This is a genomic window from Arcobacter sp. F2176 (genome assembly GCF_004116465.1).
Lineage (GTDB): Bacteria > Campylobacterota > Campylobacteria > Campylobacterales > Arcobacteraceae > Arcobacter > Arcobacter siniprincipis.
This window is the reverse complement of the sequence record NZ_PDJV01000010.1, coordinates 57,672-115,086: the sequence shown is the minus strand read 5'-3', so window position 1 is coordinate 115,086 and position 57,415 is coordinate 57,672. Positions and strand designations below refer to the sequence as shown.

Sequence of the window (57,415 nt, the reverse complement as noted above, 5' to 3'; positions counted from 1 at the left end):
TACTATTGCATAAGCTAAGGCATGATAGATATTTAACTTTTTATTTCTTAGTCCAAAAAATGTTAATAAAGCCCCTATTATAATAGTGGCAATCATTTGATAAAACCAAAATTGGTTTAATTCAATATCTCCTACTAATTTAAACTTTAAATTTCTTTGAGCATCAAATATTCCCCAATATTGTCCTATATTACCTTCTGCATAACCTTTCCATGGTTGGTCAAACGCTTCAATTATATTATAAGACCAACTATTATCTTTAGCAAGATTTATAAATCCTCTAATGGCTGTTGCTTCATTTTTTAAATTAGGTATAGCCTTAACATTATTATAACCATTACTTGGCCAACCTATCTCTCCAATATATATCTTTTTATTTGGAAATAGATTTTCAATTGCCTTATATTTGTCTATAACAAAACTGTTAAATTGTTTGATAGGTACTTCTTCCCAATATGGCAAGATATGGATTGTTATAAAATCAACATGATTAGTTAACTCTTTAGTCTTTTCCCAAATATCCCAAGTTTCAGCACTTGAGATGGGTTTATCAGTGAACTCTTTCATATAATCAATATATGCAAAGAGTTCCTTTTTAGTTAAATCTTTTCTCAGTAAAACTTCATTTCCTACAATAATATTTTCAATTCTATTTGGGTATTTTTTAAGTAATTTTAAAGCTTTTTGAATTTCTATATCATTTTTTTTATAATCACCACTTAACCAAATACCTAAATCAATAGGCATGATTTTTTCATCTGTAGCTTCTAATATAATTTGTGCATCTATTGAAGAGTAAGTTCTAATTTTTTTTGCAATAGGTGACAAAATCTTCAAATCATTTTTTATTTGTTCCTGTGATAAAACTTTTTTTTCATACCCATAATATGGAGTATAAGATAATGATTGTACTTTCTTAGATGGTGATTCAATTAGTGTGACTAAATTATTATGAGAAATCCAAAAGAATATTTGAAATAAGATTGCAATGATAATACTTAATATAATATATCTCAAATTTGTCCTTTGTCGTGTAATTAAGTATTTATTTAGATACCTTATAAGTGCAATTGTATAAAAACATTACTACTTATTAGCTTATGGACTTAAGATATAATGAGTGGTTAATCCATATCTGCTATAATTCTCAATCTAATTTTTAATGAATTTATAATATTGAAAATATGAATGGAGATTTTTAGTGAGAAAAATAAAAAATTTTATACAACTTTTTTTAGGCATTTTTATGATATTTGTAATGACTGCTTGTTTACCCCATCAAGAAGAGTTAAATGTTATGTTAAATAAATATAATATTACTAAAAAAATTTATATTAAAAACGATGTAAATGGATATAACACATATGGAAAAGATAAAGAAGTTATACAAGTTCTAAAAAGAGGAAAAGAATATAATATTGTTGATATAAAAGAAAATTATGTAAGACTTAGAAAATCAAAAAATAATAATCTTAAAAGTGATGTGTGGGTCACTATAGATGAAATAGAAACACAACCAACATATTTTATAACACTACTAATTAGTGTTCCTAACTCAGAAATACTATTAAATAATAAAAAATATAATTCTAATCTTAGATTTCCACGAGGAGTCTATACCGTTGATGTAAGTGCTGATAATTTTTTAGATAAAAGATTAAATTTTGATGTATCTAAAGATACAATTGAAGAGATTACTTTAGATTTTGATATTGAAGCACAAAAATATAAAATGGAAAAAGAGAAAAAGCAAAGAGAAAGAATAGAAAAAGAGAGAATAAGAAAAGAAGAAAAAAAGAGTATTTATATAGATAAAAAACAAAAACTTATGTGGCAAGATAATAGTGCTGTATTAAAAATCAAAAAATCATGGCTAACTAAAACAAATTATGATGGGAAAAACTATTTTAATATAGTTGGTGATACGGCTATGAGTTATTGTAAAAACTTAACTCTTGCTAAATTTAAAGATTGGAGACTCCCTACTAAGGATGAACTGAAAAATCTTTCTACACAAAAAGATAAATTGAAAAATATTAGTTCCAATTGGTATTGGAGTGCTACTTCAAACAATAATAATAGTGAACGAGCATGGAGTATATATTTTGATAATGGTGATGGATATAGTGATCTCAAAAATGCTAGTAATTATGTTCGATGCATACGAGATGGGATACAGTGATAATTAATAAGTAAAGTAGAGGTTCATGAGTATAATTTTAGTTTCAGATGTATTTGGTAAAACACCTGCTTTGATAAATTTGGCAGAAGAACTGAATGCAAATATTATATTAGATCCTTATGATAGTATAAATATGAACTTTAAAAATGAAGCGGAAGCATATTCTTATTTTGTGGATAATGTAGGAGTTGATAAGTATTTTTTTAAATTACTAAAATTAACTACATCTATTTCTTCAGTTACCACTTTGATTGGCTTTAGTGTTGGTGCTTCCGTGATTTGGAAATTATCTAAAAATTCATCAGTTAAAAATATTAGTTGTGGAGTTTGTTATTATGGCTCTCAAATTAGAAACTTTAAAGAAATAAATCCTTTATTTGAAGTAGAGTTAATTTTCCCTAAAATGGAGATTCATTATGATGTTTTGAAGCTGCAATCTGACTTATCGAAAAAACAAAAAGTAAAAACTACAAAAGTAGATTATTTACATGGTTTTATGAATTTCCACTCAACTAATTATAATAAAGTAGCTTATCTGGAGCAATTAAATTACTTGCGTATGAAATTTCTAGGATAAAATACTAATTAATTATTAAATTAAATTTTATTTCTCTATCCTTCCTACTTTAATGGCTATAATATCAACAAATATTTTAAAATAGAGAATCTCATAATTAAAGTTATTAGCAAAATCTTAATTTAGGGCTTATCAAAACACCTAAAGGATATACCTGATAAATATTACAGCAAATGATTCTAAAATACTATTAGTACTTAATAAGCCAAAGGGATATTTGGTCACTCGAACTGATGACCTTGGGAGAAAGACAGTTTATGACTTATTGCCTGATTGGGCTTTTCACGATGGCTGGATGCCAATAGGGCGTCTTGATTTAGAGTCTAAAGGGCTTTTGTTATTTACAACTAATGGCAAGATAGGTGATGCTTTAACTAAACCTGGCAATTGTACTAAGATATATGAGATTTGGGTTAGGGGCTATGTTACTGATGAGCATATTTTTCAAGCCAGTAAGGGAGTGGAAAGTATTCATGGTCTATTAAAGGCAAAAGTTGTAAAAGTAGGTATTGGTGGTGCTAAAACAAAACTCTTAGTGGAACTTGAAGAGGGCAAGAATCGGCATATTCGTAGGCTTTTTGGCGCACTAAAAGATCCAAAATTTGGAACACCTTTGAAAGTCTTAAGCTTAAATCGAATCAGCATAGGAAACTTTAAACTTGACGTAGAGATTGGCAAATGGCGTTATCTTTCTTTGGAGGAAGAGAAAACATTATTTTAAATCTTATCTTATCTTCTTATTAGAGTTTTTTCATATAATGTATGTAGAAAAAGTATTATCTGGAGGAACTTAGTGGTTTTTTATGAAAAAAACAATGAATTGGATTTAGATATAGGAAGTCGGCATTTTGTAATTCAGCGTCGTTATGAAGCATTAGGTGTTATAAATGATTTACTTATTGCCATTTGGTTTTTAATTGGAAGTATTTTCTTTTTAAATGATTCTCTTATGCAAAGTGGTACTTGGTTGTTTATAGTGGGTAGTGCACAGTTTTTAATAAAGCCATTAATAAAGCTACTTAGTTTGATTCATGTATCACGAATATATAATGAAGAACAAAAAAAATATAAAATTAAATATTAATAAAAAATTATATTGGTAAAATTACATAAAATTTTGCACCTTTATAAGTTTTATTATTATATGTTATGTTTTCATTTTTTACAAGTATCTCACCTGAAAAATGTTCATGAATAATTTTTGTACTCATATATAACCCAATTCCAGTACCTTGACTTTTATATTTTGTAGTAAAGTATGGGTCAAATATTTTATCGATAATATCCTCTCTAACTCCACCTGCATTATCTTGTATTGTAATAGTTATTTCATTGTCTTTTTTAAAAAACTCTATTTCAATTACTTTATCTTTTATATCATTTTCATTTAATATATCTTTTGAGTTATTAAGAATATTTATAAAAACTTGTGTTAATTCATTTATTACACCATCTACGAATAATTCATCTTCACAGTGTATAATATTTAGTGTGATAAAATGGTTTTTTAAAGAAGCAGATACTATATCAATGGCTTTATTTAAAGAAATTTCTATGTTGAAATACTCTTTTTTATCATTATTATCTCTTATATAATCTCTAAAATCATCAATTGTACTACTTAAATAATTTGCATATTTCATTACACTATCTGCTGTATTTTCTATTTCATTTTCTTCTAAAAGTTCTAATTCTTTTCTTAGTTTTAAACTGCTCATTTGAATAGTAATAGCACTTAAAGGTTGTCTCCATTGATGAGCAATATTATTAAGCATCTCCCCAATAATTGCCATTCTTGATTGATGTTTTAGAAGAATATCTTGTTCATGATTTTTTTCTACTTGGGATTTGAGATTTTCAAATAATTTTTTTTCTTTTTTATTTAAATATTTTAAGTCGATTATGTTTTTTTCAATATTTTTAGCCATAAGATTAAAAGATTCTTGTAGTTCAAATGTCTCTTTACTATCTCCCAAATTTATTCTTTGTGAATAATCTCCATGTGCAATTGCATTTGCACTATGGGTCAATTTAACTAAATTTTTTGTAATCCATTTACTTATTGCTATAAGTAAAATTGCTGATAATATTAATTCTATCAATGCAATAATAATGCTACGAGTAATCATCTCTTTTTTTGCTTGAATATAAAATTTTGTAGAAAGACCTAAATAGACTTTACCTAATGATTGGGAAAATAAACTTATAGGAATACTTGTATCAAATCTTTCATCTTCCAATGATTTTTTACTAAAAGGATCTAACTCTTTTGTTGGTAAGTTTGAACAATCATTCCATCCAACATTGGCAATACAATTATTTTGATTATCTACAACTACCAAATAATCTACAGTTGGGATATTTTTTGTTTCATTTAAAATCGCATTAATTGTGGCATAATCCATTTGAACAAAAGGTGCTACTAAGGCACTTTTTAACAATATTTTTTGTTCATCTAATCTTATATTTGTTTGGGTAGATAGGTTTGTTTCTAACTGATTTACATTTTTAATTACCATTAAAGTTAGCATTAACCCTTCAATTATTAAACTTGCAATTACCCATTTCCAAGATAATGATATTTTCATTTATTGTATAACCTTTCCATAGTTTTATCCACTATTGAATTCAAGTTGTTTAAATCATTTGCTTGAATTTTTTTAAAACCTTCAAGTTTAGTGATCTCTAAATGCCTTTTACCTTCAGGTGATTTTGAAAAAGCATCTAATGCTTTTTCCCACTCTTCTAAAGTAATACCATCTGCACTTTTTGCTAGATATATTCTACTTGGCTTTGGTTTACTTTGATATATTACATGTACTAAGTCTTTAGTTTTTTTTGTCATAAGTTTTATATAATTTGGTAAAGATAAAATTATCATGTCTGCATTATTATTTAGAAGTATAGATATTGAACTATCTGTTGCACTTGTATATGTATATTTTACTTTATCTCCATCAATAAAGCCTTTATTATCTAACCATTCTTGCGCATCTAATGTTGGAAAAGAAACAGGGTCTAATCCTATGACATGAAGTGGTAGATTTTTACTTTCTAAAATATCTTTATTAGTAGCTAAAAGAATAGTTGATAAGCCCTTAGTGTAAGTCATTATAGGTGTATATTCTCCTAATCTTTGAGCAAGAACTGCAAGATTTGGTGAGGTTAAAATCAAATCATAATATATTCCCATATTAGAACGCTTAGTAAATTCACTAAAATTTTTTGCTGTTAGAATTTGAACAGGCCTTTTAAAATAATTCTGTAGAAAAAGTCTCAAATCTTGATGAGACTGTAAAATTACTCTAGTAGATGAGTGAGGAGCAATACCAATTTTGATTGAATTTTCTTGGGCAACACAAAAGTTTGTAATAAGAAAAATTGATAGTATTAATATTATTAGTTTCATGTTGTATTTCACCTATAAAAATATAATATAATTATAACAAATAATATTAATATTATTTATTAAGTGCTTTTTTATACTTTTTCTAAAATTTAGAACCACATAGTAATAGACAAAATTTATAAAAGTTAAAAGAGATAAAGCTATAATTCGCGAATAAATACTACTTTATTTTTTAAAGGATACACTATCTCAGATTTTTTGCAAAATAATATTGAATCCCTTAATGTACTTACAACTTATGAAGCTATAGCGATGTTCTTAGCTATTGCTTATATCTTTCTTGCAATTAGACAAAGTCTTTGGTGTTGGCCTGCTGCATTTCTTTCTACATTGATTTATACTATTTTATTTTTTGATGTTTCATTACTTATGGACTCTTTTTTAAATGTTTATTATCTTATCATGGCTGTATATGGTTGGTATTCCTGGAAATATGGAGGTAAAGAAGAACAAGAGTTGGAAGTTGTAACTTATGGGGTAACTCAGAATATCAAGATTATTATACTTCTTTGTGCGGTTTCATTAATCCTTGGATATATTATGACAAATTATACTACTGCAAGTTTTGCTTATATGGATTCTTTTACTACTGTTTTTGCTATTTTTGCTACTTTTTTACTTGCCAAAAAAGTGTTGGAAAACTGGATTTATTGGATTGTTATTGATGCTGTATCTATTTATATATATATTCAAAAAAGTTTGAACTTGACAGCTTTATTATTTATTATTTACACTATTTTAGCTTTTATAGCTTACAAAAATTGGAAAGAAGAATATGACTATAGAAAAGTTACAACGATGCAAAATTTTTAAAGACGAAACTCTTTTTAGCCTTAAACTACTTAAAAATCAAGGCTATTGCAATATAAATTATAAACTTAAAACATCTAAGAATATCTATCTAATACGAAAATTTATAAGTGATGAAACAGTTAATATTAATAGAGAGTTTGAGTTTAAAATTCAAAAAATCGCTTATAAAAAAAAGCTTGCTGCAAAACCTTTATTTTTAGATACCTCTGAGAACTTTATGATATGTGAGTTTTTAAAAGGTAAGCATAAAAATAGCCTTAATACTCAAGAAATAAAGCGATTAGCAAAGATGATTAAAAAACTTCATACAATAAAGAGTGATGAAAAACCATATGACTTTGAAAAACCATTGATGTTATATAAAAAAGTTCTCAAAAGTAAAGAAGCACGAAAAAGCATTTGTATTTGTGAAAAAGAACTAAAAGTATTACAAAAATATAAAAAAACATTGGTAACTACTCATCATGATTTAAACCCAATGAATATACTTTTTAACAAAAAAGATATCAGATTTATTGATTGGGAATATGCAGGAGTAAATGATTGTTATTTTGATTTGGCAACGCTTTGTTTTGAATTTGGATTAAATAAAAAAGAGGAAAAAATTTTATTGATAAATTATCAAAAAAAAGCAAATAAAAAAGATATTATAAAACTTCATTCTTATATTAATATATACAAAAATATCTGTAAGTTGTGGTTTATGGATTTAAAAAAAGATTAGAATATTTACTTTTCTTAACTAATTTGAATGCAATTTTATCTTTATAAAATAGTTCATTATCCTTTATTTAATAACTAAATTTGGTATAAAATTTTTATTTAAGAATAATTATGTGACTATATAAAAGATTAGAAGTTAAGTGTTCAATAGAATCAAAAAAATAATGTAATCATAAGAAAGGATAAAAAATGATACATGAATCTAAAGAAAACAGTAAAAGTTTAAGTAGTCTGTTAAAAAGAAGAGAATTTTTTAAAAGTATAACTTTTCTTAGTTTAATAACTTTTTCAACAACTCCACTTCATGCAAAAGGCTCTAAAGAACAATTTAAATATCAAGATACACCCAAAAATGGAAAAGCATGTAAAGATTGCATGCATTTTGAAGCTGAAACAAATACCTGTAAAATTGTAAAAGGCTCAATTGATGCTAATGGTTGGTGTACTTTATATAAAGAACCTCCTAAATAACTTTAAATAGAAGAAAAGGTATAGAGTTAATATCTATATCTTTTTGTTTATTTCTTAACTCACAAAATTCTATATTTTATTTTTTTAGAGACCTTTAAAATCTTTTTTATATATTTTATATACAATTGCGTTTATAAAGGAATTTAATGTCAAGTGAACAAAAATCTTTATTTATAGATAGAGGTGTTTTATTTATGCTTTTAAGTGCATTACTTGGAGCTGTTAATGGAGCATTAGCAAAGATGTTATCTGAAAGTATGGATCCTATTGAAATAGTATTTTATAGAAACTTAATGGGGATTGTAATTATCTTATTTACTATAAAAAAATATCATGTATCAATTGATATGTCAAAGTTACATTTACTTTTTTTAAGAGGATTATTTGGAAGTGTAGCTATGTTATTGTTTTTTTATACAATTGCTACTATTCCCTTAGGAGAAGCTGTAGTTTTAAATAAAACCTCACCTTTTTTTGTGACAATACTTGCTTATTATTTGATGAAAGAAAAAATCAATCTTAATACTTTTTTTGCTCTTATTATTGGATTTATTGGAATTGTTTTTATAATGAAGCCTTTTGGTATTGAGATATCTTATGAGCATATTTTGGGAGTTTTAGGTGGTTTTTTTGCAGCAGCTGCATATGCCACTATCAAAAAAATCAAAGATATTTATGATGCAAGAGTTATTATGCTTTCATTTATGGGAGTTGGAATTATTATTCCAATAGGGCTTTTTTTATTCACTCCTTATGTTCACTTTAAAGTACATTTGGAACTATATATTTGGGCACTTTTAATTTTGATGGCTATTATTTCAACTGGTTCACAATGGTTTCTTACTCGCGCTTATAGTCTTAGTCGTGCAAGTATTATTGGAGTTGTAAGTTATACAAATATTCCTTTTGCTATTGGTTTTGGGTATTTGTTAGGAGATTTACTACCTGATATGTATACTTTTTTAGGTATTATACTTATTGTAATTGGTGGTATTTTAGTAAGTAAAAAGGATAAAAAATGAAAGTAAATATTCCCTCAAGAGAAGAGATAGAGATTTTAAATGTTGTATTTGATTATAATGGTACAATCGCTATTGATGGTAAATTAATTGAAGGTATTGAAAAAAGCATAAATGAACTTTCCAACTCTTTTAATTTTTATGTAATTACTGCTGATACTTATGGAAGTGTAGAAAAAGAGCTTGGAGATACAAATTGTGAAGTTATAAAAATAGCAAAGTCTTCTCAAGATGTTAGCAAGTTAGAGTTTATCAAAAATCTAGGGTCTTCTACAACATTAAGTGTGGGAAATGGACGAAATGATAAATTGATGTTAAAAGAGTCTATTTTGGGCATTGCAGTTTTACAAGATGAGGGCTTATGTACTGAAACTTTGTTGAATAGTGATATTTTAGTAAAATCGATTTTTGATGTATTCTCTTATTTGAAAGATTCAAATAAATTAATAGCCACACTAAGAAATTAATCTACTTTTTGTTTGCTTTTTTCAATAAGTTCCTTAAACTCTTTAAATAACTCTGGGTCATGTTTTGTTCCATTTTCTGTTTCTAGAATTGACATGATTTCATTATGGCTTCGTTTGTCATGGTAAGGTCTAGGTGATGCCATAGCATCATAACTATCTGCTAGTGAAAGTATACGAGAATATATAGATATCTCTTTATCTTTGAGTTTATCAGGATATCCTTTCCCATTATAATATTCATGATGATGTCTGACTGCATTGGCTATTATTTCACTATTTTCAAAATGCATACTTTTTACTAATTCTTCACTTTTTAGAGTATGGCTTTGCATAACTTTCCATTCTTCATTATCAAAAGGAGTAGTTTTTAACAATATTCTATCAGGTATACCAATTTTACCTATATCATGAAATGCAGCACTAATGCGCAGAATTTTTATTTGAGTTTCATCTAATCCTATACAAATACCTAATTCTTCAGAAATAGCTACAACTCTTTCAGAGTGTAGTTGAGTATGCTCATCTTTTTGCCCTAAAGCCAATAAAAGTGCTTTTGAACATTCACAAATTACTTTATCTTCTAATTCAAATATTCCCATTTTAAATCCTTATTATTATTCTAACATAAAAATAAAAAATCTAAAACAAGACATTTATTTTACTTTTTTAGTTAATCTTTAATTAAAAAGTACTTAGATATTAATAGAAAAAATAATGTCTATGCACTTTTTAATATTATAGACAAAATAATATGATAAGATAGGCCTACAAGCGATAAATAGTATTTTTATGTAATAAGAATACTTTTATAAAAAAATAAGGATGATAAATGGCTAAAATAAACTATAATTACGAAAAACGAGCTCGAGAATTAGAAAAACAGAAAAAAAAAGAAGAAAAGCGTAAGAAAAAAGAGGCACAAAATAATAATGATGAAAATCTAGAAGGTAACTCTGCACCTACTGATGAAAACAACTAAGTTGCTTTTTTTATAAGTTAATTGAGATAAAAAGGGAGTAAACTTATTCTCTCCCCCTTTTTTAGATTATTTTTTCTTGTTTTTTTTATTTTTCTTTTTTGAAATTTTTTTATCTTTTTTATCTTTTTTATCTTTTTCTCAACTTGAGGTTTTTTTTCATCAATTACTTCTTTTACATCTTCAATTTTATCTTTTAAGTTAGATATATCTGTATCTTCTTTAGTTTCAACAAGCACAGTTTCTTCTTTTAATACTGTAAGTTCAGCAGGAAAAGATGCTATACCTATTGATTTATATTTTGTAAGGATATACTTAACTTGTCCTATACTAAGAGTCGAACTCTCAGCTGCTTTAGCGTGTGTATTTCCTTCATCAATTAGCAATAAAGCTTTTGCTTTTTTTGCATCAATAGAATCACTAGTTTTAACATTATATTTTCTCCAAATAATTTTTATAATAAAATAATAGTATAAAATATATAATTTATATATATTATCTATAAAATTTAGAATTTAATTTAATTTTTTTAGGGTATTAGATGTACAATATACAAATAGAAAGATAAGATATTTTATAAAAGAGAAAAGAGATAATGAAAAGTAAAACTGCACTTATAATTGGTTCTTCAAGAGGAATTGGTTTGGCTATTGTAGAAGAGTTATTAAAACGAAACTGGAATGTAATTGGAACTATACGAGAAGGTAAGAGAACAAAACTTCATGATTTGGCTGAAAAATGGAAAGATAAACTTCAAATACAATATCTTGATATAACAATACCTGCTCAAATAGAAGCTATTAAATCTAATTTTAGAGAAGAAGAATTAGACCTTGTTTTTGTTAATGCAGGTGCTGTAAATGAAAAGGGTATGAAAGAAACAATTGGTGAAATTTCAACTGAAGAATTTGTCAAAGTTATGGTTACAAATACTCTTTCTCCTATGAGAGTAGTTGAACAACTTATTGAAAAAGTTCATAAAGGTGGAGTTGTTGGTGTGATGTCTTCAGGACAGGGAAGTATTTCTGATAATGAAAATGGTGGTAATGATGTTTATCGAGCGAGTAAAGCAGGACTAAATATGATTATGAGAAGTTTTGCTGCAAGAAAAGGTAAAGAACATGCACTTTTACTTTTAGCCCCAGGATGGATTAAAACAGATATGGGAGGAGAAGAAGCAAAATTTTCTATTGAAGAAGTAATTGGAGATATTGTTGATACTATTGTTAATCAAGAAGGAAAAATAGGGCTTCAATATTTAGATCGTTTTGCTAAGCCTGTTAAATGGTAGAGTATAAATAAAAGCTTGATAATAGGAGGAACTTTTTGAAAATAAACTATAATTTTCAAAGCTCCTTCTTTTTATAAATTAGTATTATTTCAAAAACCAAACTATTACAAAGCCTTTATATAATAAACTGCGATACTATATAAAGGGCATAATCATATGAATAACGATTTATCATCTATCAAACCCGATAGACCAAGTATTATAACTTCAGAAATTGAAGCTATACATTTCTATCGTAAGATGGATACAAAGGCAACTGTTGAAGAGATGCTTACAGGGAAGTATGTTCTTGTAGAAGAGTATTACAGCAATGGATTAGAAGTTTTATCTGAACTAAAAAAAAATCTTTTAAAAAAATATAAAGATAAAAGCTTTCAAGGACAAAGAGACTATCGAAGTGCATTTAGAGAAGCCTCACATAGATTGTTATTAAAAGTAAAAGATAATAAGCTACTTGTTAAAAAAGCTCCCAAGATTGGTTGGTTAGAGTTATTATATCCAGAGGTTTCAGAATTTTATATCTCTTTTCCTGAAGTTCAAGGAATGAATAGTTCATGGCAATGGTATGAAAAAGGAATTGAAGTTAAAACTTTAGATATAACTCTTCATCCCTTTTATGGTGCATACTTTCCAACTAGGTTTGACCACTTAAAATTATTTGATAAGTGGCTAAAAAAATATGAGGGTTCGAAAGAAAACGTAATCGAAATCGGAATCGGAAGTGGTGTTTTATCATTTCAATTAATCCAAAATGGTTTTGAACATATTTTTGCAACAGATACAAATAAAAATGCAATTATTGGAGTAAAACAAGAGAGTAAAAGATTGGGATATGAAAACAAAATTACACTTAATCATGGTGATTTGTTTGATAATTGTGATGTTATGGCTGACTTGATTGTTTTTAATCCTCCTTGGTTATTAGCAAAACATAAACTAGAAGAAGGTCTTGATAAAGCTATTTATTATGAAGAAGAGTTATTTCCTAGATTTTTTGAACAGGCACAAAAGCATCTTAAGGCTGAAGGAAAAATAGTTTTAATATTTTCAAATTTAGCTCAAGTGTTTGATACAGAAAGTACTCATCCTATAATAGAAGAGTTACGAAATAATAATCGTTTTAGAAAAGAGTTACACTTACGAAGAGATGTAAGAGCTTCATCGAAAAAAACACAACGAACTGATTCAAGAGAGAATGAAAAAGTTGAATTATGGGTTTTATCACAAAAATCTGAGAAGTAAAATAGATAGATTGATATTTTAAGTATATTTGAAGAGTTATAAGCGGAAAGACCGCTTATAAAATAACATTATTATTGAGCAGTAACGTTTTCTGCTTGAAGACCTTTATCACCTTGAGCAACCTCGAAAGTAACTTTTTGACCATCTTCTAATGAAACTCTACCATATCCAGTACTGTTGATGTTTCTATAATGTACGAATACATCTTTCCCACCATTTTCTTGTTCGATAAATCCAAAACCTTTTTCGCTGTTAAACCATTTAACTGATCCATTTACTAATTCTGCCATTGTAATTCCTTTTGTTGATACACAATTTTACTTGTGCTATATAAAATCTAATTATGAAGCTATCTTGTGGAGTGATTTTACTGTCAACGAAAGGTTATCAATATAAAGCATGCCATAGATGAAATTCGAAATCATCTTTCAATTAAATTCAGTATACCTGAATTATTTTAAAAAGCTAGGGTAAAGAAGAAAAGATGTGTTATTTTAGGAGTTTTCAGTTATTTTTATTAGCAAATACTATAAAATCAAATTAAAAAGAATATTATATATGTTTAAAACAAATGATTATTGGGAAGAAGAGTTTATTGAGTATGATGATAAACACTTTGATTCTATCTATTTTGATAACTGCACCTTTATAAAATGTGATTTTTCTAAAAGTCTTATTCAAGGCTGTAAGTTTACTGAGTGCACTTTTATATCTTGTGATTTGTCTTTGAGTGTTTTGAAAAATTGTGTATTTAATGATGTTACTTTCGAGAACTCAAAACTTCTTGGAATATCTTGGAGCTCTTGTGAAGAACCTTTTAATGTAGAATTTGATTCTTGCAATATTTCACAAAACTCTTTTCATCTTTTGGATTTGAGACAAATTAAATTTGTAAATTCACTTATTAAAGATACTGGGTTTGAAGAGTGCAACCTTGAAAAGGCACTTTTTAAAACTTGTGATTTAGAACAATCTGTATTTGTAAAAAACAATCTACAAAAAGCCAATTTTGAAACTTCAAAAAACTATTTAATTGACCCAAAACAAAATGATATAAAAAATGCTACATTTTCTCTTCCTGAGGCTTTGAGTTTTTTAACTCTTCTTGCAATAAAACTAAGATAGCTTTTTTATTAAAGGATAATTTTTTTCCTTTAATAAAATTTATTAATTTTACTTTAAAACTTTTTATATATACTTCTACTATCAAAAAATTAAACAAGAAAAAAAGGAAATAAAATGATAGTAACAAAAAAAGCTCCAGACTTCACAGCAACAGCTGTAACAGCAGATGGTCAAATTGTAGAAGATTTTAATTTATATGAAAATATTGGTGAAAAAGGTGCAGTATTATTTTTCTGGCCTTTAGATTTTACATTTGTTTGTCCATCAGAGATTATTGCTTTTTCAAAAAGAGTAGATGATTTTAAAGAGAGAGGTGTACAAGTTATAGGTTGTTCAATTGATTCAGAGTTTGCTCACTTTGCTTGGAGAGAGACAAAAGTAGAAGAGGGTGGAATTGGAAGAGTTAAATTCCCAATGGTTGCAGATATTACAAAACAAATTGCAAGAGATTATGATGTATTGCTTGATGAATCTGTAGCACTTAGAGGATCATTTTTAATTGATAAAGATGGAACAGTAAGACATGCAGTAATAAATGACTTACCACTTGGAAGAAATATTGATGAAATGGTTAGAATGGTAGATACAATGATATTTACAAATGAAAATGGTGAAGTATGTCCAGCAGGATGGAACAAGGGTGATGAAGGTATGAAAGCAAACAAAGAAGGTGTTGCTGAGTACTTAGGTAAAAATGAAAATAAATTATAGGAAATAAAATGTCAAAATATTTAGAATTAGATCAAAATAATATAGAAGATACAGTAAAAGAGGGTGTGTCATTAGTTGACTTTTGGGCACCATGGTGCGGACCTTGTAGAATGATTGCTCCTGTTATAGAACAGTTAGCCCAAGAGTTTGAAGGAAAAGCAAAAATATGTAAAGTAAATACAGAAGTTGAACAAGACTTAACTGTAAAATATGAAATAAGATCAATACCTACTATTCTTTTCTTTAAAGATGGTGAAATAGTTGACCAAATAATTGGAACAACTACAAAAGGTGCTCTTGAAGAAAAAATAAACAAATATTTATAATATATAAAAAAGCAAGGTCTTCCCTTGCTTCTTTACTACTACCATAACTTGCGAAATCCAACTATTATATCTATTCTTTATATACAAAAAATAATGAATTAATAAGTTCAAAAATATAAGTTCTCTTACAGTTTAAAAAAATATAATAAAAAGTATATTAAAAAAAGGAGATAAAAATGGCAAGCGAAGGTTATCATGAACCAATCGAAGAATTAAGTGTTGAAACACGAGATATGCACAGAGCAATAGTTTCTTTGATGGAAGAGTTAGAAGCTGTTGATTGGTACAATCAAAGAGTAGATGCATGTAAAGATGAAGAACTAAAAGCTATTTTAGCTCATAATAGAGATGAAGAAAAAGAACATGCTGCTATGGTTTTAGAATGGATTCGTCGAAAAGATGCAACTTTTGATAAAGAGTTAAAAGATTACCTTTTTACAGAAAAAAAGATTGCACATAGTTAAAAAACTATGTGTAACATGAGAGTATAATTTCTTAACTTTACTCTCTCACAAATTAAAACAAATATCTTTTTATTTTCTAAACTTAAAGATAATTCAGTTAATATTAAATAAGTTATAAAAGAAAAGGATTGTAGATGAATATAATAGTATTTTTGTTAATAGGTGCAATTGCAGGTTGGTTAGCAGGCAAAATAATGAATGGCGGTGGCTTTGGACTTATAGGTAATATTGTTATTGGTATTGTTGGTGCTGTTGTTGGTGGTTTTGTATTTGCTTTTGTTGGACTAAGTGCAGGTGGATTTATAGGTTCTATTGTAATGTCTACAATAGGTGCTGTGGTATTACTATATATTGTAAAAATAGTCAAAAAAGTTTAATATAAATTCAACTCTTCGGTTAGGTAAGCATATTTTTTGGCTAAATGTAACTATTGAGGATAAATTTTATATTGATTTAATAAAAAGTATTAAATGAAATTAATTTAAAAGTAACCGCAATAATGTACTATGCTTAATAAATTTTAAAAAGTATAATTTCCCAAAACAAAGGGGAAATTATGAATATAGTATTTTTCTTATTATATTGCTGTTTAATGATAATAACACCAGGTCCTACAAATATTATGATTCTTACAACTGTACATAATTATGGAGTTAAAAGAGCTTTTGAATTTTCTATTGGTGCATCATTTGCATTTTTTGTATTATTAAGTATATCTGTTATCTTTAATTCTTTATTGATAAATTATTTGCCAAATATTATAGTTATTTTACAAGTTGTTGGAGCTATGTATATGTTGTATTTAGCATATCAAATTTTAAAGATAAATAATACTTCCAAAAAACAAAACCAATTTTCATCTTTTAAAACAGGTTTTTTTATGCAATTTGTTAATCCAAAACCAGTATTGTTTGCATTGACTGTTTTCCCAAGTTTTATTTTGCCTTATTATACCTCTTTTTGGTATTTGACACTTTTTGTGGTATTGATTACAATTATTGCTTGTCTTGCTTTTTTATCATGGATTTTATTTGGAAAAGTATTAAAATCTTTTTTGGATAAGTATAATAAGTTAGTAAATAACATAATGGCAATATTTTTAATAATATGTGCTGTTGTAATTTCAGGGATATTTAATTAAATGAGTTATTATGGATAAGTTTACTTATAAAAATAGAGTAGATATAACAGCACTAAAAGCAAAAATGGAAAAGTTCTCATACAAAAAACACTCCCATGAAGAGTATGCTTTGGGTGTAACTTTAAATGGAGTTCAAAAATATAACTTAGATGGAGTTTCCCAATCTTCATATAAAAATGGAGTAATGCTTTTCAATCCGGAACAACTACATGATGGAGAATCAGGATGTAATGATGAGTCTTTAGATTATGTGATGTTATATATTAAACCAGAACTTTTTTTAGAAGCATTAGGTAAAAAAGATATCGTCAAGTTTTCTTCTTCTATTGTATATAATGAAAAACTAAAGCAAGATATTATTAATCTATCATCTGCTATTTTATTTGAAAAAGATGAGTCTTTATGTTCTGAATTATTGTTAAATATTACAGATAATTTCTCTACTAGTGATTTTATTTTAGATTATAAAAAAGAGAATTTAATTGTCAAAAAAGCTAAAGAGATGATTTATTATGAGTTGGGTGATGTTTTAAATATAGCTGAAATATCAAAAGAGTTAAACTTAAGCAAATTTCAATTTATAAGAATGTTTAAGGCAAATACAGGAATAACTCCTTATCAATTCTTTTTAAATTGTAAATTGATTCATGCTAAAATATATTTAGAACATACAAAAGATTTATATGCAACAGTTGTAGAGTATGGTTTTAGTGACTTATCTCACTTAAATCGTCACTTCAAAAGAGTCTATGGCTTAACAGCTTATGAGTATATTCAATCTTTAGTTTGAGTAAAAGGGAAATTAATGGGAATTTTTAAAATAGTTATTTTATTAAGTTTGTTTTTTAACTTTGCCTGTGCTAATGACAAAGAAATAAAAAGTATCTTTGATAAAGTACAAGTTAATGGAACACTAGTTATCTCATCATTAGCTGGCAAAAAAGTGCATATATATAATAAAAAAAGAGCAATGACTAGATATATTCCAGCTTCAACTTTTAAGATACCAAATACACTTATTGCACTTGAAGAAAGAGTGATAAAAGATGAAAATGAAGTAATAAAATGGGATGGAGTTGTAAGGTCTTATGAACCTTGGAACAAAGACCAAACTCTGCAAAGTGCTATTTCAATTTCTTGTGTATGGTGTTATCAAAGATTTGCAAAAAAAATTGGTAATGATAAATATTTAGCTTATCTAAAAGAATTACATTATGGTAATGAAAAAACAGGTTCAGATGTGACAACTTTTTGGTTAGAAGGTGATTTGAAAATATCTGCATTTGAACAAATTGACTTTTTAAAAAGGCTTTATAATAATGATTTGCCTTTTAAACAAAAATATATAGATATAACTAAAAAAATACTAACAGTAGAAAAAACAAAAGAGTATACAATCAAGGCAAAGACTGGTTGGTCAGGAAAAATTGGCTGGTATGTTGGTTATGTGAAAAATAAAAAGGGTGTTTGGTTTTTTGCTTTAAATGCTGATATCTCAAATAAGCAATTAAAATATAGAAAAGAAATAGTATTGCAAGCTTTAAAGGCAAAAAAAATAATATAGTCTTATTTTGATATACTTTTAATAAATTAGTGGAGTTGGAGAAAATAAATGATAAGTATGGAATTTTTACTTACTTCTTTAGTTGTAGTTTTAATACCTGGAACAGGTGTTTTATATACTGTTTCCACAGGACTATTTTTTGGTAAAAGAGCTAGCTTTTTTGCTTCACTTGGATGTACTTTAGGTATTGTTCCTTCTCTTTTAGCAAGTATTTTAGGATTGGCTGTTGTTATTCATACTAGTGCTCTTGCATTTCAAATAGTAAAATATGCAGGAGTTGTTTATTTATTATATTTAGCATACTTGATGTGGAAATCAAATGATTCTTTATCTTTAAATGAAGAAATTAATGCTAAAGGAGTGTTATCAATAACCTTAAAAGGATTTTTGATTAATATATTAAATCCTAAACTTACAATCTTCTTCTTAGCTTTTTTACCACAATTTCTACCAATAAATAATGCCTCTTATACAAGTGATATGCTAAGCTTAGGTGCAATTTTTATGCTTATGACTTTTATTGTTTTTATTTTATATGGATTGCTCTCAAATAGTATTCGAAATTATTTAATTAATTCTCAAAAAATTAGTAGATTTATACAGCGAGCTTTTGCTGGAACATTTGCTTTATTAGGGATAAAATTAGCTTTTGCAAATCAACAATAATAAATATACAAAAGGAAAATTAAATGAATTCGGAAATATCATTAATCATTGATATCGTAGTAAAAAATGGGCTAAGAGATAAACAAATTGAAGCCTTTAAAGAATTGGCTCCCTTTGTATTAAAAGAAGAGGGATGTATTCAATATGAACTAAAAGAAGTACAAGGAGATAAAAATAGATTTATTATCCTTGAAAAATGGGCTTCCAAAGAGGCACTTTTAGCACATGATAAAACTGTTCATATGATAGAAGCAGATTCAAAAAGTTCACTATTTAGGGAGAAAACAACTGTTTTAAAGCTTTTTGATATTTAAAATAAATAAAAGATTTGTATAGAAAGTTTGCTGATGATTGCTTTGCTACTTAATAGTATCTTTTTTCTTTTTCCTAATTGAATATGAAAAGCTCCTTTTATCATCTTTTGTATAGGATTGTGCGACAAATTTATAAAAGTAGGAGTGAAAGATGAATGTATTAATTGTATATTGTCATCCTGAATCCAAATCATTTAATGGATCATTAAAAAATGTTGCAAAAGAGACATTTGAGGCACAAGGTGATACAGTTGAAATTTCTGATTTATATGGTGAAAATTTTGATCCTGTTGAAAAAGCTGAGCATTATAAAAATAGAATAGATTTAGATAAGTTTGATCCATTATCTGAACAAAGAAATGCATACAAAACTGATACTCTTCCTGATGATGTAAAAAAAGAAATAGAAAAAATAGAAAAATGTGACTTACTTATTCTTCAATTTCCTATGTGGTGGCACCAACAACCAGCAATGCTAAAAGGTTGGTTTGATAGGGTTTTTGTTAGTGGAGGCTTATATACTAGTAAAATGAGATATGATAAAGGCTATTTTAAAGGAAAAAAAGCAATTTGTTCAGTCACTTCAGGAGCACCAAAAGCAACCTTTACAAAAAATGGTAGAGGTGGAGGAAAAATTGAAGTTTTACTAAAATCTATGAATTTTTCACTCCATTATATGGGCTTTACAGTACTTCCACCATTTTTGTCAACTGAAATACAAAATAAAGGATTTACATACATGTCTCCTGATAAATTTGATTTACATTTACAAGAAACTATGAACAAATTGGAAGAACATCTTAAAAACTTAGATAAAGAAGAGCCCTTAAACTTTCCAGGATGGGATGATTGGGATGAATTTGGTATTGAAAAATTATAGTCTTGAGTATGTAAAAGGAAAAAGTAAATGATAATAAAAGCAGTTTTTCATATTGATGAAATAGAAAAATGGGATTTAACTTTGGCAAATGTTGAAAATCTTTTAAAAGGCATTGATATAGAAAATTCATATATAGAAATTGTCGTGAATTCTAAAGCTGTACTTGCTTGTAAAAAAGATTCTAAAATAAGTGAAAAATTAGAAAAACTAGTTTCTAATAAAGTGGATATAATTGCTTGTAACAATGCTTTGAAAAATCTCAATATTGAAAATGAGATGTTATATTCATTTGTAAAAATAGTACCAATAGGTGTAAAAGAGATAATTGTAAAACAACATGAAGGTTATGCTTATATAAAACCTTAATTAATAAATAAAGTGAACTAATGAATTTAGAAATAGAACATGCCCTTACCGTTTTTATGGCTTTTTTTGCAATTATGAACCCTATTGCAAATACTACTGTTTTTGCAGCGCTTACTGGTAGTGAAAATCAAACTACACAAAAAATGATTGCTAGAAAATCTTTAATTATAACCTTTGTGATAATAGTTTTGTTTGCAATTTTAGGTAAATCGATTTTTCATCTATTTGGGATAACTCTTCCTGCTTTGAAAATAACTGGGGTATTTTGATATTTTTAGTTGGTTATCATATGCTTCAAGGTTCAAATTCTAAGATGCATACAGCAAAAGAGAGTGAAGATACAGATGTATCTATATCTCCTTTAGCTGTACCACTATTAGCAGGTCCTGGAACTATAGCAACAGCAATGAATTATTCTGCAAGTGGTGGTTGGATTGAGATTATTATTACTGTTGCTGTATTTGCTATTTTGTGTATTATTACTTATATTTGTTTTATATTTAGTTCAAAAATTGTATCAACTGTTGGTGAACATGGGCTTAGTCTAGTTACAAGATTGATGGGTTTAATTTTAGCGGTTATTGGTGTACAGATGTTAATAATAGGTATTAATTCAACATTTAAATTTTTATCTTAGCTTGATAGAAAGATATAAATTATTTATTATATTTTTCTATCTCTTTTACTGCTTTAACAGCTGCTGGAAGTAAGGATTCACTAAGTGCTGGATGGATGTATAACATTTCTTTTAGATGTCTTATATCATTGTTTATATGCATCACAGCCAAGACTTGATGTATCATTGTAGAACTCTCAGGACCTATCATATGACATCCTAGTATCTCATAGTTTTTTGGATTTATTATAAATTTTGTTACAGGGTATTCTAGTTTTGTTGACATAGCTTTTGAACTAGCAAGCCAATCTGTAGTTGTAGCTACATATTCTATATTTTGTTTTTGGGCTTCTTGTTCTGTTATTCCAACACTTGCAATTTCAGGTTCTGTAAAAACAGCATGGGGCATATATTTGAATTTTAACGGTTCTTTACAATCTTCAAATAAAACTTTTCCTAGATGATTTATCTCATATGCTGCTGCGTGTTGTAGCATATATTCGCCAGTAGCATCACCTACAACATAAACACCTTTTGCATCAGTTTCAAAGAATTCATTTTTTTGTATAAAACCTCTTTTATCTGTTTTTATAGAGGTGTTTTCTAGTTTTAGACTAGAAGAGTTTGATTTTCTTCCTATTGCATAAAGTACAGCATCACAATTATGTTTTTTACTTGTTCCATCTTTATTTTCTAAGATCAAATCAAATTGATTATTTTTATAATCAATAGTTTTGATTGTTGTATTAAACTCAATATCAACTTTTTTGCTAAATTGTTCTTTAAATATCTTAGAGATATCTTCATCCTCTTTACTTAAAACATTTTCACTTCTTACTAAGAGTTTTGTTTTTATCCCTATAGCTGAAAAGAATCCAGCTAATTCACAAGCTATAAAACCAGCTCCAACTATTGAGATAGATTTTGGAATCTCCCCTTCTAGTGGAAAGATATCATCACTAGTCCAAGCTTTTTCATGTTCTGGTTCTTTTGGCTTTGTTCCTGTAGCTATTACTATAGTTGGGGCAGTTAATTGTTGTTTATTAACCTCTACAATATTATTGGAAATAAAAGAACCCACCCCTCTAAAAACCTCTACATTTTCGTTAAATTTATTTTTATACATTTCATCAACTTGTGAAATGAAATCGTTTGTTTGTTTAAATATCTTTTTACTATCTATTTCATTAATTGTTGAGTCTATAAAGTGTCTATTTGATTCTTTTACAGCATTTGCAACATGAGCATAACCTATTAAAAGTTTTGAAGGGGTACAACCTCTATTTGAACATGTCCCACCTAAGCTTGATTTTTCTATAATGGCTACTTTTTTACTGGCTTTCCCAGCAGTTGCAGCTAAATTACTTGCTCTTCCTGCTCCAATTATGATTAAATCGAACTTTTTCATATTTTAGCCTTTAATATTTATTATATTTATTGTATACAAGAAATATTAATGGCTTGATTAGAGTTTAATATTAATTACTTTGTTTTTTGTAATAATTCATAATTTTTGTAGTAATTTATAGTTTCCATCAAAAGTAGAGCAATTATTCCCATAATCCAGTATATGAACCATTGTGAAATCATACCAATAAATCCACCTTCAGAATAATAATCATAAACTTGAAATGCTAAAAAAAATAGAACAGTTGATTTTAAAGAGATATCACTATTTTTATTGAAATTTATTATTTCATAATCTTTTAGTTTATATTTAAAATATAAAAATGCAAAAGCAATTGGAATCAATCCAACTATATATAAATAGTCCTCTTTTAGTATTTGTATTGTTTTATTCTCACCTAATACAAATAGATAAACTGCTATGATAGCAATAAAAGTTAAAGCAAAAAGATTAATTGGTTTATTCAAAATATTTCCTTGTATTTTTGTGATTTTATCAAAAAAAACATTAAGGATATAAAACTAAATAATTTAGTAAACTATAATAATAAATATAAAAGGTTTTATAATTGAATGATAATAATAGAAGTGTTGGATTATTTGGAGCTATTGCCATTGGTGTTGGTGGAATGGTGGGTGGAGGTATCTTTGCTGTTTTAGGTGAAGCTGTATCTTTAGCTCATGGAGCTACAGTTGTTGCTTTTTTATTAGCTGGTTTCGTAGCAATACTTACCTCTTACTCATATGCAAAACTATCTGTAAAATTTCAAAGTAAAGGTGGAACGGTAAGTTTTATTGATAATGCCTTTGGTCATAATTTTTTATCAGGAAGTGTTAATTTTATACTTTGGTTAAGTTATTTAGTAACTATTTCTTTATATGCAGTTGCTTTTGCTTCTTATGCAGAAGTTTTATTTTTAGATAAATCTACATTTTTTATGAATCATTTATTCATAAGCTTAGCTATTATTTTGCCTTTAGTTATAAATTTAATAAGTGCTTCATTTGTAAGTAAATCTGAGACAATTATCGTGATTATAAAAGTAGTATTATTAATAGTTATTATTGTTTCAAGTGCTTCATTTGTGGATACTCAAAGATTCAATCCAAGTAATTGGAAAGATAGTTTTTCTATCTTAGTTGCGGGAATGGTTATCTTTGTTGCTTATGAAGGGTTTGAACTTATTGCAAATGCAGCAGAAGATATAAAAAATCCAAAATCAAACTTGCCAAGAGCCTTTTATGGCTCTGTTATTTTAGTAATTATTCTTTATGCATTAATTGCCTTTATTACTGTTGGAACTGTAGATGAGAGTGTATTGCTTAAAGCAAAAGATTATGCCTTGGCAGTTGCTGTAAAACCAGCTTTAGGACAAATAGGTTTTACAATCGTTTCTATTGCTGCACTGTTAGCAACTTTTTCAGCTATAAATGCAACAATATACGGAAATGGACGATTGGGATTTATCCTTGCTATGGAGGGTGAACTTCCAAAAGAGCTTAATGAAGAAAAAAATAGTATTCCTAGTGTAAGTATTTTAGTAACTGCCTTTTTTAGTTTAATTTTGGCAAATAGTATTGACTTATCGCAAATTGCAATAATAGGAAGTGCTAGTTTTTTACTTATATTTTTTATTATAAATGTTGCCGCGTTTAAATTATATAAGAAAATAAATGCTAATAGAATCATTCTTTCTATCTCTTGTCTTATTAGTTTTGTGGCATTAGCAACTCTGCTTATACATACTTTTTTTACAAATAAACAATCAATAATCATATTTTTTGCTTTTATTATTGTGTCAATACTGTTTGAAGCTATTTATGGACGATTGGTTAGAAAACATATGCTTAATAGACCTTATTAATAGAATAAATAATATATAATAAAGAAATATATTTAAAGGAAAAACATGACATCTCGACCACTTTTTGAATTAACTGAACAAATCAATAATGAGCGTACTTGTGTTAACCACTTGTTATTTCCTGCGCAATGTGAAACTCTTTGGCATAGACATGAAAGAGATTATGTAATTGTTCCAATGCAAGATTGTGAACTTCTTATGGATAATGGGGAAGGATTCAAAAGTATTACTTTAAAGTCAGGAGAATGTTATTACAAAGATGCAGGTGTTGAACATAATGTAGTTAATCCAAGCAATAAAGATATTACACTAATTGAAGTAGAATTTAAATAACTAATATCAAAATTAACCTATGTTAATGACAAAGCTTTTTTTTCTTTGTATACTTCAAAATATTATCTGATTGTAATAAATGAAATAGTATTCTATATTCAATATTATCACAAGGAAAAAAATTGAATAGAGTATTTATAACAGATAAGATAACTGATCCTTATATAGAAAAAGAGGTTTTAGGCGATGAGTTATCAACTGAATTACATGAAGATATAGAAGTTCTTTTAGTTTGGCACAAAAAAATAACAAATGAGTATATTGATAAGTTGCCAAATCTAAAAGCATTAATTAGGTTTGGGGTCGGTTATGATGTCTTTTTAGATTTAGAGTATATCAAACAAAAGGGAATTTATGCTGCTAATACTCCTGATTATGGAACGGAAGAGGTTAGTGATACAGCAATTGCGATGATTATGAATATTGCTAGAGGTATCACAAGATATGATTATCGATGTAGAGATCACAGAGATGGTACTTGGCAAATCAATACTTTAGATAATATCAAAAGAACTAGTGATTATAAGCTTGGAGTAATTGGTGCTGGAAGAATAGGTGGAAGTGTTATTTTAAAAGCAAATGCTTTGAGATTTCAAACATATTTTTACGATCCTTATTTATCAAGTGGAACGGAGAAAATGTTAGGTGCAAAAAGAGTTGAGTCTTTAGATGAGTTACTAGAAACTTGTGACATCATTTCTATAAATTGTCCATTAACATCTGAAACAAGTGCCTTAGTTGATGAAAAATTCATATCAAAAATGAAAAAGGGTGCTTCTATAGTAAATACAGCTCGTGGAGGTATTGTAAAAGATTTAGATGTATTTTATGAGCCTTTAAAATCTGGACATTTAAACTGCGTAAATCTTGATGTTATTCCAAATGAACCTCCTCAAAATGGTTTGATGTTAGATGCTTGGAGAGCAAAGGAAAATTGGCTTGATGGTAGATTTCTTATAAATCCACATTCTGCTTTTTATAGTGATAAAGCATATTTTGATATGAGGCAAAAAGCTGCATTAAATGCTAAAAGAGTATTAGATGGAAAAAAACCGATAAATATTGTTAATGGATTAAAATAGCAATTTTTTACTATACATAATTTAATTCATTTTCTATAATTCTCATTTTAAGGAGAGAGAGTGAATTTTATAAGTGTTTCATTAGCATTAATTGTTGTTTTTATTTGGGGAATTAATTTCTCAGTTATAAAGTTTGGATTAGAAGAGTTGCCTCCTATACTTTTTTCATCTTTAAGATTTTTTATAGTGGCTATTCCTGCTGTATTTTTTATACCTTTTCCTAAAACATCTGTTTGGAATGTTTTGGGAGTAGGGGTATTTTTAGGTGTTTTGAAATTTTCATTTTTATTTATTGCTATGAAATCAGATGCAAGTGCAGGAATTTCTTCTTTACTTTTACAAGCACAAGTTATATTTACAATAATTTTCAGTGTGATTATTTTTAAAGAAAAAGTTTCAATAGCACAATTAATAGGTATGTTGATTGCTTTTACTGGTTTTGGGTTTTTCTTTTTTCATGTAAATTCAAATATTACATTATTGGGACTTGTTTTGATACTAAGTGCTGCTATTTTTTGGTCAGTATCAAATGTAATTATGAAACAAATAAAAGATGTAAATCTTTTACATTTTATGGTTTGGGTAAGTTTAATTCCACCACTTCCTTTGTTTATACTCTCTTGTTTTTATGAGTCACACGAACCTTTAACTTTATTATTAAACTCTAGTGTTAAAACTTGGGCTTCTGTAGCTTACACTGGGTATATCTCAACTTTGGTTGCTTTTGCTATTTGGGGATGGTTACTTAAAAATTATAACTCTGCTGTTGTTACTCCTTTTGCTTTAGTCATACCTGTTGTGGGAATCGTTAGTTCAAATATTTTACTTAATGAGCAATTGAGTTATATTGAGACAATAGGAGGGGTTTTAATTTTATTTGGATTGTCTATTTCTGTTTTAGGGAATAAGATTTATAAATTGGTTTTAAGAAGGGATAAAAGAAGAGTTTAAAACTCTTCTTTTATATCATTTTTAATTTATCTTTTTTTGTGTTGTAATTATCAATAATAACGGCACAAGCTGCATCACCTGTGATATTTAAAGCAGTTCTTGTCATATCAAACATTCTATCTAAGGCAATAAGTAAAGGTAAACCTTCTATTGGAATACCAGCTGCAATTAATACAGCAACTACTAAGAATGACGGACCAGGAACACCAGCTTGACCAATAGCACCAATTGTCGCTGTAAAGATAATAGCTACATACCCACCAAGACCTAGGTCTATATTATAAACTTGAGCAAAGAAAATTGCAACTAACCCATAATAAATAGCATTTCCACTCATATTGATAGTTGCACCTAATGGAAGTACAAAAGAACAAGTTGATTTAGAAATTTTAAGTTCTTCTTCACATGTTTTCATATTAACAGGAAGTGTTGCCATAGACGAAGCTGTTGATAAGGCTACTATTTGAGGTTTTTTCATAGCAGAAAGGAATTTAAGTATTGACATTTTTGAGAATAACTTAATAAGTAAAGGATAAAATCCATATCCATAAACCAATAAAGCACCCATATACACAAGAAATAATTTCCCAACAAGTTTAAGCATCTCAAAACCATATGTTCCAACAGAATCAGCCATAAGTCCAAATACCCCAATTGGTGCTAAGAACATAACCATTGTTACCATCCAAATAAGTGCTTGAGTTGTAGCTTCTAAACTATTCATAATTGGAGCACTTTTTTCTTTTGGCACTTTTGAAAGAGCAATACCAAAAAATAGACAAAATACTAAGATTTGTAAGATATTTGCATCTAGAAGTGATTGGAAAATATTTGTTGGAATCATTCCTATAACTGTCTCTATTGCAGTTGGTAATTCACCTTTATCTGCATATTGGTTTGAGAACATATGATGAACACTACTTAAATCTAAACCAACACCTGGTTTAAATATTTCACCTGCAAGAAGAGCTAGGGCAACTGCAATTGCAGAAGTTGCAAGAAAAAATACAATTGTTCCCATTCCTACTCTTCCTGCACTTGGGCTATCACTTAAGTTAGCAGCACCAGAAATAATAGAAATAACTATCAATGGAATAACTAGCATTTTTATTAAATGAATAAAAATAGTACCTAAAGGAGCAAATATTGATGCCTCTTCTCCCATAATGATACCTATAACAGTACCCAAAATCATAGCAATCAAGATTTGAAATCCTATGTTTTTTAATAACGACTTCTTAGCCATATATTTCCTTTTTATATGTTTTAGTCATAAACTATAACTTTATTAAGTGTCTTAAAAGTGGCTTTTATTTTTATATTAGATAAAAATAAAAGTTTAAATTAATGATTAATGCCCTCGTCCTAGCATTTCTGTAGCTTCTGTGATGATTAAAAATCCTTCAGGATCATTCTTTTTTACTAGCTCTCTTAATTTTTGTAACTTATCAACTTTTACAACTATCAAAATCATTTTTTTATCTTCATTATCAAAAAGACCATCACCTTTTATTATAGTTCCTTGAGGTCCTAGTTCATTTCTAATTAATTCTTTAAAAAGATCTGTTTTTTGAGTAACTAAATAGACAACTTTTTTATTGAGATTACCAGTTAACATTACATCAATAACCTTTGCTGTAATGTAAATACTTATGATACTCCATAATACTTTTCCTGTATCTTCAAGAATAAAAAGTGATGAAAAGATAATCATAGAGTCGATTACTAAAATAACTTGTCCAGGTTTTAATTCTGTTTTTGATGAAATTATTTTTGCCAAGATAGTTGAACCACCAGCTGTTGATTCTCCCTTTATAATAAAAGCCAATCCAATACCTACACAAATACCACCAAAAATAGCACCTAAAGCATCGTCTATAATAAAAGGTTTTAAATGAATTATTTGAGTTAGAAAGTCAATAAATACTGAAATTAAGATGATAGTAATGATAGTTCGAACAGCAAACATTTTTCCAAGGAATTTAATACCAAGTAAGATTAAAGGCAAATTAATTAAAACAATAATCGAACCAATAGTTAAGTTCGTTATATAGTGAATTAATAAAGCAAGTCCAGCAGTTCCTCCTGTAATTAGTTCACTTGGAGCAAAAAAACCAACAACTGCTAGTGCTAAAAATACAGAACCTACTATTATAAAGGCATAATTTTTTAGTTCATGTATTGAAAAAAAAGTATTCATATTAATCCTATTTTTAAATTATTGAATTTTAGCCATTTCTATTTAATATAATGGTTATTTTAGTATAATTCATATACTAAATGTAAAGAGAGAAAATGAATAATAAAAATATACCATTTCAAACAATAGATTGGTCAAATATACCAAAAATAGAGCATAAAGGTGAGTCTGGAGTTGCCTATTGGCAAACTTTAGAATTTCAAGGTTTAAGAGTAAGAGTTGTAACATATTCTGCAAATTATGTAGCTGATCATTGGTGTGAAAAGGGTCATATTGTTTATTGTTTAGAAGGTGAAGTTATTAATGAACAAAAAGATGGAGAAAGTTCTATTTTGAAACCTGGTATGTCATATATAGTTTCAGATGAATTAAGCTCACATCGTTCAGTTACAAAAGATGGTGTAAAACTATTAATAATAGATGGTGATTTTTTAAAACTAAAAAGTTGAACAAAATAGTATTTATTTTAATATATTTTTACATATAATGTTTAAAATTAATTATTGAGATTATATGAAAAGCTATAAAATATCTTTGTGTTATTTGATTTTATTTTTGCTATTTGTTTCTATTCCTTTAAAAGCAAATGTTCAATTAAATACTTCAAAAATAAAAAATTATAAAGTTATAAAATCTTTTTATACTGACTCTCAAAATAAATTTTTACTTATAAGGTCATATAGATATAATTCTAAATCTTTCTTTTTAAGTATCAATCTTAATAGCTTAAAAACATCCATAATAACTCAAAAAGAAAAAGTAAAATTAAAAAAAGCAGATAAGTCCATTTTAAAAAATACTAATTATGATATTTTGTCAAAAAAAGCATTGGAAAATATCTTCCCTTTATCAAATGCAGGTATAAATGATAGTATAAAAAAGAAGCCCCATGAAATGTATCTTACAATTGATATGTGTCCTTCTTCTAAAAAAGGTTATGAGAAAGAATTATTTGAAAAGTTTTTGGATTTGAAAGAAGTAGATAAAAAGATTCCAATTGCTATTTCTATAACATATAGATGGGTAAAAGCACATAAAAAAGAGTTTCTATCACTTTTGAATAATAAAAAATTAGATATAACTTGGATAAATCATTCTCGAAATCATTATTATGATAAAAATCAAAAAGTACTAGAAAAAAACTTTATGCTTTATTTTAAAACTAATCTAGATATTGAAATTTTAGATGTGGAAAAAATGTTATTACTAAATAATCAAGTACCATCTATATTTTTTAGATTTCCAGGTCTAATATCAAGTGCAAAAATCAATAAAAGAGTGATAAAGGAATTTTCCTTAATTCCTCTTGGCACTAATAACTGGCTAGTAAAATCAAAAAAAGTTGCAATAGATGGAAATATAATCTTAATACATGGAAATTTAAATGAACATGAGGGGATAAAGAAGTTATTTAAAGATGTAAAAGATGTAAAATTGTTTAAATCTATATATAATCCATTCTTAATTGTGGAAGAATAGATGTTTATAGACTGTGTAAAAAATGGATGTTAAATTTTTAAAATTTCCAAAAAATTCATAAAAATGACAAAAATATAAATTATTATTGTATAATTGTAAATATTTTTTGATGACTTTATACTGACTATTGAAATTTTCATTGTATGTATAATTTTCATTGGAAATATACATATTTAAAGGAAAAAAGAAAAATGCAAATTTATGTGGGTAATATGTCTTACGGTACAACAGAAGAGGGTTTAACTACTTTATTTTCACAATATGGGGAAGTAAGTAGTGTAAAATTGATTACAGATAGAGATACTGGTAGAGCAAAAGGTTTTGGTTTTGTTGCTATGAATGATGATAGCGCAGCACTAAAAGCTATTGAAGAATTAAATGGTAAAGAGTATGATGGAAGAACTTTAAGAATTAATGAAGCTAAACCAAAAGAAGATAAACCAAGAAGAGAATTCAACAATAGATATTAATCTAAAACTTTAAAAAGGGTCTTATCCCTTTTTAAATCCTCCTTTAAACATACAAAATCTCCAAATTATTTTTATAAATAAGGTATTTCATGCAAATCACTCAATTAAAAGAATTAATATTATTGAATTTAGAAAATAGCACAAACGAATTTAAAAGAGTTTTTCATGGAAGAGGCAACTTTTATGAAGATTTTCATTATTTATGTGTTGATAAAATAGATAAGATTTTGCTTGTAAGTTTATTTCAAAATGTTGATGAAATAATAGAATCTGATTTGAAAAAAATGTTTAATGAAATATTTGAAGAGATGAGTTTCTCTTCTTTGATTATTCAAAAAAGATATTTAAAAGAAGATTCTTATGAAGTATTAAGAGGTAGTTTACCAAATAATGCATATGCAATAGAGAATACTCTTAAATATAATATTAATTTTTCAAATCAAAACATAGGTTTATTCCCTGATATGAAAATAGGGCGAAAATTTATTAAATCAATATCAAAAGATAAAAATATTTTAAATCTTTTCTCATATACTTGTGCTTTTTCAGTAGTCTCAATTAGTGCAGGGGCAAAACAAGTTGTAAATGTAGATATGTCAAAGGGTGCACTAAGTACTGGAAGAGAAAATCATAGAATAAATAATTTGGATACTAAAAATGTGAAGTTTTTACCATATAATATATTAAAATCTTGGAGTCGAATAAAAAAGTTTGCTCCATATGATATTATCATTATTGATCCTCCATCTTTTCAAAAGGGAAGTTTTGCAGCGAGTAAAGATTATGAAAAAATTATTCGAAGATTAAAAGAATTAGCAAGTGAAGATTGTATAGTATTATCTTGTTTAAATGCCCCAGAGCTTGATACAAATTTTATAAAAGATATATTTAAAAAATATGCTAATGAATTTGAATTTATAAATAGATTGGATAACTTAGATACTTTTCCAAGTAATAATGAAGAAAAAAGCTTAAAAAATATGGTTTTTAAAAGGAAATCTATTGATTAATTCTAAGTTATGTCCCTTCTGTGGCAAAGAAAACTTGTGTGAATCAAATATTCCAAATAATAAGTGTTGGTGCAATAATATAAAAATACCTATAGAATTAAGAGACTTAATACCTCAAGAAAAAAGAATGAAAGCTTGTATTTGCAAAAAATGCATTTTAGCTTTTGAAGAAAATAAAAAGAAATTTATTAAAGTACACTATAAAATATAGATAAGTTCAAATAATATTTGATAGAATCCTATATACTTTAATAGTGGGGAATAAAATGATTGAAAAAAACCGTTGGCTTATGGCATTATCTGCTGTTGGTGTTCATTTATGTATTGGTTCTGTATATGCATGGAGTGTATATGTAAAACCAATTCAAGAACAAATGTCTTGGAATCTAACTGATGTAACAATTGCCTTTAGTATTGCGATATTTTTTTTAGGATTATCTGCTGCTGTGATGGGTAAATTTGTTGAGAGAAATGGTCCTAAAGTTTCTGCATTAATTGCTGCTTCTTTATTTGGATTAGGAACAATGGGTTCTGGTCTTGCAATAATGATGGAATCAAAACTGCTTTTATACTTTTTTTATGGAGTTTTAGGTGGTTGTGGTTTAGGAATAGGTTATATTTCTCCTGTTTCTACTTTGGTTAAGTGGTTTCCTGATAAAAGAGGTATGGCAACAGGACTTGCTATTATGGGATTTGGTTTTGCTTCAGCTATTTGGGGACCAACTATTAAAATACTTATAGGTAAAGTTGGGATTTCCAGCACCTTTTTTATACTAGGTTTTGCTTATTTTGTGATTATGTCTTTATCTGCTTTATATTTACAAGCTCCACAAAAAGATTATATGCCTGAATATTTTAAGAAGAAGCTAAAAGAAGGTAAGAAAAAACTAAAAGAAGATTTACAAAGTCTTGGATTAAATGAAGCTATGAAAACACCAAGGTTTTATGGTCTTTGGTTAATGTTATTTATAAATGTGACTTGTGGAATTGCTATTATTGGTGTTGCTTCTCCTTTGTTACAAGAAGTGATAGGTTTATCTGCTTTATCTGCTGCAGCAGCTGTTGGTCTTATGGGAATATTTAATGGAGCAGGAAGAATTGCCTGGGCTTCATTATCTGATTATTTAACAAGACCTGTAGTTTATATAATCTTTTTCTTTACACAATCTATTGCATTTTATATGTTACCTTCTATTACTGAAGTTATTATATTCCAATTTGTGTTATATTTTATAATGTCTTGTTATGGAGGAGGATTTGCTTCTATTCCTGCTTATATCGGAGATATATTTGGAACAAAAGAATTAGGTGCTATTCATGGTTATATTTTAACTGCATGGGCAGCTGCAGGACTTGTGGGTCCATTGATTATTTCAATTGTAAAAGATATGACTGGAAGTTATTCTCAAACACTTTATGTATTTGCAGGATTTTTTATTGTGGCATTAATTATTTCATTGGCAATGCTTGTAAATATAAATAAAATAAGAAAGAGTAAAAATTAATAAAATAATATTTTTAATATTTTAATTTATAAAATAGAACTCTTTAGTTATAATGAAATTAAATAAAATAACAAGAAGAGTAGTGAGTCAATTTTCAATATCTGATGATTTAAAAAATCTAAACTTAACAAATATAAAAGATAACCTTTTTAGCTATAAATATGATATAAAAAGGTTATCTGCTTATTTTCAAAATCCTACAGAAGAACTAGAACATTTTTATAGTAGTTTTAAAGGTGAAGTTTATGAAAATATAATTTATGAACTACTTTTAGAATATGCAAAAACTGCCCCTGAAATAAAAAAATTTATTTTAAAAGGTCCTCACCAAAAAAGAGATTTGATTCAAAATAAAAGTGGGCTATTAATTGACAATAGTAATCAAATTGTTTACAAGGCTTCATATAAAGATATAAGTGAGTTTGATGCACTTTTTTTTACAAATAATGAGATATATTTCGTGGAAATGAGTACTTCAAAAAAAACGGCAAGTTTAAATAAGAGATTATTTAAAAAGCAAGCATTATTAAAAGTGTTATTTCCTTATTTGGAAGTAAAGGCTTTGATTGTCCTAACAAAAGGCTCTGTTGGTCTTAATAACTTCCCTTCATATTGTACTGTTTGGGTTACAAATGATTTTGAGGATGAAGATTTTTTAAAAGAGCTTATTGAGAGAAAAAGACAGAAAAAGATTACTTTTCCTAGTGAAAAAAAAGATTCAAAATTCACAGAAGCAAATACAATTTCTCATTCAAATTTTAAATATTTTCAAACATTAAAATGGATACTTTATAAAGCTAGATCTCATAAGAATTTCAGTGTAGATTTAGGGTTTTTTAATAGCAAAGATTTAAATTTATATTTTGATATATATACAAAACTTTATATTGGTTATCTAAAAATAGAAGATTTTAGACAAATTGTAAAAGATTATGACTATGAAGTGCGAGATGATAAAGTAATAGTAAGTATTGAAAAAATAAATCAAAAAACTTATGGAATAGTTTATTATCCCAAAAATAAAAATGGCCAATTAAAACGAGTAAAAATTGATGAAACAACTATTAAAATAAAAGATAAAGAAGCAGAAGGTTTTACTAATGCTGAAATAAAGTTTATGCTGAATGTCTTAGATGAAAAATTTGTTTTGACTTTAAATGACATAAATCACATAAATAAAAACATTTCAATAATAAAAACTTTTTAATTACTACTTATATCTTATACTTTTTTCAAGAGACTTAGTAACTTGAAATTTTACCATTTGTTTAAATGGAACTAAAAAATTATTTAAAGAATTTTTATCTATATTCTCTATATTATGTTTATTTAATAGTTTTAAAAGAACTAAAGTAGACTCAATTGTAGATAAACAATAATCAGATGGTTGTTTCTTAAATTCATAGGCAGAACTATTTTCATAATTAAAACTTATTTTAGGCAATAAATTTAAATTTGTACTTGATTTTAATATCTTTTTAGAACAAGCCCAAGTAGAATCAATTAGAAATATTACTTTTTGTTTTTTCTCTTCTATTTTGCTTTTACTCAAGTTTATGGAATCAATTCCTGGATAAAGAATATAACACGAGTTATTAGTATCATTAATTATTGAATTCAACTCTTTATTTAAAGAAAAATCAATACCAACAAAAATTTTGCTGTTTGTAAGTGATTTGTGAGTTATTTTACCTGTATTATTTTTTGTTTTTCTAAACTCTTTTGGATGCATCAAAAATACAAACTTGGTATTTGTATTAAATGGTTTAATTAAACCACAAAGGCAACTCATTTTTGCTCTATTACAATCATAACAATATTCTCTAGTATTTATCATTTCGTATTATATTGTAACTTTATTATAAAGAAATTAATAGTAACAAAGGTATTTTATGCTAATCGATAGTATTATTAAGCTATTATTAAGAATTGTATAGATAAGATTGGTATATTTATTGTAGGGGAGGTGTGTAATGAATAGTATTAACAATGTTCAAATGAATGCATTTATGGCTCATAGTTCAAATATGAATCAAAATGTAGAAATTAATGCAAATACTAATACAGATAAAAACATACCAAAAGTTGAAAATAGTTCTGAAAATGACATAAATAATCAAGCAGTAAATGTATCGATTTCGATGCAAAGTATGCTTGTTTATGTACAAGTTAGAAGTTTAGAGTTTGTTCAAACAAATACAGAAGCTCAAGACATGTTACATAATATATTTAATAACAAAGAGGTTTTCCATTTTTTAGATGGTAGCGATAGTTCTAATGGTCTAAATCTTAAAGATTTAGGTTATGAAGGAAAACCAATCACTCAATTAACTGCTCAAGAAGCTAAAGATTTAGTTTCAGATGAAGGTTTCTTTGGTGTATCAAAAACTTCAGAAAGAGTTTCAAATTTTGCGTTTAGTATTAGTAATAATGATGTTGAGCTTTTAAAAAAATCACGAGAAGGTCTTGTACAAGGTTTTGAAGAAGCTGAAAAACTTTGGGGAGGAAAACTTCCTGAAATATCTTATCAAACTCAAGATAAAACTTTAGAACTTGTAGATAAAAGAATAGCAGAACTATTAAATAAAGATAAAAATTCTAGTGAAGATGAAACTAGCCAATTGGGAGATAGCCCTGCTGAAGCTCTAAAAGAAGAGAAATCAGCTAAAGAGAAAACAAAAGAGAGCTAAGCTAAATTAGCTCTTCTTTTTTCTCTCTCTTTTCTTTTGTTTTTCATTTTTGTTAAAGCAAGTTTTCTCATATCAGCAATTGTGTCTGATTCATCCATTATTTCTAATCCAAGCAATGTCTCAATACAATCTTCAAGGGTAACTATACCTTCTGTTTGATCATAATTATCAAGTACAACAAACATATGTTCTCTTTTTTTGATAAAAGTATTTAATACTTTTGAGACTGGAATATTTTCATTTAAAGCAAAAACAGGTCCCATAATAGAATCTATTGTCACTTCGCTATCTCTAATTGCTTGTTTAAATATTTTTTTAGTTAGAACAATTCCTACCACATTGTCAATTGTTCCATCATATATTGGAACCCTTGAGAATTTGTATGTTCTTTTATCTTCTAAAATATCTTTTATTTTTGTATTTTTTTCAATTGCATACATTACAGATCTAGGTGTTAAAATTTCTTTTACTTTTATACTATGTAGTGTTAAAGTATTTTCAATAATATCAGATTCTAAATCTCCAATAATACCTTCTTCTTCGCTTAAAAGAGTTGAGTGAATTAATTCTTCCCTTGAAATGGAATCACTTGAAAAATCACCATTAGCAATTTTCTTTGTTACAAATTGAGTTACTATAATTATTGGATAAGTTATAAAAATACAGAATCTAATAACAATTGCTGCAAGAGGTGCTAATTGTTTCCAGTAAACTGCTCCAATTGTTTTTGGAATAATTTCTGCAACAAAAAGTATTAAGAATGTCAAAATAATAGAAATAATAATGACAAAAGATGATTCACCACCAAATATCGCATTTGCCTGTACACCAATAGCTGTTGCCCCAAGTGTATTTGCAATAGTATTTAAGATTAGAATTGATGCAATTGATTTATCTATATCTTGTTTTAGACTTTTTAGAAGTTTACCAGATTTTGGTTTTTCTTTTTCTATAACAGAAATATAAGAAACATTTAACGAAAGAATAATTGACTCTAAGACAGAGCACAAAAATGAAACACCGATAACTAAAACAAATAGTAATATTAGAAGTTCCATATTATCCTACTGTTTTGTAATTTTAAGTTATTCCTCTGGGAATTATCTTCCAAGATACCGCTCCTTTTTAATATAATTAACATCATATAATAGCAAAAAATTTTGAAAAATGCTATAAATTTGACAAAAATATTAAAAAAGATGTATAATTAATGTTAGAGAATAACTAGATTTTATAAAGGAGGTTATTATGGAATTTGGACCAATACCAGCACTGAATGAATTTCAGATGGATAGTGTTAAAAAATATGAAATAGTAAATGAAATAAATCCTACTAAAAAAGTTGATAATGACCAACAACCTAAAGAAGTTCAAAGTGTTCAAGATAAAATAGCAGAAGAAGTTAAAACAAATAAAGTTAAAAAAGGAGACTTCTCTACATATAATGAAGTAACTTTGACCAACTTAAGTTTTGGCTATAATGAAGAATCAAAAGATTTTTTTGTAAAAGTACAAAGAGGTGATTTTGAAGCTCAATATCCTACAGATGAGATGATGAGATTAAAAGCATTTATGATAAGCTCAAATGAAAATGAAGCTAGTTAACTATAGAATTGTTTTTCAATTCTAATAAGTTACTTGCTTCATGATATTTTTTATTGTTATCTAATTCTTCTAACAAATAATTATATTTTTTAAATACTTCCCAAACTCTTTTATAAGCATCAACTCTTTTTTTTCTATATAAAGCCAAGGCAGTAGCTCCATTAATAAGACCTTGAACTGCTTTTGCTTTAGATTTTTCTTCTATTCGTTTGTAATATCTCCACTCTTCTTCTAATAATTCATGGGCTTCCACAAATTTCTCTTCTTTAACTGCTTTTATAAATCCATCTATACTCAAGAATTAAGTTCTTTATCTAAATAATACCCTGTATATGAACCTGTTTTTTTATGGTTTGTTGCTATTTGTTCTGGTGTACCCATATCAACTATTTGCCCACCTTTGCTTCCACCTTCAGGTCCCATATCAATAACCCAATCAGAATTTTTTATAATGTCAAGATTGTGTTCGATTACAAGCACTGAATTTCCTAAATCAACAAGGTGATGTAATACTTTTGTAAGTCTATCAACATCTGCAAAATGTAATCCAGTTGTTGGTTCATCTAGTACATAAAGAGTATTTCCCGTATCTTTTTTACTTAGCTCTTTACTTAATTTTATTCTTTGTGCTTCTCCACCTGAAAGTGTCACAGCATTTTGCCCTAAAGTAATGTATCCTAAACCAACATTTTGTAAAGTTTCTAATTTAGCAAATATTTTTGGAACTTTTTTGAAAAATTCAATTGCTTCATCAACACTCATATTAAGTACATCTGATATTGATTTTCCTTTATAAAGTATTTCTAAAGTTTGTGCATTGTATCTTTTACCATGACATTCATCACATTTAACCATAATATCGGGTAGGAAGTGCATCTCTATTTTTATTTCACCTTCACCTTGACATTTCTCACATCTTCCACCTTTTACATTAAATGAGAATCTTCCTATTTGATAACCTCTAAGTTGTGCCTCTTTTGTTTTTGAGAAAAGAACTCTAATTTCATCCATTAATCCTGTATAAGTTGCTGGATTACTTCTTGGTGTTCTTCCAATTGGTGATTGGTCAAGATAGATAACTTTATCAAGATCTTCAAGTCCTTCAATAGAAACACCATCCACTTTATTTACTTTTCTTGCATGATTTAAAAGCTCTTTTGCAACTGGAAGTAGGGTTTGTAAAATAAGTGATGATTTACCACTTCCACTTACTCCTGTGATTGCACATAGATTTTTAAGTGGAATTTGAACATCAAGGTTTTTGATATTATTTATTGTTACATTTTGTATTTCAATAAATTTTTCTTGAGGTCTATTATGCACATAATCTATTTTTTTCTTTCCAGTTACATATTGAGCAGTTAAAGTTTTTGCTTTCATCATCTGTTTTAATGTTCCTGCAAATACAATCTCTCCTCCATATTTACCAGCATTTGGTCCAATATCTACAATATAATCAGCAGCTTCTATTGTCTCTTTATCATGTTCAACTACTATTACTGTATTACCTTTTTCTTGTAAAGCTCTAAGTGTTTTTATAAGTTTATTTGTATCTCTTTCATGTAATCCAATAGATGGTTCATCTAATACATACATTACCCCTGTAAGTCCTGAACCAATTTGAGAAGCTACTCTTATTCTTTGTGCTTCTCCTCCACTAATTGTTCTTGCATCTCTTCCTAAAGTTATATATCCTAACCCAACATCATTTAGAAAAAAGATTCTCTCTTTTATCTCTTTTAAAATTGGAGCTGAAATCATTTTTGATTGGTCAGAAAAATATTTGAAGTTTTCTTCATCATGGAAAAATTTAAATGCATCATCAATAGGTAAAGTAATAATTTCTGAAATAGTTTTATTAGCAACTTTTACTGCTTGAGATGAAGGTTTTAATCTATTTCCTCCACAATCACTACAAGCTTTTTCAGTCATATACTCGCCTAAATCTTTTTCATCTTTTATCATGTCATAGGCAATTTTAACAATACCTTCCCATTTTCTTGTAAGTTGGTGTCTTTTCCATGTAAATACAGCATCTTCAACTCCACCATGAAGTATAGATTTTTTTTGATGCTCTTCTAATGTATCAAAAGGAACTGAAGTATCAATACCAGCTGCCTCACAATGAGCTTTTAACATCTTAAAGTAATAACCTTTGTTAAAACCATAAATTACTCTAATTGCTCCATCATCAATGCTTAGACTCTCATTAATTACTTTTTTCATATCAAGGGCATATCTAATTCCTAAACCATCACAAGATGGGCAAGCACCTTTTGGTGAGTTAAAAGAGAAAGTTAATGGTTCAAGAGGTTCAAAAGAGATCTTACAATCAAAACAAGCCATGTGTTCAGAGTAATGAATATGTTTTTCAGTACCTACTTCTTCATGGTTCATAATCTCAACTTCTAGTTCTCCAAAACTCTCTTTTAGCCCTTTTTCAACATCTTGTGCAATTCTATCTTTGTTTTCAGCTTTTACAACAACTCTATCAATTACTACTTTGATAGTGTGCATTTTATTTTTTTCTAGTTCAACTTCTTCATCAAGTCTAACCATTACTCCATCAATTATAGCTCTTACATATCCCTTAGTTCGTAGACTCTCAAGCATATCTGCAAAGGAACCTTTTTTTCTATTTACTAAAGGTGCAAGAATTACTATTTTTGACTCTTCTGGTAATTGTAATACTTGCTCAATTACATCTGAAGCACTCATCTTTGAAATAGGTTTCCCACATTTATGGCAGTGTTGGGTTCCAACTCTTGCATATAAAAGTCTAAAATAATCATAAACTTCTGTAATAGTCCCAACTGTTGATCTTGGATTTTTTGATGTTGTTTTTTGGTCAATTGCAATAGCCGGAGTTAATCCTTCTATTCTTTCAACATCAGGTTTTCCAACTTTATCTAAAAATTGTCTAGCATATGCAGATAATGATTCTATATATCTTCTTTGACCTTCAGCATAAAGTGTATCAAAAGCTAGAGTTGATTTACCAGAACCACTAAGACCTGTAAAAACTATTAGTTTATTTTTTGGTATTTCTAAATTTACATTTTTTAAATTATTTTCTTTTGCATTAAATATTTTTATTGAATCTGTCATAATTGTTTATCCATTTTATTATAAATTATTTGAGTTATATTTTAGTCATTCTACCAAAAGAAACTGATATTTAGTACCTAGTTTTTGGAAGTTTGACTATAAACTCATAACTAAAGTAGCTTTAGTATTAATAACTAAAATCTACTATTTTTTTTCTTTTCATTCATTTAAATTTCTTTTTCTAAATGTATAGTTTGAGTAGGGAAAGCAAACGAACAATTATTTTTCTCTACTAATTGTGAAATCTTTATGATAACATCTTGTTTTGTTTCTAGCCAATCTTCCCAGTCAGGACTTCTACTAAAACAATATACTAATATATTTATTGAACTATCTGCATATTCATCAATGTAGACTAAAGTAGTGTTTTTTATACCAATTAAATCTTCTTTTTTTAATAAATAAGGTTTTTTATCAATATTTAACTTTGTACTTGCAATTGATGGGTGTTCTTGTAACATCTCTCTAATGTCAATGACTAGATTCTCAATATCACTCATTTTACTTCCATAAGTAATTCCTATTGCCATTTTGATTCTTCTTCCAATTACTCTTTTTGACCAGTTTAATATTGACATATTTGCTAATTGAGCATTTGGTACTGTTATCATTGCATTTGCAAAGGTTCTAATTCTTGTTGTTCTCATTCTTATATCAACAACAGTTCCTTCAACACTTCCAGCTTCTATCCAATCCCCTTGAGAAAAGGAATTATCAGTAATAATATTTAATGATCCAAAGAAGTTTGTAAGTGTATCTTTTGCAGCAAGTGCAACTGCTATACCACCAATACCAAGTGAAGCAATAATAGCTTTAATATCAAAACCTAATTGGACTAATAAAAATAGAAGTAGACAAATAAGTATTAATATTTTTAGAATTCTTAAAATAAAATCTACCATCTCTTTTCGCATATTTGGATAATCATTAAATATTTTATCCGATGAAAGATTTATATAATTTGTTAATATTCTATAAAACATATAAGATAAAAGTGCTAAATAAACTGTAGTGAACCAAGGAACAAGTTTATTTACTATACTTGCATTATCAATAAGTAAAAAAAGAGATAATTGCAAAGCAAAAATATACATAAGAATAGAAACAGAAAAACTAAAACTACTTGGAATAATATCTAAAATAGAGATATCAAGAGTTTTTATTTTTTTTGATAATTTCTTATTAAATAAACTTGTAAAAAATGGTAATATTTTTCTATTAGCTATAAAGAAAAGTATAAAAATAAAGATTAGAATAACAATTTTACCTATTGAAATATGAAAGTAATAATCAAATATTTCGGATATATTCTTTATATAACTAGTAGAATCAATTTTCTTAATCACATATTTTAAACTTAATTCATCTAAAATAAAATTACTAGGTCTATATTCATTCATATTTGATTTGAGGTAATTAAATACAAGTAAATTTGCTTTTATTTGAGCTTCCAATGTTTTCAAAGAAGTTTTGAAATCAGTAGAAAGAGTATCATTTAAATCACTTATTTGAGAAGCAGTTTTTTTAAATATATTTAGATCAATATTCTTTAATTTTTCTATAGAATCATTAATTAAAGAAATATAATACTTTTTATCTTTAAAGGAATTTTTTCCATCTATTATTGAATTGATTGTTTGAGCAAAGTCTTTTTTATTTTCTAATATGGTTATTTTTAAGAGGTCTCTTGAGACAGCTAAATTGTTGTCATATTTAGAGTTAACATTTATTTTACTATTTAAAAATTTAGTTTTTTCATTGTAACTTTTTTCATCGAAAGTATAAGGAATCTCTTTATTTATATTTTTTACAATTTTTTCCATTTCATTATCGATTTTTTCAATTTGAGTATCTGTATTTAATTTAAAATTTTTACTTTGAATAAGTTTAATAATAAAACCCAAATCATAAGGATCTACTTCATTAGTTGTATTGTTTTCATCTGTTTGTATCTCATCTGTAGTTTGATCACTTTGTTGATTTTTTACCTCAGTATCTGCTATGGGAAGATTATTTCCAAAGAGGTTTATTGTTAGTAGTAAAAGTAAAATAATTTTCAATAAATTGTATTTTTTTGTATTGTGCATTTGATATCCATTGTAAAAATTAAAGCAGCCATTATACCATAATAAAAGATTAAACAATCATTTGGTATTTTACCTATTATTAATTATAAAGGTTAAGTAGAATGAATATTCTTAATAGTTTTGAAATAGAAAATGAACTTTTTTATTATTATGATTTGAAAAAGGTTTTTTCAATATATGAAAGCTTAAAAGAACTTCCAATTTCTTTAAAAATACTATTAGAAGAGAATTTAAGAAAAGCATCAAATGATGAAGAAATAGAGTATATAATTGATGCTTTTTTAACTAGAAAAAACTCTTTAATTAATTTTTATCCTTCTCGAATTATTACCCAAGATTTTACAATACTTCCTTCTTTGATTGATTTGGCTACCTTAAGAGAAGAAGTAAAAGATACTTCAGAGAAAATAGACAAAATCAATCCTAAGCTTATGGTTGATTTACTTTTTGATTATGATTTAGAACACAATTGTTCGCAAGAAGATATCCAATTCCAAATAAAAAAAAATAAAGAGAAATATAAATTTATAAAATGGGCTCAAAATAGTTTTAGTAATTTTCGTGTTATTCCACCTGGTTCTGGAATTTGTCATCAATTAAACTTAGAATATTTATCTACAATTATTCATCTAGAACAAAAAGATGGAAAAAATTATTTGTTTCCTGAAACAGTTTTAGGTAGTAATTCAAATTCTTCTATTACAAACTCATTAGGAGTATTAAGTTATTCTGTGGGTGGAATAGATACTCAATTATCAATGTTAGGATATCCTATAGAGTTTAAGCTACCAAAAGTTCTAGGTGTAAACATCAAAGGAAAACTAAGAAGAGGGGTTACTTCATCTGATTTAGTATTATATTTAAAATTTAGATTAAAAGAACATGGAATAGATAATCAAATAGTTGAGTTCTTAGGTGATGGACTTTCTGAGTTAACACTAGAAGATAGATCTTTTTTATCTAATATGGCCTCAAAATATGGTGCGATTTCTTTTTATTTCCCAATAGAAGATAAAACACTATTATATTTTAGTAATACAAAAAATAGTAATGAATTCTCAGAACTTATTAAGATATACCTGAAAAATCAAGAACTTTTCTTTGAAAACAAAGAGTTGTCATTTGATGAAACTATTGAGATAAACTTAAGTGAGTTAGAACCTATTATTTTTGACTATAAAGATGTAGAAAATAAAGTACAAGTAAAAGAATTAGATAATCTACATATAACAAAAAAGGGAATAACTCTAAAGGATACATCTATTGTATTAGCTTCTATTAATACTTGTACAATGGTGTCAAATCCTTATTTATTGATACATGCTGGACTTGTGGCAAAAAAGGCTTATGAATTAGGAGTTAAAGTTAATGAAAATATAAAAAAAGTATTGATAATAAAATCTCATATTGTAAAAAATTATTTAACAAAACTAGAATTATTGAGCTACTTTGAATATTTAGGCTTTGATATTATTGCTAATGAGTGTGATACTATTTATTCATTAGATGAGAGAATAGAAGAAGAGATTAGAAAATATAATTTAAATGTTGTTTCAATAAGTTCTGGAAATAGACATTTAAAAGAAAAAACTCATCCTTTGATAAAATCAAGTTATCTTATGTCTCCATCTTTAGTTGTAGCGTATACATTAACACAAACAATAAAAAGCAATATTATTAAAGAAATGAAGACTTGTGAATTTTGGCCAAAGAATGATTTAGTAATTGAATATTTAAATAAATTAGATTTTAGTTTTTATAATGACATATATAAAAATATATTTTTAGGAGATATCTTTTGGCAAAATATACAAATATCTGATAATAAAACTTTTGATTGGGATACAAACTCCATAGATATAAAACAATCAAACTTTATAAATAGTGATGAAGATGAAAATAATCAAATTGAAAATGCAGGTATACTAGCACTTTTAGGAGATAATATAGAGACTAAAGATATTTCTGCTCAAGGACAAATATCTTTATATTCAGAAGCTGGTAATTATTTAGAACAAAAAGGTATAAAATCATTTGATTATAATACTTTTGAAACTAGATGTGGAAACTTTGAAATTATGTCAAGGGGAATGTTTGATAATGTAAGGCTTAAAAACAAAATGATTTCAAAAGAGGGTGGATTTACAAAAGATTTTGAAAAAGATGAAATAGTATCTATTTATGAACTATCTCAAAGATTTAAACAAAGACAAAGACCTTCAGTATTGTTTGCTGGTGAAAACTTTGGAATGGGTAAAGAAATAGAGTGGTCAATTAAAGGAATAAAATCACTTGGAATAAAAGCTATAATTGCAAAGTCTTTTCATAAAAGGTATAAATTTGATTTGCACTGTCTTGGAATATTGGCTTTAGAATTCACAGAAGGTGAAGATATAAATATATTAGCTATAAAAGGTGATGAGGTCATTGATATTAATTTAGATGAAAAAGTAAAAACAAATAGTTTATATAATTTAACAATAAGTTCAAATAGAGGAATTATTGAAACTAAGCTAAATAATAGTATTACTAAAAGCAATTATAAAAATAATAGGAACTTAAATTTATTATTAAATGACTTGATAGCAAAATAATAATAAAGTATAAAAATCATAAAAGGGATTAGACAATATGTCATTTTTAAAATTAAAACTATCAGATAAGATAAATAAATCACTTACTGAAAGTACCTATATTAAACCAACTGCAATTCAAGAAAAAGTAATTCCTTTAATATTAGAACATAAAGATATTATTGCAAGAGCACAAACTGGAAGTGGAAAAACTGCAAGTTTTGTTTTACCTATATTAAATCTTTGGAATAATCAAAATTATGAAGGAAAGCCAAAAATCAGATGTTTGGTTTTAACTCCAACAAGAGAGTTGGCATTACAAGTATCTACTGCTTTTTTAACATTTAGTAAATATATGAATAAGAAACCAAAAGTTGTAAGTGTTATTGGAGGGGAAAGTATTGGTGAACAGTTATTAAGTATTCAAAAAGGGTGTGATGTTATTGTCGCTACTACTGGAAGATTACTTGATATTTTAAAGAAAAAACAAATGGACTTATCAAATCTTGATTTTTTTGTTTTAGATGAAGCCGATAAAATGCTTGATTTTGGTTTTGAAGAAGAGTTAGAACTTTTATTAGAAGTTTTACCAAAAGAGCGTCAAAATCTTCTTTTCTCTGCAACTTATCCTACAAAGATGTTAAATATTGCCTCAAAAATAACACAAAATCCTATTGAAATATTTATTGAAAATGAAGAAACAACAGTTCAAAGTATAAATCAAAGGGTAATAGAAGTAAATAAAGAGAATAGAAGTGCTTTACTTAGACATTTGATAAAAGAAGAGAATTGGAAACAAGTTTTAGTTTTCATGGCAAATAAACGCTCATGTGACAATTTAGCTTCAAAATTTAGAAAATATGGTTTTGAGGCTGAGTCTTTTCATGGTGATTTAGTTCAAGAAGAGAGAAATGAGACTTTAGAAGATTTTAAATCAAATAAAATAAAAGTACTATTTGCTACAGATATAGCTGCCCGTGGATTGCATATAGATAATATTTCATGTGTGGTTAATTATGACTTACCAAGGGCTGCTGCTGATTATATTCATAGAATAGGAAGAACAGGAAGAGCAGGGAAGAGTGGTATTGCAGTCTCTTTTATATGCCATGAAGATAAAGAACATTTTGATTTAATTGAAAAACGAAGTGATATTAATCTTGAAAAAGAGCAAATAAATGGGTTTGAACTAACAGGAACTCCTATAGAAAAAACAAAAGGAACTGCTCCAGTAAAAGGTAAAAGAAAAAGTAAAAAAGATAAATTAAGAGAGCAAGCTTTAAAAAAGACTAAATAGTTTTATAAATCATTATTGAAAAAGTCAAGGTATACAAAATAAGAATATATTTTTTATAAGAGACTATGTTAATTTTATTTTTTATTTTTATACCTAAATATACACCAACTAAAGAGGCTAAACCTACTATTATTCCTTGAGAGTACATCATATGACCATTGAAGCTTAAAGATATAAATCCAGCAGTTGAAGAAAAGATTACAAAAAATAGTCCTAGGGTTGTTGCTCTTTTTAAATTATAATTCATAAATCCAACTAAAATTGGAGTTATAATTATAGAACCACCAGCACCCACACTCATGGCAATCGCACCTGAAATCGCACCAATTATTACAAGTAATAATATAGATTGATTCTTTTCTTTTTTGTCATGTTCAGCAGGAGTAACAAAAAGTTTTAAAATTGAAGCTAGCATAATTAATATAAATATATATTGCAAAGTTAGATTTGAAAATGCAGCAACTACAAATCCTGAGCATAGACCTCCTAAGAAGCCTCCACTTCCAATGGCTATTCCATCAACTAATATACCTGATTGTTTTTTACTATTTAAAAATGAACCAAAAATTGAACTAAATACCATTTGAACAACTGAAATAGATATGGCTTCTTTCATAACTAATCCAGATAATAAAAGCATTGGAACAAGTATCATTCCTCCTCCAACACCAAAAAAACCTGAAACAAAACCTGTAACAAGTCCTAAAAATAGAAGTTCAAAAATCATTATCTAATAGAGTTCATTGCAGAAATAAATTTTTTGTAAATACATTCAAGATCTGTATCTTCATTAGTTAAATCAATTCCATCATGTTTTTTAATTGCATGTTCTAAAACAGCAACTCTTTTTAATAGATATTCAAACATCTCTTTATTTATATCTGGTAAATCTCCATGATTTAATCTACCATTTTTATCATCTCTTTTGATAATTTTAGCAGGTACTCCAACTGCAGTTGAGTTTTTTGGTACATCACAAATTACAACAGAATTTGCTCCAATTTTGCTATTTTTACCAACAGTAATATTTCCTAAAACTTTAGCACCACTTCCAATTACAGAGTTTGATTTAATAGTAGGGTGTCTTTTACCTTTATTTAAACTAACTCCTCCAAGAGTTACACCTTGGTAAATTAGTACATCATCTTCCACAATTGCAGTTTGTCCAATAACTACACCAATTCCATGGTCTATAAATACTCTTCTCCCAATGGTTGCAGCTGGATGAATATCCATATTACATAAAAATTGGGTAAGTCCCATTATTATTCTAGAAGTTAGTTTGAAATTCTTTTTATAAAGTCTATTTGCAATTCTATGATTTATAACTGCCCAAACTCCTGGGTAATTAAAAATAAGTTCAATATTAGAGTTTAGTGCTGGGTCATTTAATTTGGGAACAGAAAAGTCTTCTTTTATCTGTTTCCAAAGAGAGATCTTTTCAGTATCTAGTTCTGGTTTAATTGTTTCTTTATTTATTTCATCACTCATAATAACTCCATATAGTTTTTAAATAACTATTTTCATTTAAATATTTTTTTAAATCCTTATAAATCTCTGGATTTAGGTTTTTTCTTAAAATATTTTTCATATTATCTGTGTCATAGTCAATGTCTTCGAGGATATCAATTATTTTTTGAGATTCTAATATTTTTTCTAATACAACTTTCCCATCTTTAAATACTACATTAACCTCAGTTGGGTGTGAGAAGAGGTTATGTTTCATTCCTAAAGTATCTTGATATGCACCAACATTAAAAAAGCCTAAGAAATAGTCCTCTTCATTTAAATTTATATCATGTAAATAAAGTGGTTTTTTTGAGTCAAAAGGAATTTCCCCATCACTATCACAAGTAATATCCCATAAAGAAGCACTTCTTGTAGGATTTTTGTCTAAATGTGTTAATGGCATTACTGGAAATTCTTGATCGATACCCCAATAATCAGGAAGTGATTGGAAAAGAGAAAAATTCAATAAATACTTTTCTTGAATACTTTCATTAAGTTTTTTTAACTCTCCATAATCATCAATTTCTAAAAATGAAATAGCTTTTTTAATTATTTGGTGTGTTAGAACTTCTGCATTTGATCTATCTTGTAAATCAATATAACCCAAATCAAAAAGTGTTAAAAGTGATTCCATATGGTCTGTACTATCATGCATATACTCATAAGCAGTTTTTTTAGTCATATCTCTATGTAAATAAAATAATTCTTGAATTAGTGGTGGATTTTTTTCTTTTAGTTTTAATTGATCAAGTTCATATTCAGAAGAAAATAGTTCTAATACTGGAGTTACAAGCACTGTTGAAGATGCTGAAATAAATCTTCCTGATTCTGTAAAAATATTTGGTTCATCAACACCTTTTTGTTTTGCAATATCTTTTAATGTAAATATAACATCACTTGCAAACTCACTAAGTGAATAAAATCTTGTTCTTTCATAAGCATTATATTCAACTGCCAATCCACCACCAATGTTAATTGAGCTTAAATTACTAGCACCTAAATTTTTAAGTTCTGCATAAATATGTCCAGATTCTCTTAATGCTTTTTTTAAAGGTTTAATAGAATTCATTGCTGAGCCAATATGAAAGTGAATCATTGTTAAATAATTCACAATATTTGTCTCTTCCATTAGTTCATATGCTTCAAGAATTTCTGTTGAAGTAAGACCAAATTTGGAGTTTATTCCTCCACTTTTAGCCCATAAACCACTTCCTCCACTGTGAAGTCTTACTCTTAATCCTATATTTGGACATTCTAATTTGGTCTCTTTTAAAACTTCTACAATCATTTCAAGTTCATTTAAACCCTCAATAATTAAAGTAATATTGTGTCCCATATTTTTTGCGATAAACCCTAAATGAATCATCTCTTTATCTTTAAATCCATTAACCGTAATAGGAGAGCCTATATTATTATATGTCATGGCAATAACAAGTTCTGCTTTACTTCCAGCTTCTAATCCATAATTAAATTTTTTTCCTTCATGTATTAAAGGTTCAATGAAGTTAGGTAATTGATTTACTTTTAAAGGAAACACTGCATTAAATGTTCCTTTATAGTTATACTCTTTTATACTTGCATTAAATACATCATATAAAGTATGTATTTGTTTCTTTGTTATGTGCGGAAATCTTAAAAGCAAAGGGCCTTTAAAATCTTGTTTTCTAATATCTTTTACAATAGATATTAGTGATGGTTTGCAGTCAAAATTAATTTTTGCCAATCCATCTTCAATAATAAAATTATCATCACTCCAGATGTCAATACCATAATCATTCACTATTAAAAATCCTCTAATTTTAAATTTTGTTCTTCTTGTGTATCTATATTTTTTATATAAATTGTCTCATTCTTTAATTCTGTTTCACCAATTAGTGCGACAATATTTGCACAATGTTTTTCAGCTATTTTAAAGTGTTTACCAAAACTTCTTGGTGTATACTCTATAATAGTTTTTGTTGTCTTTCTTTTTTTAAGAGCAACTTTTGTTATTGTATTTAGTGCATCTTCACTCATCGCACCTAAATAAATTGTATCTTCTTTTATATCTTTTTGTTTTATTAGTTCAAGTAATCGCTCAATTCCTATAGCAAATCCAATTCCAGGAGTTGCTCTTCCACCTAAAAACTCTACAAGTCTATCATATCTTCCACCACCTGCAATTGCACTTTGAGCACCAATTTCATTTGATGTAAATTCAAAGGCAGTTTGAGAATAATAATCTAAACCTCGAACTAAGTTTGAATCTATAACATAATTTATATTATTAAAATCTAAAATCTCTTTTAATTTCTCAAAATCACTATTACATTTTTCACATAAATTATCTGTGATTTTTGGAGCATCTACTAAAAGAGATTGGCATTTCTCATTTTTACAGTCTAAAACTCTTATAGGATTTGTCTCAATTCTTCTGTTACAGTCTTCACAAAGTTCAGCTTTTATATTTGTTAAAACTTTTACAAGATTTTCTTTGTATGGAGGCATACAAATAGGACAACCCAATGAGTTTAGTTGTAAAGTAAAACCAATACCAAAGAAGTCTAAAATCTCTTTTAACATCATAATTATATTTGCATCTTCATAAACAGAATCTATTCCAAAAACTTCACAACCAAATTGGTGAAATTCTCTTAGTCTTCCCTTTTGTGGTCTTTCATATCTAAACATAGGACCATAGTAGTACCATTTGTATGTTCCACCAGCACGGTCAAATTTATTTTCTACAAAACTTCTAACAACCCCTGCTGTTCCTTCTGGTCTTAAACATACATCATTTTCACCCTTGTCTATAAATTGATACATCTCTTTATTTACAATATCACTACTTTCTCCAACACTTCTTTTAAATAGTGCAGTCTCTTCTAAAATAGGAGTTTCCATGTATGTAAATCCATAGTTTTTAGCTATTCTTGAAGCATTTTCAATAAAATATGTAAAAAGCTCACTCTCTTTTCCTAAAATATCATTCATCCCTCTTAGACTTTGAATATTTTGTTTACCCATTTATAAAATCCTCAATTTTTTTTGCAATTTCTTCTATGCTTAAACTTGCATCTATAAAGATGTAGTTTAAATCTAACATTTCAATAGTTTTTTTCATTCTACTTTGAATGTCAATTAAATAATCAATTCCTCTTGATTCAATTGAATCATTTGATTTATTTCCTAATCTTTTTGTTAACTCTTCTTTACTCAATTCTAATAAAATAGTATGGCTAGGCAAAGTATTTTCCGTAGCTATCAAGTTTAAAGTTGTAACAACTTCAATTGGTAAACTTGAAGCATAAGCAATACCTGAAATAACTGATCTATCTGAAATAATCATTTTGTCAATATTTGGTTTTATTACTTCTTCTATGTGTTCAGCACGATCAGCCAAAAATAAAAACATCTCTGCAATTTTTGATTTGGCTTCACCATTAAGTGCCATTTCTCTTAATTTACTACCAAGTTTTGTCGCCCCTGGCTCTTTTGTAAAAATTGCATCACTAAATTTTTTTGACAGAATTTCAAGCTGAGTAGACTTTCCAGCTGTGTCAATTCCTTCTATAACTACATACATTCTATAACCTCTTTTGGAATTAAGTGTTGAAACTTACCCTTAAATAATATAATTTCTCTAACAATTGTAGAACTAACAAAGGCATTTTCAAGAGTTGGCATAAGATACAAAGTCTCAATGGTTTTATTAATAGAAGAGTTTGCATAGCCCATTTGAAGTTCATACTCAAAATCGCTTACTGCTCTTAAACCCCTAATAATAGTTGTAATACTTAAACTAGTTGCTAAATCAACTAATAAAGTATCAAATCCTACAACTTTTACTCCACTAATATTTTTTGTGGCTTCTTTTGCGAATTCAACTCTTTTTTCATGGGAAAACATAGGTTTTTTTCTTTCACTTTTTGCAACTGCTATAATTACTTCATCAAAAATATTTGCTGCTCTTTTGATAATATCCATGTGTCCATTTGTAATTGGATCAAATGTACCTGAATATATAGCACTTTTGTATGATGAGATTTGTTCTTTATTTTCTTTATTCATCTTCTTTCCATCTTTTATATAAACTATTTTCTATTCCTAAACTGTCATACCATTTCCCAATAAGAAAGTTTTCCATTTCATCAATTGTTGTATTATTTGAATAATAACCCAAAATAGGAGGTGAAATAGTAACACCCATTGATGACAATTTAGTCATATTTTCTAAGGGAATTTGAGAAAAGGGCATTTCTCTAGGAGCCAATAAAACTTCCCTTTTTTCTTTTAAGGATACAGCAAATGCTCTTGTAATTAGATTATCTGCAAAGCCATATGCACATTTTGCTAAAGTATTCATAGAGCAAGGGATTATTACCATTTTATCAATTTTAAATGATCCGGATGCAATAGGTGCCGCAATATCATTATTCTTAAAAAGTTTGATATTTTTTTGATTTTTTAATTTTTCGAATGCTTCATTATTTTCATATTTTAATGCAACTTTTGCATTCTCAGAAATAATAACAAAAGCTTGGATGTCCTGAGGTAAAAGCTCTAAAAATTTAATTCCTAAATTTACTCCACTAGCACCGCTAATTGCTACAACTAATCTCAATTTAGATCCTTATATTCTTTTAGATAAATTAGTGATATTAGCTTAAATAATCTTTATTTTCAAACAATTAAGTATTATGTTTTGAAATTTAAAAGATATAAACTGAACATAAGCTTAAATTTAAGCTAATATTAATCATTGGAATGCTAACATTTTGTATTACTATAAATTAAGATAAAGCAATCATTTTGTATAATTTTATTAATTTAAGTTATACTAAATGTTTAAAGGATAATCATGTCTAAAAATTTCACTTATTTAAGAATAAATAAAAATAATATAAACTATACAAGAGAACAAGAAGAAGGAATTATTAATTATGTTAAAAAACATAATATAGAAATTTTTCATAATATTGAAGTAGAAATTAACACTCCTTCTGAAGAAAAAAATATTTTAGAATTATTAAAATCATGTAAAATGAACTCTACTTTAATAGTCTATGATTTAAATGTTTTTGGAAGAACTATTGAAACAATTTTGGAAATTGTTAAATTTTTATTGGAAAATAAAGTAAGAATTTTAGTAATAAAACAAAATTTAGAATTAGTTAGTAATGAAGATATGCTTACAAAAATGGTTTTGGGGATGATATCTATGACAATTTCTTTAGAAAAAGATTTGATGAGTTTAAGAACAAAAGAAGCTCTAAGTGCAAAAAAACTAAATGGTGAGAGTTTAGGCAAACCAAAAGGTACAATTCAAAAATCAAAATTTGATAAACAAAGAGACAAAATAGAAGAACTATTAAGCGTAGGCTTATCTGTTAGAAAAATAGCAAAACTCTTAGGATATAACAATCATATTGGTCTAAACAATTATGTAAAAAAAAGAAATATTAGAGAAAGTAGTACTTTACTCGAAGATATTGCAAGTTAAACTTATCTTTTATGAATAAATACTTTATATTGACTTTAAATATATTATAGTATCATATTGCCTATTTAAAATATGGAGAATATATTATGAAAGTATTATTATTAAAAGATGTAAAAGGTACTGGTAAAGCTGGTGAAGTTAAAGAAGTTTCTGATGGGTATGGGAAAAATTTTTTAATTGGAAAAGGTTTAGCACTACTTGCAACAAATGAAGTTTTAAATAAACATAAAGCTCAAATGAGAAGAGAAGCTGAAAAAGAAGCAGAAGAAATAGAAACTGCAAAAGAGACTGCAAAAATACTTGATTCTCAAAAATTCACAATAAAACATAAAATTGGAGCTAATGGACACTTAATTGGTTCTGTTACAAATAAAGAGATTAGTGAGATACTAAAAGAACAAGCAGATATTGATTTAGACAAAAAAAATATAACATTAAATTCAAAAGTAAAAACAGAAGGTATCTTTGAAGCAGATTGTAAATTGGGACATGGAATCCATGGAACACTTAAATTTGATGTGATTGCAGAGTAAAAGATGTTTGATGCAACTACGATATTAGCCTATAGGGCAAAAGATAAAGCTGTAATTGGTGGAGATGGTCAAGTTACTTTTGGAAATACAGTTTTAAAAGGTAATGCCACAAAAATAAGAACACTTTATAAAGATAAAATATTAGCTGGGTTTGCAGGAAGTACAGCAGATGCCTTTAATCTTTTTGATATGTTTGAACCTCACTTAGAAAATACTAAAGGTGATTTATTAAAAGCTGTAATTGCATTTTCAAAAGAGTGGAGAAAAGACAAAGTTCTAAGACGACTTGAAGCTATGATGATTGTTTTAAATAAAGAACACATTTTTATATTATCAGGTACTGGTGATGTTGTTGAACCAGAAGATGGAATGATAGCCTCTATTGGAAGTGGTGGTAATTTTGCTATTTCTGCTGCAAGGGCACTTCAAAAACACTCAAACTTAGATCCTGAAGATTTAGTGAAAGAATCACTAATGATTGCTGGTGAACTTTGTATTTATACAAATCAAAATATAAAATTATTAAAAATAGAGGATTAATACAAATGAATATGACTCCTAAAGAGATTGTAAAATTTCTTGATGATTATGTAATTGGTCAAAGTGATGCAAAAAAAACAATAGCTTTGGCACTTAGGAATAGATATAGAAGAATGCAATTAAATCCAGAAATCCAAGAAGAAATTATGCCAAAAAATATTCTTATGATAGGTAGTACTGGAGTTGGAAAAACTGAGATTGCAAGAAGACTAGCAAAAATGATGAGTCTTCCTTTTGTAAAAGTAGAAGCAAGTAAATATACTGAAGTTGGTTTTGTAGGTCGAGATGTTGAATCTATGATTAGAGATTTGGTTTTTGCTTCAATGGATTTAGTTACAAAAGAGTACGAAGAAAAAATTCAAGATGGTATAGAACAAGAAGTAAATAAACAAATAATTGAAAAACTTGTTCCTCATTTACCTGAAGGTGCAAGTGAAAGTTCAAAAGAGTCTTTTATCAAAACTTTTAACAAAATGGAAGAGAAATTATTAAAAGGTGAACTTGAAGATAAAGTAATTGAAATAGAGCTTCCTAAAAAAGCTCATGTTGAAGTTATTGATTCATCATTTCCTATTGATATGACTTCTATGCAAGAGAGTTTAAATAATATGTTAGGTTCTCTAAATAAAGATAAAATAAAAAAAGAAGTAAAAATAAAAGATGCAAGAAAACTTTTAAGAAGTGGAGCTAGTGAAAAGTTAATTGATCAAGAATCTATTAAACACGAAGCCATAAGAAGAGTTGAAAATGGTGGAATTATTTTTATTGATGAGATAGATAAAATCGCTTCTGGAAAAAATAATCAAAATCAAGACCCAAGTAAAGAGGGTGTGCAAAGAGACTTACTTCCAATAGTTGAAGGAAGTAATGTTCAAACTAAATTTGGACAAGTAAAAACTGATCATATTTTATTTATTGCTGCTGGAGCATTTCATGTTAGTAAACCAAGTGATTTATTGCCAGAATTACAAGGAAGGTTTCCTCTAAGAGTTGAGTTAAATGCACTTGATGAAGAAGCTTTATATAAAATATTGACAAATACTAAGAATTCATTATTAAAACAATACAAAGCTTTATTAGAAGTAGAAGGTGTAACTTTAGAGTTTGATGATGAAGCAATTCATTCTTTTGCTCATCTTTCAGTTGAAGCAAATCAAAAAGCTGAAGATATTGGAGCTAGAAGATTGCATACAGTTATCGAAAAAGTTTTAGAAGATATAAGTTTTGATGCTGATGAGAAAAGTGGAAAAACTATTGTTATTACTAAAAAATTAGTAGAAGATAAATTGTCAGATATTGTTAAAGATGAAGATACTGCAAGATATATATTGTAATTTTTATTTTATTTTGGCTAGAATAAGGTAAATAAGTAATTTAAAAGGCGGACCCATGAAAATAGTAACATTTTGCAATATTGATGAGAAACTATTGGACTCTAGTTTTACAGTAGAGGGCTATGAAGAAACATCAGGTGAAGCAGATATTGCAATTATAGATATTAATTCGATATTTGATTTTGAAGAAAATAAAGCAGCCTCTTGTAAAGCTAAATATGTTTCTATTGCTATTCTTGATGATCAAGATGATTATGATGCATTTAAAAACTTTGGTATTGATGCTTGGATTAAACATGAAGATTTATCTAAAATAAATGAATTAATTGCAGTTTTAAATAAAAGGTTTTTATCATAATTATAGATACACATTGTCATTTAGATAACGAACAATATTACGAAGATATAGATACTGTAATACAAACTGCATTAGATAATGGGGTAAAGGGATTTTTAATTCCTGGTGCCGATTTTAAGGATTTATCTCAATCTATAAAATTAGTTGAAAAATATAAAGAAGTCTATTTTGCAGTTGGAATTCACCCTTATGATGCCCCTTCATATGATGAAAATATTATGAAAGAGTATATAACACACCCAAAATGCATAGCTGTTGGTGAGTGTGGATTAGATTACTTTAGATTACCTGAGAATGAAGAAGAAAAACTCCAAGAAAAGAAGTTGCAAAAAGAAGTATTTATTTCTCAAATAGAATTTGCTAAAAAAGTAAAAAAACCTCTTATTGTACATGTTAGGGAAGCCTCTGATGATTCTAAAACTATTTTAGAGAAATATGGTGCACGAGAAGTCGGTGGAGTTTTACATTGTTATAATGCAAGTAAACATTTACTTTCTTTAAGTGGACATGGTTTTTATTTTGGAATAGGTGGAGTTCTTACTTTTAAAAATGCGAAAAAATTAGTGGAAGTTTTGCCAAAAATTCCTTTAGATAAACTGTTAATTGAAACGGATGCTCCATATTTAACTCCCCATCCTCATAGGGGAAAAAGAA

Annotated in this window: 67 protein-coding genes and 1 pseudogene (2 of these 68 only partly in view); 46 read left to right on the top strand and 22 right to left on the bottom strand. The window is 27.3% G+C overall.

Annotation, left to right across the window (positions count from 1 at the left end; all coding sequences use genetic code 11):
* Positions 1–1,017 carry the beginning of a glycosyltransferase family 2 protein gene (locus CRU95_RS10780; RefSeq protein ID WP_129101139.1) on the bottom strand. The gene continues 1,509 nt to the left of window position 1, outside the view, so 1,017 of the gene's 2,526 nt are visible here — the first part of the coding sequence; it begins with the start codon at positions 1,015–1,017; the stop codon falls past the left edge of the window.
* A 229-nt stretch (positions 1,018–1,246) separates the two neighbouring features.
* Here CRU95_RS10780 and CRU95_RS10775 point away from each other — a divergent pair, with 229 nt between their 5' ends.
* The 4 genes from CRU95_RS10775 (at position 1,247) to CRU95_RS10760 (ending at position 3,843) form a co-directional block, all read left to right on the top strand.
* Complete coding sequence (locus tag CRU95_RS10775) at positions 1,247–2,182, top strand: DUF1566 domain-containing protein (RefSeq protein ID WP_129101138.1); 936 nt, start codon at positions 1,247–1,249, stop codon at positions 2,180–2,182.
* Positions 2,183–2,207: 25 nt separating this feature from the next.
* Positions 2,208–2,759, top strand: coding sequence for a hypothetical protein (locus CRU95_RS10770; protein ID WP_129101137.1), 552 nt, complete (start codon positions 2,208–2,210; stop codon positions 2,757–2,759).
* Between the two features lie 148 nt (positions 2,760–2,907).
* Positions 2,908–3,480 (top strand): pseudouridine synthase, encoded by a 573-nt coding sequence (locus CRU95_RS10765; RefSeq protein ID WP_309109221.1) that lies wholly within the window; start codon positions 2,908–2,910, stop codon positions 3,478–3,480.
* A 72-nt stretch (positions 3,481–3,552) separates the two neighbouring features.
* Complete coding sequence (locus CRU95_RS10760; protein WP_129101135.1) at positions 3,553–3,843, top strand: YrhK family protein; 291 nt, start codon at positions 3,553–3,555, stop codon at positions 3,841–3,843.
* 7 nt (positions 3,844–3,850) lie between these two features.
* Here CRU95_RS10760 and CRU95_RS10755 read toward each other — a convergent pair whose 3' ends face one another.
* Together CRU95_RS10755 and CRU95_RS10750 are read right to left on the bottom strand one after the other, a co-directional pair.
* Positions 3,851–5,347 carry an ATP-binding protein gene (locus CRU95_RS10755; RefSeq protein WP_129101134.1) on the bottom strand — a complete coding sequence of 499 codons (1,497 nt, stop codon included), beginning with the start codon at positions 5,345–5,347 and terminating at the stop codon, positions 3,851–3,853.
* Positions 5,344–6,168: a phosphate/phosphite/phosphonate ABC transporter substrate-binding protein gene (locus CRU95_RS10750; RefSeq protein ID WP_129101133.1), complete on the bottom strand. Its 825-nt coding sequence runs from the start codon at positions 6,166–6,168 to the stop codon at positions 5,344–5,346. Before CRU95_RS10750 ends, CRU95_RS10755 begins: the two co-directional genes overlap by 4 nt.
* Positions 6,169–6,366: 198 nt before the next feature.
* On the opposite strand from CRU95_RS10750, the gene pnuC reads away from it, so the two are divergent.
* The 5 genes from pnuC to CRU95_RS10725 all read left to right on the top strand — a co-directional run bounded on the left by pnuC (position 6,367) and on the right by CRU95_RS10725 (position 9,661).
* On the top strand, positions 6,367–6,981 hold the full coding sequence (gene pnuC / locus CRU95_RS10745) for a nicotinamide riboside transporter PnuC (RefSeq protein WP_258238685.1): 615 nt from the start codon (positions 6,367–6,369) through the stop codon (positions 6,979–6,981).
* Positions 6,944–7,705 carry a choline kinase family protein gene (locus CRU95_RS10740; RefSeq protein WP_129101132.1) on the top strand — a complete coding sequence of 254 codons (762 nt, stop codon included), beginning with the start codon at positions 6,944–6,946 and terminating at the stop codon, positions 7,703–7,705. Before pnuC ends, CRU95_RS10740 begins: the two co-directional genes overlap by 38 nt.
* A gap of 188 nt (positions 7,706–7,893) precedes the next feature.
* Positions 7,894–8,175: a high-potential iron-sulfur protein gene (locus CRU95_RS10735; RefSeq protein WP_129101131.1), complete on the top strand. Its 282-nt coding sequence runs from the start codon at positions 7,894–7,896 to the stop codon at positions 8,173–8,175.
* A gap of 146 nt (positions 8,176–8,321) precedes the next feature.
* The gene (locus CRU95_RS10730; protein ID WP_258238684.1) at positions 8,322–9,197 is read left to right on the top strand and encodes a DMT family transporter; all 876 of its coding nucleotides are present in this window, start codon (positions 8,322–8,324) and stop codon (positions 9,195–9,197) included.
* Entirely contained in the window at positions 9,194–9,661 is a 468-nt protein-coding gene (locus CRU95_RS10725) for an HAD family hydrolase (protein WP_129101130.1), read from the top strand. Before CRU95_RS10730 ends, CRU95_RS10725 begins: the two co-directional genes overlap by 4 nt.
* On the opposite strand, the gene CRU95_RS10720 is transcribed toward CRU95_RS10725, so the two are convergent.
* Entirely contained in the window at positions 9,658–10,260 is a 603-nt protein-coding gene (locus CRU95_RS10720; protein ID WP_129101129.1) for an HD-GYP domain-containing protein, read from the bottom strand. The two genes, CRU95_RS10725 and CRU95_RS10720, sit on opposite strands and share 4 nt — an antisense overlap.
* A 230-nt stretch (positions 10,261–10,490) precedes the next feature.
* On the opposite strand from CRU95_RS10720, the gene CRU95_RS16620 reads away from it, so the two are divergent.
* Positions 10,491–10,640, top strand: coding sequence for a hypothetical protein (locus CRU95_RS16620; RefSeq protein ID WP_164969771.1), 150 nt, complete (start codon positions 10,491–10,493; stop codon positions 10,638–10,640).
* Positions 10,641–10,657: 17 nt separating this feature from the next.
* Here the strand turns inward: CRU95_RS16620 and CRU95_RS10715 are convergent, their stop codons facing one another.
* Complete coding sequence (locus tag CRU95_RS10715) at positions 10,658–11,023, bottom strand: hypothetical protein (protein WP_129101128.1); 366 nt, start codon at positions 11,021–11,023, stop codon at positions 10,658–10,660.
* Between the two features lie 209 nt (positions 11,024–11,232).
* Here CRU95_RS10715 and CRU95_RS10710 point away from each other — a divergent pair, with 209 nt between their 5' ends.
* On the top strand, positions 11,233–11,928 hold the full coding sequence (locus tag CRU95_RS10710; protein ID WP_129101127.1) for an SDR family NAD(P)-dependent oxidoreductase: 696 nt from the start codon (positions 11,233–11,235) through the stop codon (positions 11,926–11,928).
* A 156-nt stretch (positions 11,929–12,084) separates the two neighbouring features.
* Positions 12,085–13,170 (top strand): methyltransferase, encoded by a 1,086-nt coding sequence (locus tag CRU95_RS10705; RefSeq protein ID WP_129101126.1) that lies wholly within the window; start codon positions 12,085–12,087, stop codon positions 13,168–13,170.
* A 71-nt stretch (positions 13,171–13,241) separates the two neighbouring features.
* Here the strand turns inward: CRU95_RS10705 and CRU95_RS10700 are convergent, their stop codons facing one another.
* Positions 13,242–13,460 (bottom strand): cold-shock protein, encoded by a 219-nt coding sequence (locus tag CRU95_RS10700; protein ID WP_013135808.1) that lies wholly within the window; start codon positions 13,458–13,460, stop codon positions 13,242–13,244.
* 268 nt (positions 13,461–13,728) lie between these two features.
* On the opposite strand from CRU95_RS10700, the gene CRU95_RS10695 reads away from it, so the two are divergent.
* From CRU95_RS10695 to CRU95_RS10635, 13 genes and pseudogenes are all read left to right on the top strand, one after another.
* Positions 13,729–14,295 (top strand): pentapeptide repeat-containing protein, encoded by a 567-nt coding sequence (locus CRU95_RS10695; protein WP_129101125.1) that lies wholly within the window; start codon positions 13,729–13,731, stop codon positions 14,293–14,295.
* 114 nt (positions 14,296–14,409) lie between these two features.
* Positions 14,410–15,006, top strand: coding sequence for a peroxiredoxin (locus CRU95_RS10690; RefSeq protein WP_129101124.1), 597 nt, complete (start codon positions 14,410–14,412; stop codon positions 15,004–15,006).
* An 8-nt stretch (positions 15,007–15,014) separates the two neighbouring features.
* A complete protein-coding gene (gene trxA / locus CRU95_RS10685) occupies positions 15,015–15,332 on the top strand; it encodes a thioredoxin (RefSeq protein ID WP_129101123.1) in 318 nt (105 codons plus the stop codon).
* Positions 15,333–15,508: 176 nt separating this feature from the next.
* Positions 15,509–15,796, top strand: coding sequence for an encapsulin-associated ferritin-like protein (locus tag CRU95_RS10680; protein WP_129101122.1), 288 nt, complete (start codon positions 15,509–15,511; stop codon positions 15,794–15,796).
* A 134-nt stretch (positions 15,797–15,930) separates the two neighbouring features.
* Positions 15,931–16,173: a GlsB/YeaQ/YmgE family stress response membrane protein gene (locus CRU95_RS10675; protein WP_129101121.1), complete on the top strand. Its 243-nt coding sequence runs from the start codon at positions 15,931–15,933 to the stop codon at positions 16,171–16,173.
* A 179-nt stretch (positions 16,174–16,352) separates the two neighbouring features.
* Positions 16,353–16,937 carry a LysE family translocator gene (locus CRU95_RS10670; RefSeq protein WP_129101120.1) on the top strand — a complete coding sequence of 195 codons (585 nt, stop codon included), beginning with the start codon at positions 16,353–16,355 and terminating at the stop codon, positions 16,935–16,937.
* A 10-nt stretch (positions 16,938–16,947) separates the two neighbouring features.
* Positions 16,948–17,727, top strand: coding sequence for an AraC family transcriptional regulator (locus tag CRU95_RS10665; protein ID WP_129101119.1), 780 nt, complete (start codon positions 16,948–16,950; stop codon positions 17,725–17,727).
* Between the two features lie 15 nt (positions 17,728–17,742).
* Entirely contained in the window at positions 17,743–18,501 is a 759-nt protein-coding gene (gene blaOXA / locus CRU95_RS10660; protein ID WP_129101118.1) for a class D beta-lactamase, read from the top strand.
* Between the two features lie 57 nt (positions 18,502–18,558).
* Entirely contained in the window at positions 18,559–19,167 is a 609-nt protein-coding gene (locus tag CRU95_RS10655; RefSeq protein ID WP_258238683.1) for a LysE family translocator, read from the top strand.
* A gap of 23 nt (positions 19,168–19,190) precedes the next feature.
* On the top strand, positions 19,191–19,481 hold the full coding sequence (locus CRU95_RS10650) for a putative quinol monooxygenase (protein WP_129101116.1): 291 nt from the start codon (positions 19,191–19,193) through the stop codon (positions 19,479–19,481).
* 151 nt (positions 19,482–19,632) lie between these two features.
* Positions 19,633–20,361, top strand: a complete 729-nt coding sequence (locus CRU95_RS10645; protein ID WP_129101115.1) for an NAD(P)H-dependent oxidoreductase — start codon at positions 19,633–19,635, stop codon at positions 20,359–20,361.
* A gap of 27 nt (positions 20,362–20,388) precedes the next feature.
* Complete coding sequence (locus CRU95_RS10640) at positions 20,389–20,727, top strand: DsrE family protein (protein WP_129101114.1); 339 nt, start codon at positions 20,389–20,391, stop codon at positions 20,725–20,727.
* A 20-nt stretch (positions 20,728–20,747) separates the two neighbouring features.
* Positions 20,748–21,364 (top strand): annotated as a pseudogene (locus CRU95_RS10635) (MarC family protein).
* A gap of 19 nt (positions 21,365–21,383) precedes the next feature.
* Here CRU95_RS10635 and CRU95_RS10630 read toward each other — a convergent pair.
* Both CRU95_RS10630 and CRU95_RS10625 read right to left on the bottom strand, forming a co-directional pair.
* Entirely contained in the window at positions 21,384–22,751 is a 1,368-nt protein-coding gene (locus CRU95_RS10630; RefSeq protein ID WP_129101113.1) for an NAD(P)/FAD-dependent oxidoreductase, read from the bottom strand.
* A gap of 74 nt (positions 22,752–22,825) precedes the next feature.
* Positions 22,826–23,218: a hypothetical protein gene (locus tag CRU95_RS10625; protein WP_129101112.1), complete on the bottom strand. Its 393-nt coding sequence runs from the start codon at positions 23,216–23,218 to the stop codon at positions 22,826–22,828.
* A gap of 101 nt (positions 23,219–23,319) precedes the next feature.
* On the opposite strand from CRU95_RS10625, the gene CRU95_RS10620 reads away from it, so the two are divergent.
* The 4 genes from CRU95_RS10620 (at position 23,320) to CRU95_RS10605 (ending at position 26,981) form a co-directional block, all read left to right on the top strand.
* Complete coding sequence (locus CRU95_RS10620) at positions 23,320–24,615, top strand: APC family permease (RefSeq protein ID WP_129101111.1); 1,296 nt, start codon at positions 23,320–23,322, stop codon at positions 24,613–24,615.
* Between the two features lie 45 nt (positions 24,616–24,660).
* The gene (locus CRU95_RS10615) at positions 24,661–24,948 is read left to right on the top strand and encodes a cupin domain-containing protein (RefSeq protein ID WP_129101110.1); all 288 of its coding nucleotides are present in this window, start codon (positions 24,661–24,663) and stop codon (positions 24,946–24,948) included.
* Between the two features lie 122 nt (positions 24,949–25,070).
* Positions 25,071–26,030, top strand: coding sequence for a C-terminal binding protein (locus tag CRU95_RS10610; protein WP_164969770.1), 960 nt, complete (start codon positions 25,071–25,073; stop codon positions 26,028–26,030).
* A gap of 60 nt (positions 26,031–26,090) precedes the next feature.
* A complete protein-coding gene (locus CRU95_RS10605) occupies positions 26,091–26,981 on the top strand; it encodes an EamA family transporter (RefSeq protein ID WP_129101108.1) in 891 nt (296 codons plus the stop codon).
* A gap of 10 nt (positions 26,982–26,991) precedes the next feature.
* Here the strand turns inward: CRU95_RS10605 and CRU95_RS10600 are convergent, their stop codons facing one another.
* Positions 26,992–28,227 carry a dicarboxylate/amino acid:cation symporter gene (locus tag CRU95_RS10600; protein WP_129101107.1) on the bottom strand — a complete coding sequence of 412 codons (1,236 nt, stop codon included), beginning with the start codon at positions 28,225–28,227 and terminating at the stop codon, positions 26,992–26,994.
* Positions 28,228–28,332: 105 nt separating this feature from the next.
* Positions 28,333–29,181 (bottom strand): YitT family protein, encoded by an 849-nt coding sequence (locus tag CRU95_RS10595; protein WP_129101106.1) that lies wholly within the window; start codon positions 29,179–29,181, stop codon positions 28,333–28,335.
* 95 nt (positions 29,182–29,276) lie between these two features.
* Here CRU95_RS10595 and CRU95_RS10590 point away from each other — a divergent pair, with 95 nt between their 5' ends.
* From CRU95_RS10590 to CRU95_RS10560, 7 genes are all read left to right on the top strand, one after another.
* A complete protein-coding gene (locus tag CRU95_RS10590; RefSeq protein WP_129101105.1) occupies positions 29,277–29,630 on the top strand; it encodes a DHCW motif cupin fold protein in 354 nt (117 codons plus the stop codon).
* A 64-nt stretch (positions 29,631–29,694) separates the two neighbouring features.
* Positions 29,695–30,660, top strand: coding sequence for a hypothetical protein (locus CRU95_RS10585; RefSeq protein ID WP_129101104.1), 966 nt, complete (start codon positions 29,695–29,697; stop codon positions 30,658–30,660).
* A gap of 191 nt (positions 30,661–30,851) precedes the next feature.
* Positions 30,852–31,130, top strand: a complete 279-nt coding sequence (locus tag CRU95_RS10580; protein ID WP_129101103.1) for an RNA-binding protein — start codon at positions 30,852–30,854, stop codon at positions 31,128–31,130.
* A gap of 89 nt (positions 31,131–31,219) precedes the next feature.
* Positions 31,220–32,140, top strand: coding sequence for a class I SAM-dependent methyltransferase (locus CRU95_RS10575; RefSeq protein WP_129101102.1), 921 nt, complete (start codon positions 31,220–31,222; stop codon positions 32,138–32,140).
* Positions 32,133–32,351 carry a cysteine-rich CWC family protein gene (locus CRU95_RS10570; RefSeq protein ID WP_129101101.1) on the top strand — a complete coding sequence of 73 codons (219 nt, stop codon included), beginning with the start codon at positions 32,133–32,135 and terminating at the stop codon, positions 32,349–32,351. The genes CRU95_RS10575 and CRU95_RS10570 overlap by 8 nt, the downstream gene beginning before the upstream one ends.
* 55 nt (positions 32,352–32,406) lie before the next feature.
* Positions 32,407–33,645 carry an OFA family MFS transporter gene (locus CRU95_RS10565; protein ID WP_129101100.1) on the top strand — a complete coding sequence of 413 codons (1,239 nt, stop codon included), beginning with the start codon at positions 32,407–32,409 and terminating at the stop codon, positions 33,643–33,645.
* Between the two features lie 52 nt (positions 33,646–33,697).
* Positions 33,698–34,852 (top strand): hypothetical protein, encoded by a 1,155-nt coding sequence (locus tag CRU95_RS10560; protein WP_129101099.1) that lies wholly within the window; start codon positions 33,698–33,700, stop codon positions 34,850–34,852.
* 3 nt (positions 34,853–34,855) lie between these two features.
* On the opposite strand, the gene CRU95_RS10555 is transcribed toward CRU95_RS10560, so the two are convergent.
* Positions 34,856–35,482, bottom strand: a complete 627-nt coding sequence (locus CRU95_RS10555; protein ID WP_129101098.1) for a tRNA-uridine aminocarboxypropyltransferase — start codon at positions 35,480–35,482, stop codon at positions 34,856–34,858.
* Between the two features lie 136 nt (positions 35,483–35,618).
* Between CRU95_RS10555 and CRU95_RS10550 the strand changes: the two genes are divergently transcribed.
* The gene (locus CRU95_RS10550; protein ID WP_129101097.1) at positions 35,619–36,335 is read left to right on the top strand and encodes a hypothetical protein; all 717 of its coding nucleotides are present in this window, start codon (positions 35,619–35,621) and stop codon (positions 36,333–36,335) included.
* Here the strand turns inward: CRU95_RS10550 and CRU95_RS10545 are convergent.
* Positions 36,332–37,393, bottom strand: a complete 1,062-nt coding sequence (locus CRU95_RS10545; protein WP_129101096.1) for a CNNM domain-containing protein — start codon at positions 37,391–37,393, stop codon at positions 36,332–36,334. The genes CRU95_RS10550 and CRU95_RS10545 overlap by 4 nt on opposite strands.
* Positions 37,394–37,583: 190 nt before the next feature.
* On the opposite strand from CRU95_RS10545, the gene CRU95_RS10540 reads away from it, so the two are divergent.
* Positions 37,584–37,940: a flagellin gene (locus CRU95_RS10540; RefSeq protein WP_129101095.1), complete on the top strand. Its 357-nt coding sequence runs from the start codon at positions 37,584–37,586 to the stop codon at positions 37,938–37,940.
* Here CRU95_RS10540 and CRU95_RS10535 read toward each other — a convergent pair.
* The 3 genes from CRU95_RS10535 to CRU95_RS10525 form a co-directional block, all read right to left on the bottom strand.
* Positions 37,933–38,238, bottom strand: coding sequence for a DUF309 domain-containing protein (locus CRU95_RS10535; protein ID WP_129101094.1), 306 nt, complete (start codon positions 38,236–38,238; stop codon positions 37,933–37,935). The genes CRU95_RS10540 and CRU95_RS10535 overlap by 8 nt on opposite strands.
* Positions 38,235–41,048, bottom strand: a complete 2,814-nt coding sequence (uvrA, locus tag CRU95_RS10530; protein ID WP_129101093.1) for an excinuclease ABC subunit UvrA — start codon at positions 41,046–41,048, stop codon at positions 38,235–38,237. Before uvrA ends, CRU95_RS10535 begins: the two co-directional genes overlap by 4 nt.
* A 167-nt stretch (positions 41,049–41,215) precedes the next feature.
* Positions 41,216–43,135: a mechanosensitive ion channel family protein gene (locus CRU95_RS10525; protein WP_129101092.1), complete on the bottom strand. Its 1,920-nt coding sequence runs from the start codon at positions 43,133–43,135 to the stop codon at positions 41,216–41,218.
* A gap of 101 nt (positions 43,136–43,236) precedes the next feature.
* Here CRU95_RS10525 and acnA point away from each other — a divergent pair, with 101 nt between their 5' ends.
* Positions 43,237–45,729, top strand: a complete 2,493-nt coding sequence (gene acnA / locus CRU95_RS10520; RefSeq protein ID WP_129101091.1) for an aconitate hydratase AcnA — start codon at positions 43,237–43,239, stop codon at positions 45,727–45,729.
* 37 nt (positions 45,730–45,766) lie between these two features.
* Entirely contained in the window at positions 45,767–47,005 is a 1,239-nt protein-coding gene (locus CRU95_RS10515; protein ID WP_129101090.1) for a DEAD/DEAH box helicase, read from the top strand.
* On the opposite strand, the gene CRU95_RS10510 is transcribed toward CRU95_RS10515, so the two are convergent.
* The 7 genes from CRU95_RS10510 to CRU95_RS10480 are packed head-to-tail and all read right to left on the bottom strand — an operon-like array spanning position 46,998 to position 53,117.
* Complete coding sequence (locus CRU95_RS10510; protein ID WP_129101089.1) at positions 46,998–47,732, bottom strand: sulfite exporter TauE/SafE family protein; 735 nt, start codon at positions 47,730–47,732, stop codon at positions 46,998–47,000. The two genes, CRU95_RS10515 and CRU95_RS10510, sit on opposite strands and share 8 nt — an antisense overlap.
* Complete coding sequence (gene cysE / locus CRU95_RS10505) at positions 47,732–48,496, bottom strand: serine O-acetyltransferase (protein WP_129101088.1); 765 nt, start codon at positions 48,494–48,496, stop codon at positions 47,732–47,734. The genes CRU95_RS10510 and cysE overlap by 1 nt, the downstream gene beginning before the upstream one ends.
* The gene (gene speA, locus CRU95_RS10500; RefSeq protein ID WP_129101087.1) at positions 48,489–50,297 is read right to left on the bottom strand and encodes a biosynthetic arginine decarboxylase; all 1,809 of its coding nucleotides are present in this window, start codon (positions 50,295–50,297) and stop codon (positions 48,489–48,491) included. Before speA ends, cysE begins: the two co-directional genes overlap by 8 nt.
* A complete protein-coding gene (gene hisS / locus CRU95_RS10495) occupies positions 50,297–51,520 on the bottom strand; it encodes a histidine--tRNA ligase (RefSeq protein WP_129101086.1) in 1,224 nt (407 codons plus the stop codon). Before hisS ends, speA begins: the two co-directional genes overlap by 1 nt.
* The gene (tmk, locus tag CRU95_RS10490; RefSeq protein WP_129101085.1) at positions 51,513–52,079 is read right to left on the bottom strand and encodes a dTMP kinase; all 567 of its coding nucleotides are present in this window, start codon (positions 52,077–52,079) and stop codon (positions 51,513–51,515) included. The genes hisS and tmk overlap by 8 nt, the downstream gene beginning before the upstream one ends.
* Positions 52,070–52,564, bottom strand: a complete 495-nt coding sequence (gene coaD / locus CRU95_RS10485) for a pantetheine-phosphate adenylyltransferase (RefSeq protein WP_129101084.1) — start codon at positions 52,562–52,564, stop codon at positions 52,070–52,072. Before coaD ends, tmk begins: the two co-directional genes overlap by 10 nt.
* The gene (locus tag CRU95_RS10480) at positions 52,557–53,117 is read right to left on the bottom strand and encodes a UbiX family flavin prenyltransferase (protein ID WP_129101083.1); all 561 of its coding nucleotides are present in this window, start codon (positions 53,115–53,117) and stop codon (positions 52,557–52,559) included. The genes coaD and CRU95_RS10480 overlap by 8 nt, the downstream gene beginning before the upstream one ends.
* A gap of 237 nt (positions 53,118–53,354) precedes the next feature.
* Between CRU95_RS10480 and CRU95_RS10475 the strand changes: the two genes are divergently transcribed.
* The 6 genes from CRU95_RS10475 to CRU95_RS10450 form a co-directional block, all read left to right on the top strand.
* Complete coding sequence (locus CRU95_RS10475; RefSeq protein WP_129101082.1) at positions 53,355–53,996, top strand: recombinase family protein; 642 nt, start codon at positions 53,355–53,357, stop codon at positions 53,994–53,996.
* Between the two features lie 86 nt (positions 53,997–54,082).
* On the top strand, positions 54,083–54,529 hold the full coding sequence (gene rplI, locus CRU95_RS10470; RefSeq protein WP_129101081.1) for a 50S ribosomal protein L9: 447 nt from the start codon (positions 54,083–54,085) through the stop codon (positions 54,527–54,529).
* Between the two features lie 3 nt (positions 54,530–54,532).
* Complete coding sequence (hslV, locus tag CRU95_RS10465) at positions 54,533–55,069, top strand: ATP-dependent protease subunit HslV (protein WP_129101080.1); 537 nt, start codon at positions 54,533–54,535, stop codon at positions 55,067–55,069.
* Positions 55,070–55,074: 5 nt separating this feature from the next.
* Positions 55,075–56,403 (top strand): ATP-dependent protease ATPase subunit HslU, encoded by a 1,329-nt coding sequence (hslU, locus tag CRU95_RS10460; protein ID WP_129101079.1) that lies wholly within the window; start codon positions 55,075–55,077, stop codon positions 56,401–56,403.
* 55 nt (positions 56,404–56,458) lie between these two features.
* Positions 56,459–56,761, top strand: a complete 303-nt coding sequence (locus CRU95_RS10455; protein ID WP_129101078.1) for a hypothetical protein — start codon at positions 56,459–56,461, stop codon at positions 56,759–56,761.
* Positions 56,758–57,415: the 5' portion of a TatD family hydrolase gene (locus CRU95_RS10450; RefSeq protein ID WP_129101077.1), read on the top strand. The gene runs 131 nt beyond the window's last position; only the first 658 of its 789 coding nucleotides appear in the window; its start codon is at positions 56,758–56,760; its stop codon lies off the right edge, out of view. The genes CRU95_RS10455 and CRU95_RS10450 overlap by 4 nt, the downstream gene beginning before the upstream one ends.

What these genes read in the sequence shown, in the direction of transcription:
- CRU95_RS10775 (WP_129101138.1), top strand. Translation starts at nt 1,247, where the DNA reads ATGATATTTGTAATGACTGCTTGTTTACCCCATCAAGAAGAGTTAAAT.
- CRU95_RS10770 (WP_129101137.1), top strand. Translation starts at nt 2,208, where the DNA reads ATGAGTATAATTTTAGTTTCAGATGTATTTGGTAAAACACCTGCTTTG.
- CRU95_RS10755 (WP_129101134.1), bottom strand. Translation starts at nt 5,347, where the DNA reads ATGAAAATATCATTATCTTGGAAATGGGTAATTGCAAGTTTAATAATT.
- CRU95_RS10750 (WP_129101133.1), bottom strand. Translation starts at nt 6,168, where the DNA reads ATGAAACTAATAATATTAATACTATCAATTTTTCTTATTACAAACTTT.
- CRU95_RS10740 (WP_129101132.1), top strand. Translation starts at nt 6,944, where the DNA reads ATGACTATAGAAAAGTTACAACGATGCAAAATTTTTAAAGACGAAACT.
- CRU95_RS10735 (WP_129101131.1), top strand. Translation starts at nt 7,894, where the DNA reads ATGATACATGAATCTAAAGAAAACAGTAAAAGTTTAAGTAGTCTGTTA.
- CRU95_RS10730 (WP_258238684.1), top strand. Translation starts at nt 8,322, where the DNA reads ATGTCAAGTGAACAAAAATCTTTATTTATAGATAGAGGTGTTTTATTT.
- CRU95_RS10725 (WP_129101130.1), top strand. Translation starts at nt 9,194, where the DNA reads ATGAAAGTAAATATTCCCTCAAGAGAAGAGATAGAGATTTTAAATGTT.
- CRU95_RS10720 (WP_129101129.1), bottom strand. Translation starts at nt 10,260, where the DNA reads ATGGGAATATTTGAATTAGAAGATAAAGTAATTTGTGAATGTTCAAAA.
- CRU95_RS16620 (WP_164969771.1), top strand. Translation starts at nt 10,491, where the DNA reads ATGGCTAAAATAAACTATAATTACGAAAAACGAGCTCGAGAATTAGAA.
- CRU95_RS10710 (WP_129101127.1), top strand. Translation starts at nt 11,233, where the DNA reads ATGAAAAGTAAAACTGCACTTATAATTGGTTCTTCAAGAGGAATTGGT.
- CRU95_RS10705 (WP_129101126.1), top strand. Translation starts at nt 12,085, where the DNA reads ATGAATAACGATTTATCATCTATCAAACCCGATAGACCAAGTATTATA.
- CRU95_RS10700 (WP_013135808.1), bottom strand. Translation starts at nt 13,460, where the DNA reads ATGGCAGAATTAGTAAATGGATCAGTTAAATGGTTTAACAGCGAAAAA.
- CRU95_RS10695 (WP_129101125.1), top strand. Translation starts at nt 13,729, where the DNA reads ATGTTTAAAACAAATGATTATTGGGAAGAAGAGTTTATTGAGTATGAT.
- CRU95_RS10690 (WP_129101124.1), top strand. Translation starts at nt 14,410, where the DNA reads ATGATAGTAACAAAAAAAGCTCCAGACTTCACAGCAACAGCTGTAACA.
- trxA (WP_129101123.1), top strand. Translation starts at nt 15,015, where the DNA reads ATGTCAAAATATTTAGAATTAGATCAAAATAATATAGAAGATACAGTA.
- CRU95_RS10680 (WP_129101122.1), top strand. Translation starts at nt 15,509, where the DNA reads ATGGCAAGCGAAGGTTATCATGAACCAATCGAAGAATTAAGTGTTGAA.
- CRU95_RS10675 (WP_129101121.1), top strand. Translation starts at nt 15,931, where the DNA reads ATGAATATAATAGTATTTTTGTTAATAGGTGCAATTGCAGGTTGGTTA.
- CRU95_RS10670 (WP_129101120.1), top strand. Translation starts at nt 16,353, where the DNA reads ATGAATATAGTATTTTTCTTATTATATTGCTGTTTAATGATAATAACA.
- CRU95_RS10665 (WP_129101119.1), top strand. Translation starts at nt 16,948, where the DNA reads ATGGATAAGTTTACTTATAAAAATAGAGTAGATATAACAGCACTAAAA.
- blaOXA (WP_129101118.1), top strand. Translation starts at nt 17,743, where the DNA reads ATGGGAATTTTTAAAATAGTTATTTTATTAAGTTTGTTTTTTAACTTT.
- CRU95_RS10655 (WP_258238683.1), top strand. Translation starts at nt 18,559, where the DNA reads ATGGAATTTTTACTTACTTCTTTAGTTGTAGTTTTAATACCTGGAACA.
- CRU95_RS10650 (WP_129101116.1), top strand. Translation starts at nt 19,191, where the DNA reads ATGAATTCGGAAATATCATTAATCATTGATATCGTAGTAAAAAATGGG.
- CRU95_RS10645 (WP_129101115.1), top strand. Translation starts at nt 19,633, where the DNA reads ATGAATGTATTAATTGTATATTGTCATCCTGAATCCAAATCATTTAAT.
- CRU95_RS10640 (WP_129101114.1), top strand. Translation starts at nt 20,389, where the DNA reads ATGATAATAAAAGCAGTTTTTCATATTGATGAAATAGAAAAATGGGAT.
- CRU95_RS10630 (WP_129101113.1), bottom strand. Translation starts at nt 22,751, where the DNA reads ATGAAAAAGTTCGATTTAATCATAATTGGAGCAGGAAGAGCAAGTAAT.
- CRU95_RS10615 (WP_129101110.1), top strand. Translation starts at nt 24,661, where the DNA reads ATGACATCTCGACCACTTTTTGAATTAACTGAACAAATCAATAATGAG.
- CRU95_RS10600 (WP_129101107.1), bottom strand. Translation starts at nt 28,227, where the DNA reads ATGGCTAAGAAGTCGTTATTAAAAAACATAGGATTTCAAATCTTGATT.
- CRU95_RS10595 (WP_129101106.1), bottom strand. Translation starts at nt 29,181, where the DNA reads ATGAATACTTTTTTTTCAATACATGAACTAAAAAATTATGCCTTTATA.
- CRU95_RS10590 (WP_129101105.1), top strand. Translation starts at nt 29,277, where the DNA reads ATGAATAATAAAAATATACCATTTCAAACAATAGATTGGTCAAATATA.
- CRU95_RS10585 (WP_129101104.1), top strand. Translation starts at nt 29,695, where the DNA reads ATGAAAAGCTATAAAATATCTTTGTGTTATTTGATTTTATTTTTGCTA.
- CRU95_RS10580 (WP_129101103.1), top strand. Translation starts at nt 30,852, where the DNA reads ATGCAAATTTATGTGGGTAATATGTCTTACGGTACAACAGAAGAGGGT.
- CRU95_RS10575 (WP_129101102.1), top strand. Translation starts at nt 31,220, where the DNA reads ATGCAAATCACTCAATTAAAAGAATTAATATTATTGAATTTAGAAAAT.
- CRU95_RS10565 (WP_129101100.1), top strand. Translation starts at nt 32,407, where the DNA reads ATGATTGAAAAAAACCGTTGGCTTATGGCATTATCTGCTGTTGGTGTT.
- CRU95_RS10560 (WP_129101099.1), top strand. Translation starts at nt 33,698, where the DNA reads ATGAAATTAAATAAAATAACAAGAAGAGTAGTGAGTCAATTTTCAATA.
- CRU95_RS10555 (WP_129101098.1), bottom strand. Translation starts at nt 35,482, where the DNA reads ATGATAAATACTAGAGAATATTGTTATGATTGTAATAGAGCAAAAATG.
- CRU95_RS10550 (WP_129101097.1), top strand. Translation starts at nt 35,619, where the DNA reads ATGAATAGTATTAACAATGTTCAAATGAATGCATTTATGGCTCATAGT.
- CRU95_RS10545 (WP_129101096.1), bottom strand. Translation starts at nt 37,393, where the DNA reads ATGGAACTTCTAATATTACTATTTGTTTTAGTTATCGGTGTTTCATTT.
- CRU95_RS10540 (WP_129101095.1), top strand. Translation starts at nt 37,584, where the DNA reads ATGGAATTTGGACCAATACCAGCACTGAATGAATTTCAGATGGATAGT.
- uvrA (WP_129101093.1), bottom strand. Translation starts at nt 41,048, where the DNA reads ATGACAGATTCAATAAAAATATTTAATGCAAAAGAAAATAATTTAAAA.
- CRU95_RS10525 (WP_129101092.1), bottom strand. Translation starts at nt 43,135, where the DNA reads ATGCACAATACAAAAAAATACAATTTATTGAAAATTATTTTACTTTTA.
- acnA (WP_129101091.1), top strand. Translation starts at nt 43,237, where the DNA reads ATGAATATTCTTAATAGTTTTGAAATAGAAAATGAACTTTTTTATTAT.
- CRU95_RS10515 (WP_129101090.1), top strand. Translation starts at nt 45,767, where the DNA reads ATGTCATTTTTAAAATTAAAACTATCAGATAAGATAAATAAATCACTT.
- CRU95_RS10510 (WP_129101089.1), bottom strand. Translation starts at nt 47,732, where the DNA reads ATGATTTTTGAACTTCTATTTTTAGGACTTGTTACAGGTTTTGTTTCA.
- cysE (WP_129101088.1), bottom strand. Translation starts at nt 48,496, where the DNA reads ATGAGTGATGAAATAAATAAAGAAACAATTAAACCAGAACTAGATACT.
- hisS (WP_129101086.1), bottom strand. Translation starts at nt 51,520, where the DNA reads ATGGGTAAACAAAATATTCAAAGTCTAAGAGGGATGAATGATATTTTA.
- tmk (WP_129101085.1), bottom strand. Translation starts at nt 52,079, where the DNA reads ATGTATGTAGTTATAGAAGGAATTGACACAGCTGGAAAGTCTACTCAG.
- coaD (WP_129101084.1), bottom strand. Translation starts at nt 52,564, where the DNA reads ATGAATAAAGAAAATAAAGAACAAATCTCATCATACAAAAGTGCTATA.
- CRU95_RS10475 (WP_129101082.1), top strand. Translation starts at nt 53,355, where the DNA reads ATGTCTAAAAATTTCACTTATTTAAGAATAAATAAAAATAATATAAAC.
- rplI (WP_129101081.1), top strand. Translation starts at nt 54,083, where the DNA reads ATGAAAGTATTATTATTAAAAGATGTAAAAGGTACTGGTAAAGCTGGT.
- hslV (WP_129101080.1), top strand. Translation starts at nt 54,533, where the DNA reads ATGTTTGATGCAACTACGATATTAGCCTATAGGGCAAAAGATAAAGCT.
- hslU (WP_129101079.1), top strand. Translation starts at nt 55,075, where the DNA reads ATGAATATGACTCCTAAAGAGATTGTAAAATTTCTTGATGATTATGTA.
- CRU95_RS10455 (WP_129101078.1), top strand. Translation starts at nt 56,459, where the DNA reads ATGAAAATAGTAACATTTTGCAATATTGATGAGAAACTATTGGACTCT.